Below are 56,817 nucleotides of genomic sequence, written 5' to 3' on the forward strand. Positions count from 1 at the left end.
AGTCTATCGTCTCAAATTCAGTGCCTGCCCAGCCCATCGTTTTCCTTCAAATCTTTCTTGAGGGGAATTTTGCCGGAGTTGTGTATAACGAAATGGGCTTTAGGGGCATCGGGTCTTTCTGGGGCAGCGGGCGGGCAGGCTGTTGATTATCGGCGCGCCGCCAGCGGCCAGGCCCGTGTTGGGCGGCTTGCGCGGGCTGCGCTTTGGTAACAGACTGGCGCAACCGCAATCCACCCGCAGGAGGTCCGCATGCTACCGGCCAACCCCGAACAATTCAAGAACGCCGTCCGCGAGGCCTGGGACGAGTCGGCCAGCGGCTGGAACCACCAGACACCGGCGATCCACAACTGGCTCGCCGCCCCCACGGCGGCGCTGCTCGGCGCGGCGCGGATCGGCCTGGGCATGCGGGTGCTGGACGTCGCCGCCGGCGCGGGCGACCAGACGCTGGAGATTGCCCACCGGGTGGGCGAAGGCGGCCGGGTGCTGGCCACTGACATTTCCCCGGCTTTCTTGCAGTTCGCCCGCGAAAATGCGCATCAAGCCGGGCTGGCGCAGGTGCACACGCGGGTCAGCGATGCCGAAGACCGGGTGCTGGACGAAAACGGTTTTGACGCGGCCGTGTGCCGGCTCGGCCTGATGCTCTGCCCCAATCCCCTGCGCGCGCTGCAGCAGATGCACCGGGTACTGCGCCCGGGCGGGCATGCCGCCGCGTTGGTGTTTTCGGAGCCGCAGCGTAACCCGTGCCTTGGCATGTTGATGACCACTGCGTTGCGGCATGCGGGCCTGGGGCCACGCGATCCGTTTGCGCCGGGCGGGCTGCTGAGCCTGGGCAAGCCGAGGCTGCTGGAAGATCATTTCATACAGGCAGGATTCGCCGGCGTGACCACGGAGCGAATCTATGCGCCGTTCCAGCTGCCGTCGGCGCGCGATTATTTGCACTTTGTGCGCACCTCGGCTTCGCCCATCCTGCAGATCCTGGGCCACCTGAACTCCGAAGCCAGGGAAGCGGCGTGGGCCGACATGGAAGAGCAGCTGGAGGTCTTCCAGTTGGCCGATGGGAACTGGGAAGGGCCGAACGAGTTGCTGCGGATCCACGGCATGCGGCCGGTTGGTTGAGCGCGGGAAAGCGGTAGCTGGGACACGGCTATAGGTCTTGTATTGGACCGGTGGCTGATCTGATGCGCCTGGCAGCACGTCGAGCCCATCATCACCTCCTTCATGTCGGGCTGTTGCACGTCCAGAAAAAGACGTTCGAAGTGTGCCTTGTCGCACCAATAAACCCAGCGCTGATGCACCATATTCCACTTCCACTTCCACTTCCACTTCCGCTCGGCAAGGTCGCGCCAAGGCGTGCCCGTGCGGGCCATCCAAAGCAGTGCATTGAAAAAAAGCCCTTGGGTTCCCGCCAAGACGACCTTGGCAAGGCGGTAGCTGTGGGGCAATACGCTCCAACTGCCCATGGGTGAATGGTGTGGCGGGCATGCGTCATTCTGGTCAAACCGGGTGATTACCTCACTGAAGCGGCACCCAGACGATGCTGTGCCGCAGCGCCCCAGAAGCGCACCTCCGTGGTGAAAAAAATTTCTCGACCGGCTTGTGCAACATCAGCACCTCAAACTTTCCGAACACGGCATCAGTTTCATCAAGTTATATTTTTTGCATATTGGAATATCCACATTCATTCCTGCCGGCAGCTCCGGTGCAAGCTCAAAGCGCTGGTGCCAATCGTTATTCACGCCTGAAGCACACGATGGGTGAATGCAAAGTTACCGGGTATTTTTATTCACTGCATCCATCCTGAATCGATTGCTGGCGTTGCTGCACAAAATAAATCCTTTTGAATCAACAGCTTTGAATTTTTAAAATGTTGATTTTTTGATGCTGGCGGCAAAAAGCAAGAGTCAGGCTCACGCAAGGTTTTGATCTCAAAGATATTTTTCACGCTGATTTAGGCAACAGCGCCGGGTTAGCCCTCCATGGTATTGACCACTGTCAACGTTGGCAAGAAACTGAATTCAGCGCGGTTAGTAAAAACATACTAAAGGCAATTGTTTGTATATGTTTTGCCCTCGCTGATGCTCCCGATGAGATCGGCACCTCGATGGGTGAACTCTTGTCTGGTTTTTTAAGTTTTCAAGACCGGCTGCCGTGCGCATTGGGACACGCGGGACGGGAAATCAATTGACAAGAGAACAACCATGGCCTCATTCAGCAGCAACGATCATGACCTCATTCCCGCCGATGCGGACAACACCGGCCGGACGAAGGTCACCGGTCGCCGCACATTTCTCGCCGGCGTGATAGCCGTTGGCGCCTCAAGCCTGACCGGCCTGAAAGCCCATGCGCAGTTGGTCACTGCGACGACCACAGGGACCGTATCCGTCAGCCCGACGGTCAGCTTGCCAACGGTGGCGCAGGGCATTGGGCCGGTCACGCTGGCCGCGCCCGGCACGGCGGTGACGCTGCTCGACGCGGCGGCCCATCCCAAATTCAGGGAGCCCCTGCCCAATCCCCTGAGCGCCATCAACCGCTTTGTTCCCAGCGCAGGCCTGACCAGCTACAGCCTGCAGATCAAGGAATTCAACTCGAATATCGGCCTCGTCGATGGCAGGAACAAGCCGCTGACCACGGTGCTGTGGGGTTACGGCACCGCCAGTCAGGCGCCGACCTCGCCGGCAAGGACCTTTGCAGTGCGATCCGGCTCCAGCATCCAGGTCAGCTATGAGAATCTACTGCTCAATGACAGCGGTACGCCGCTGCCGCACCGGCTGCCGATAGACACTACGCTGATGTGGGCCAACCCGGGCAATCTGGGCGGCCAGGCGCCGGTGCCGCTGGTGGCGCACCGTCATGGCGGCAGCAGTGTCGATACCGCTGCCGACGGCCTGCCCGATGGTTGGGCCACGCCCGACACCGACCGCGACGGCAGGCCTGATTTCCGCGGCCGCCTCTACAGCACGCCCTACGTCTTCAACAACATGCAGGAAGCTGGGCATCTCTGGTTTCACGACCATGCGCTGGGCGTGACCCGACTCAACGTCAGCATGGGTCTGGCCGGCAATTATTTGATCCGCGATGCCAATGAGGATTACCTGATCGAGCGCGGCATGTTGCCCTCGCATGCTCACGAATTGCCGCTGATGATTCAAGACCGGATGTTCGATGCCACCGGCAAGGTGTACTACCCGTCTTCGGACCTGGCGATTTACCCCACAGCGCCGGCCATCACCCACCTGCCCGAGTTCTTTGGCGATTTCATCCTTGTCAACGGCGTGCCCTGGCCGAAATGCGAGGTGGAGCCGCGCGCCTACCGGCTGCGCATGCTTAATGCCTCGGATTCCCGGTTTTACGATCTGAAGTTCCAGCAGGCCGACGGTAGCGTGCTGCGTTTTCACCAGGTCGGCACCGAGCTCGGCCTGATGGACGCCCCGGTCGCGCTCAACCACCTGCTGCTGGCACCCGGCGAGCGTGCCGATCTGGTTGTGAACTTCGCTGGCCTGGTCAACGAGACCATCAGCGTGCGCAACTCCGCCAACGTGCCGTTCCCGAATGGCGCTCCGGTTGACCCGCTCACGGCTGGCAAGATCATGACTTTCAGAGTGACTTTGCCGCTCAACACGGGGGTGCGTCAACCCGTGCTGCCAGTGTTCCTGCGTCCGGTGCTCGGCACACTGCCCGCGCTGCAGACGGCGGGCGTGCCACGGCGCAAGCTGATGCTGTACGAGGGCACCGACCCGCTGGGCCGATTGCAGACGATGCTGGGCACGGTCAATCCGTCAGTGGGCAATCCAGCCAACCCGGCCTTTGGCACCTTTTTCTACTCTGACCCGGTGACCGAGATCATGGCCGCAGGCAGCACCGAGATCTGGGAGTTGCACAACACCACCGTGGACGCGCACCCGATCCACCTGCATCTGGTGGATTTCCGCATCCTCAGCCGCCAGCCTTTCACTGGCACCCTGCTGGACAAGCCCATGGGCCCCGGTGGCAGCACCAGTGGCGGCTACCTCACGAAAGTCGCCTTGTCTGGCGCCGCACGTCCTGCCGAGGCCAACGAGGCGGGACGCAAGGACACGGTGATCACCTATCCCGGCGAAGTGACCCGCCTCCTGGTGACCTTCGCGCGGCCCGGCGAATACGTGTGGCATTGCCACATCCTGTCGCACGAGGACCATGAAATGATGCGTCGTTTCGTCGTCGCCTAAGCCATGGCGGCTAAATGGGCTACCTGCCAGGAGGACACAACATGAACCCGTTCATAAGCCTTGTCCGCCGTGTCCTGCCGCTTGTGCTCTCAACATTAGCGGCGGCCGGGTGGGTCGATGCATCGGCCCACCCGGGCCAGCACGCAGCCCAGGACGCCAACAGCACAGCGGCTGCAGGCAACGATGTTTCGCGCAGCATGGTCAACGTCAGGCTTCCTGCTGTGCAGGTGCGCCAGCACAGCGGCAAGCCCATGACCTTTGAAGCTGCGCTGGACAACACCCGGCCGGTACTGCTGAACTTCGTCTTCACCACCTGCACGGGCATCTGCCTGCCGCTTTCGCAGGTGTTCGCGGCTGCCCAGGAGCGTCTGGGCTCCAGGTCCGGGCAGGTGCAGATGATCTCGGTGTCGGTCGATCCAGGCCAGGACACACCGGCTCGCCTTGCGGAGTATGCAGGCCGCTTCGGTGCCGGGCCGCAGTGGACCTTCTACACCGGCAGCCAGGAAGCGATTGATGCGATACAGCGTGCCTTCAACGTCTATCGACCCGACAAGATGGGTCATACGCCGGTCACTTTTGTGCGGCCTATGGGCTCGCGCCAATGGGTGCGGCTCGATGGCTTCGCCTCACCTGACCGGCTGATAAGCGAGTCGCTGGTTTTGTTCACGGCGTCCCCATGAATCCGACCGGGGCGCTGCTTGGATTGGCGCGGTTCAGCCTGGCGACCAGCTGGGCCGTGCTGGCGGCCCTGCCCGCCTGGGCAACGGATAACGCTACGGTGCCGCTGGAGGTGCAGCGCGGCGAGCGCATTTACCGTACCGGCATGCTTGCCAATGGCATGCCGCTGCGTGGCACCCGCATTGATGGCGTGCGCGTGGCAGGTGCATCGGCCGCCTGCATCAGCTGCCACCGTGCCAGCGCCCTAGGCGGCGCCGAAGGCAACCAGCTGATTCCGCCGGTCATCGGCTCACTGCTGCGGGCGCCGGGCGCGCGTTGGGCACCCCGCACAGGCCGGGTGCCGACCGGCCTGTCGCGCACCGAACATGCTGCGCACACACGCGCCGCCTACACCGAGCAGAGTTTCGCGCAGGCAATGCTCACTGGCAGCAGCCCTGGCGGTCAGGCCATGGGCTACCTGATGCCGCGCTACGAACTCGATGCGGCGTCGCTGGCCCAACTGCTGGCCTACCTCGATACCCTGCCGCTGGGTCAGGCGCCCGGTGTTGACGACAAGGCGCTGCATCTGGCGACCATAGTCACAGCCGATACACCCGCCGCTGAACGGGACATGACGCTTTCCATTATGTCGCGCTGCCTGGCTGAACGCAGCCCCCGCCCGTCCGGCCACGCCGGTGCGCCACGGCCCTGGCAGCACCATGTGTGGCAACTCGGGGCCGACCCGGCGCTGTGGCCGCAGGAACTGGCAACGCTCCAGCGCCAGCAACCGGTGTTCGCAGTCATCTCGGGCGTCAGCGGCGGCAGCTGGACACCGATCCACCAATTCTGCGAACGGGAAATGATGCCTTGCGTCCTGCCCAACACGGCAGCCGTGGACGACACGCTCGCATCGCATTGGTCGTTTTATTTTTCGCGCGGCGTGAGTCTGGAAGCTGCCACGCTGGCCGAGCGCCTGGTCGATGAAAAACCTGCTGGGGGTTGGCGCCGCATTGTGCAGCGCACCGACGGCTCCGAGGCTGCGCTGCTGGCGGCGAAGGCTCTGCACCGACGGCTGCGCGAGCTGGGTAGCACGGCCGAAATTGAGCAGCAGTTGCACGACCCGCAAGCCGACCGCGCCCTGGGTGCCGCCCTGACCGAGCAAGACGCGCTGGTGCTGTGGCTCAAGCCAAGCGCGCTGCGCCATTTCACCGAGACGGCCCCCCCGCCGCGCGCTGGCCGGGTCATCGTCTCTGGCGAGCTGGCCGGTCTTGACGCAGCCCCGCTCGCCATGGCTTGGCGCGAGCGCGCCTGGATGGTTTACCCCTATGCGTCGGCACAACGCCGAATCGACACGGTAGTGCTCAATACCGGCCACTGGATGTCCCGCCAGGGCCTGCTGCTGCAGTCTGAACTAAGCCGCCTGCAGGGCAATACTTATTCGGCTTGCGAAGTGAGCGTGCGTGCGCTGCAGACCATGCGCGAGCGTTATTCGCGCGAGTATTTTGTCGAGCTGGTCGAAGCCGCAGACGAAGCCGCTATAGCGACAGCCTACCCGCGCTTCACCCTCGGGCCTGACCAGCGCTACGGCTCGAAGGGCGCTTTCATCATGCAGTACAAGGCCCCCGACTTCACCCGGATGACGGCTACCGGCGACTGGATCGTGCCACGTTAGCGTGACGTCGCACGCTAGGCCATTTTCGGAAATTTCAGTAAAGCCACTTCATGATTCCAGCGATGTGCAAAAAGCCCAGAAATCGGATGCCGAGCTTGTTAAAGCGGGGGGCTACACGACGAAAGACCTTCATGCCCTGGAAAAGGTTTTAATCAATTGCAGCACTGACCCCCATGCTGGCGCCAAAAAATTACCGCGCAGCCGGTTTGATGCACTGAGCGCGACTTACTCAGCCTTACCCCGCCATTGGCTGCGCTGCCAGCCGCAGGCCCAAGGCGTGCATCACCCCATCAATCTCAGCCCCGGCGGCAGCGATTCGCCAAGCATGCGGCGCTCGGTGGCTTCGTCGAGTTCGACTTTTTCAGCCACCATCGCCAGCCAGGGTACGGGCGCGTGAATCGCCCTGAGCCGCCCCAAGACCTGCTCGCGCAGCGCAGGCGGCAGGTCACGGGCCCGGTCGTCGGTGACGCGCGCCAGGTTGACGGCGGCAAAGGCGGCGGCTTCCAGGCGTTTCCAGTCGAGCGCCAGCAGGCGTTCGGTCCACGCCGAAGCGGTACCGGGCGGCACCACGTCATGCGGGCTGCCGTGGAAAGGCGCGCGCGTACCGATGCGGCCCAGCGCCCACAGGAGCAAGCTGTCGTCGGCGCTGCTGTCATGGCCGGCGCGCTGGCGGGCGGGTGGCGCGACGCCGGATTGATTCATCCGCCCCAGCAGCCATTCGCCGATCTCGGATTTGTAGGCGGGCGGAATCCGCTCCAGCGACGCGCCCAGGCGCAGCATGTCGCCGGCGCTGCCGCTGACCGGCCGGGCACCTTCCAGGCCGTCCGCGCCCTCTTCGCTGATCTGCAGGTTGAAGGCAAAGTCGTCGAGCAGGCGCAGCTGTTGGGTAGCGTCCAGTCCGCCGGCCACGCGCCGCCACAGCGTCCACCATTCGGCGCCCACCTGCCGGTCACCAGGATGCTGCACACCCAGTGGCAGCAGCGTCCAGAGCTGCTGCACCCGCCAGGCGTCGAGCGCATCGCCAAAGCCGGGGCGCAGGCCGTAGCCGGCCAGGTTCAGCCAGACGCGCTCGTGCGCGGCGCTGCGGCGCCGGCCGCGTTCGCGCTGCCACAGCGCGTCGAACAGCTGGCGCAGCACCGGCGTGGTCCACTGCGCGCGGTCGCCGAGCAGGCGTTCGAGTTGCGCGCGCAGCTGGGTGACCTCTTTCGGGCTGACGGGCTGCTTGTTGGTGCCAAAGATGCGGTCGATCCGGGCAATGGCTTCGGCCATGCGCGCTGCCAGCCGTGGGTCTGGCGCTTCGGGGCCACCAGCTTGGGCTTGCGGCTGGCGCAAGTCGAACGCCAGCAGCCAGCGTTGGCGCGCGCCCGACAGCGCCACGCAGTGCAGTTCCAGCGTGCCGACGTCGGTCAGGGACGCGGCCAGCTGAACGGCGATGTCCTGCCGCGCCAGCGGGCCGTTGCTGGCGCCGGGATCGGCCGGATCGGCCGCCAGCACCATGACGAGGGGTGGCAGCCGCACCAGCGCGTCGTCGTCAAGCGTGACCAGCTCGCCGGCTTGCGGTGGCGCCTGGCCGGCGCCGTCGGCCACGGCGCTGAACAGCTGGAAGCGTACCGGCTGGCCGACGCGCAGGGCAAAGCTGCGGCCGCTCAGCAGCGCCTCGTGCCCCGGCTCGCTGCCACGCGGCAGGATGCAGATGCCGCGCGCCTGGCCGGCATCGGCCTGCTTGCCGGGCGTCTTCGCTTCGTCGAGCCGCAAGAAATAGCTGCGTGCCGAGCCGCCGCCAATGCGCGGAGCCAGGCCGCGCTGCGCCAGCCCGTGGGCCACCGCGCCGCGCGCCACCGCCACGTCGGGGTTGTCGTTGTGCAGCAGGCGCAGCGGCGCGCCGCGCCAGGCGCCCAGCGTCTCGGCCAGCCGCTGCGCCAGCGCCCCGGCGCGGAACACGCCGCCGTTGAGCAGCAATGCATCGGGCAGGTCCGGGCCGTGCTGGCGCAGGAAAGCGGCGATGTGCCGCGTGATGGTGGCATCGCGCGCATACGGCAGGCCAAAGGCGACGATGCCGCCGCGCGCCTGCACCGGCTGCGCGTCCAGCCCGACCTGCGGAAAAAAGCCGTCGACGATCAGCCGCTCGACCTCTTCGCGCTGCAGCATCACCGTGCGGCTACCGCCCACCAGCCGGGCGCCGCCGCCCAGCAGCGTGACCGGCGTCTGTTCGGGCGCGTTATGCGCCAGCAGCACCTCCTTGGCGGCGCGGCAGCGGTCCATCAGCTGCGCCAGCCGGGGGGCCGACAACGGCGCACCCGGCGTGCCGCCCATGCGCGCTTCCACGGCGTGCGCCAGCGCCAGGTCCATGTTGTCGCCACCCAGCATCAGGTGGTTGCCCACGCCGACGCGCGTCAGGCGAGGCGGGCCGCCATCCTCCGGCATGTCCACGTCGATCAGGCTGAGGTCGGTGGTGCCGCCGCCGACGTCGCAGACCAGCACGCGGCGGGTCTGCGCCAGTTCCTGGTCCAGCCGGCCCTGGTGGCGCAGCAGCCAGTCGTGGAATGCCGCCTGGGGTTCTTCCAGCAGGCGGACCGTGGGCAGGCCGGCCTGCCGCGCGGCATCCAGCGTCAGCGCGCGGGCGCCTTCGTCAAACGACGCCGGCACGGTCAGCCGGAGTTCCTGCCGCTCCAGCGGACTGTCCGGAAAGCGCGCGTTCCAGGCCGCGCGCACATGGCGCAGGTAGCTGGCGCTGGCTTCGACCGGCGAGATTTTCGGCACGCCGTCGGGCGCGCCCCAGGGCAGGATGGGCGCCAGCCGGTCCACCGCCGCATGCGACAGCCAGCTCTTGGCGCTGGCCACCAGCCGGCCCGGCACCTGCGCGCCCAGCCGGCGCGCCCACTGACCGATGACCGCAGGCGGCTGGCCGGCGTTGCCGCTGTCGGCCGGCCACGGCAGTTGCAGCGCGCTGGCGGCCATCTCGCCGTCGGCCGGGTGAAAGCGTACAGAGGGCAGCAGCGGCAAGGCGGTCACCTCGCCCGGTGCGACCAGCTGGTCGATGTCAAACACGCGGATGTCGGCCTGCTCCACCGCCAGGGGTGCGTAAGCGACCACGGTGTGGGTGGTGCCGAGGTCGATGCCGACGATGTAGCGGCTCATCAGGTGCAACGCATCAATTCAATGCCTGGATCTGCAAACCGCCCACGCCGGGGAAGGCGCAAAACGGCCCGCTTCAAGCCGCCTGCCCGCCCGCGCGCACATCGAACTCCACCTTCCAGTGCTCGCCACCCTGCGTGGCCACCGCCGTCAACGCCAGCGTGCCGGTGTCGGTGGCCACGGCGCGCAGCCGGACCTGCACGATCTCGCCGGCCTGCCGGCCTTCGGCGGGCAGCGTGGCCTGGATCTCGCCGAGTTCCTGCAATTCGTCGGGCTGCCAGACATCGAGCAGCGCGCCCAGCGGGTCCTGGCGCCGCACTGACGAGCCGAAAAAGCGCAGGTGCATCGGCTCGCCAACGACCAGGCCGAATTCCTGCGTCTGCAGCTCGGCCTCAATGCCTTCTTCCATGCCGAAGGGCGCAATGCACAGCGCCTGGATGGGTGGCTCGAAGCCCGGAATGGCCGGCATTGCCGACTCGACCGCGACGTAATAGGCGCGCGCCGTGCCGCCGCGAATCCGCACGCCCTGGCCGCGCCGCACGTAGCCGTAATAGGCCGCGCCGCGCGCTACCGCCAGGTCCATGTCGGCGCCGCTGAGCGCGCGCGCCGCCGGGGCCTGCTCGGCGGCGAGCCAGCCGTTGAGCGTCGCCAGCGTGCGCTCGACCAGGAGGTCGGACTTGAAGACGCCGCCGTTGAACAACACCGCCGTCGGATGCAAAAAGCTGGCGCCCGCATCAATCGTTCCGGCAAAGCCTTCAAGCTCGGCCGTGGCGCCGGCCTGGCGGCCCAGCAGGGCGGCCAGGTGGCGCGTCACGCCGGCGTCCTGCGCGTACGGCAGGCCCAGTTGCGTCAGGCCGCCGCGCGCGCGGTTCACCGGCCGGGCCGCCGCGTCCACCGTCGGGAAGAAGCCTTCGAGCAGCGACGCCCGGACCTCGGCCTGGGTCAGCTCGGTGCGCACCGCGCCGCCGATCAGCTTGGCGCCCCGGCTGGGGACGACGAGGGGCTGCGCGTCGAGCGCGGCGTCAGACAGCAGGTTTTCCTTGGCGCTGCGGCAGGCGTAGGTCAGCGCGCGCATCTGCCACGGGTCCAGTTGCTTGCCCTCGGCGGCCAGTTTGCGCGCCACGACATGCGCCAGCATCAGGTCCATGTTGTCGCCGCCCAGCAAAATGTGGTCGCCCACGGCGACGCGGTGCAGTTCCAGGTTGCCTTCGCGCTCCAGCACGGCGATCAGCGAAAAGTCGCTGGTGCCGCCGCCGACGTCGATCACCAGGATGATCTCGCCCGGCTTGACGTCCTTGCGCCACTGGCCGGCGCTCGCCTGTATCCAGTGGTAGAGCGCGGCCTGCGGCTCCTCCAGAAGCGTCATTGACACGTAGCCGGCAGCGCGGGCCGCCTCGGCGGTCAGTTCGCGTGCGGCCGGGTCGAACGACGCTGGAATCGTGATGGTCACGTCCTGCTGGTCGAACGGCGCTTCGGGGTGCGCCTGGTCCCAGGCGTGGCGCAGATGCGCCAGGTAGCGGGTCGAGGCTTCGAGCGGCGAGACGCGCGCAACTTCGGGCGGCGCGTCGTTTGGCAAAATGGCAGCGCGCCGGTCCACACCGGTATGGCAAAGCCAGCTCTTGGCGCTGGACACCAGGCGGATCGGCGTCTGCGCGCCGCGTGTCCGCGCCATTTCGCCGACGGCAAAGTCCTGCTCTGCGCTCCACGGCAGCGCCAGGTCATCGGCGGCCAGTTCGCTTTCATGCGGCAGGTACAAAAACGACGGCAGCAGCGGCAGGTTGCCGACACTGCCAGGCGCGGTCAGTTGCGGAACAGCGAGCACGCCGTAAACCGTTTTTTCGCCGTCGCTGGCGCCAATGTCCACCCAGGCCAGCGCGCAGTGCGTGGTGCCCAGGTCGATGCCGATGGAAAACTGCGGCCCGTCCACGGCGCTTTCAGCTTGGGCGGTCTTGTCAGTCGTGGCGGCGTTCACAGCTCCACCTCGGCCTGCGCCAGCACGCTGGCGTCGTGGCCGGCGGCCAGGCGCGGCAGCCGGGTATCAAGGGCACGCCAGCCCCGATGGCTCAGGGCGCCATGGAACGGCGCCTGGCCGACCACGTTGCCGGTCAGGCGGATGGCGCGGGCATCAAAGCCGTCGTTCAGCATGATGCGGCTGCCTTCGGCCTCGGGCTGGACCGGCGCCAGCGTGAAATGCTCGCGCAGCACCTTGGCGCAACCCTCATGCACCAGCCGCGCCGGCCCGCCGATCTCGGCGTCGGTGTAACCCGTCAAATCTTCCTGGACAAAATCGATCAGTCGTGCCTCGCGCTGCAGCAAGGCCAGCAGTTGCAGCGCTGCTTCGGGCGTGGCTTCCTTGAAGACGGGCGGTGCGACGGGCGCGGGCGCAGGAGCAGCCGCTGCGACAGGTGCGGCAGGCGCATCACCCTGCTCGCGCAACGCCTGCACGCGGGCGGCATAGTTGCCATCGCCCAAGGTGCTGAAAAAGCTGCCGAAGGCGAGCGAAACGCGTTTGAAAAAGGAAGGGGTCGGGTCGGTCATCAAGGCTCCTGATGGCGTCGGCCGGGGCCGAACATGAAATGAAGGGATGGGGGCTTCCAGGACAGCCAGCGCCGGACGGCACGGGCTGCCCGCAGGCATTGACCGGGAAAAGGCTGGCGCGCTCTGGGCCTGAAGGCCTTCCCGGGCCTGGCGCCCCGTTGCAAAACGCTATTGTCCATAGAAAAACCGCGCCCTCAGGTGATGGCGGGTAGTTTTTAAGGGTAAAAAGTGCTATTTGCGCATGTCCATCATGCGCAGGCAGCTATTTAATTCATAGCAGCATGATGCGGCGCCATCCGCACCTTGGCGCAAGGGTTCGGACCTGAACGAAAAAGCCGCAGGCCGTCTTGCGACGGCCTGCGGCCTGCAGGGCGTTGAAGGGCTGGCCTTGGGGCCGGCCCGCCCGGCTTTTTAGCCTTGCACCGCGCTCAGCGCGGCATTGAAGGTGGCGCTTGGACGCATCACCGCCTTGACCTTTTCCGCATCCAGCAGGTAGTAGCCGCCGATGTCCACCGGCTGGCCCTGCACTTCCTTCATCTCGGCGACGATTTTTGCCTCGTTTTCGGCCAGCGACTTGGCCAGCGGCGCGAAGTGCGCCTGCAATGCCACGTCGTCGGCCTGCTCGGCCAGCGCCTGCGCCCAGTACATCGCCAGGTAGAAATGGCTGCCCCGGTTGTCGAGTTCGCCGGTGCGGGTTTTGGGGCCCTTGTTGTTGTCCAGCAGCTTGCCGGTGGCGGCGTCCAGCGTGCGGGCCAGCAACCCGGCCTGGGTGTTGCCGGTCTTCAGTGACAGGTCTTCAAGCGACACGGCCAGCGCCAGGAATTCGCCCAGCGAGTCCCAGCGCAGGTGGTTTTCTTCCACCAGCTGCTGCACATGCTTGGGCGCCGAACCACCGGCGCCGGTTTCGTACATGCCGCCGCCGGCCATCAACGGCACGATGGACAGCATCTTGGCGCTGGTGCCCAGTTCCATGATCGGGAACAGGTCGGTCAGGTAGTCGCGCAGGATGTTGCCGGTCACCGAGATGGTGTCCAGCCCGCGCGCGACGCGCTCCAGCGTGAAGCGCATGGCGCGTACCTGCGACATGATCTGAATGTCCAGGCCCTTGGTGTCGTGCTCTTTCAGGTAGGCCTGCACCTTCTTGATCAGCTCGTTTTCATGCGGGCGGTACGGGTCGAGCCAGAACACGGCCGGCATGCCCGAGTTGCGCGCACGCGTGACGGCCAGCTTGACCCAGTCGCGGATCGGCGCGTCCTTGACCTGGCACATGCGCCAGATGTCGCCGGCTTCCACGTCCTGGCTCAGCAGCACCTCGCCGGTGGCAATGTCCACGATGTTGGCCACGCCGTCCTCGGCAATCTCGAACGTCTTGTCGTGCGAGCCGTATTCCTCGGCCTGCTGGGCCATCAGGCCGACGTTGGGCACGGTGCCCATGGTCTTGGGGTCGAAGTTGCCGTGCCATTTGCAGAAGTTGATGATCTCCTGGTAGATGCGGGCAAAGGTCGATTCGGGCATCACTGCCTTGACGTCTTTCAGGCGGCCGTCGGCGCCCCACATCTTGCCGCCGTTCCGGATCATCGCCGGCATGGACGCGTCAACGATGATGTCGTTGGGCGAGTGGAAATTGGTGATGCCCTTGGCCGAATCGACCATGGCCAGCTCGGGCCGGCCTTCGTGGCAGGCATGCAGGTCGCGCTTGATCTCGTCTTGCGTGCTTTGCGGCAGGGTGGCGACCTTCTCGTACAGGTTGGCCATGCCGTTGTTCACGTTCACGCCGATTTCATCGAACAGCGCGCCGTGCTTGGCAAACGCGTCCTTGTAGAAAATCTTCACGCAGTGGCCGAACACGATGGGGTGCGAGACCTTCATCATCGTTGCCTTGACATGCAGCGAGAACATCACGCCGGTGGTGAAGGCGTCGTCGATTTCCTTTTCGTAGAACTCGACCAGCGACTTCTTGCTCATGAACATCGAGTCGATGATCTCGCCAGCCAGCAGCGACACCTTGGGCTTCAGGACGATGGTCTTGCCGCTTTGGGTGAGCAGTTCCATCTTCACGTCACGCGCCGTGCCAAGTGTCAGCGACTTTTCGCCGTGGTAGAAGTCGCCGTGATGCATGTGCGAGACATGCGAGCGCGACGCCTGGCTCCAGTCGGCCATCGAATGCGGGTTCTTGCGGGCGTATTCCTTGACGGCCTTGGGTGCGCGGCGGTCCGAATTGCCTTCGCGCAGCACCGGATTGACGGCGCTGCCGATGCAGCGGGCATAGCGCGCGCGAATCTCTTTTTCGGCGTCGCTCGTGGGGCTTTCGGGGTAGTCGGGCAACTTGAAGCCCTTGGACTGCAGTTCCTTGACGGCGGCGATGAGCTGGCCCTGCGAGGCGCTGACGTTGGGCAGCTTGATGATGTTGGTGTCCGGGTCCTGCGTCAGGCGGCCCAGCTCGGCCAGCGTGTTGGGCACTTTTTGCGCGTCGGTCAGGCACTCTGGAAATTCGGCCAGCACCCGGGCGGCGACCGAGATGTCGCTTTCGGACACTTCAATGCCGGCCGGCGCCGTGAAGGCACGCACGACAGGCAAAAAGGACCAAGTCGCCAGCAGCGGCGCCTCGTCGGTGAGCGTGTAGATGATTTTTGATTTTCCGGCTGTCATGGGGCTCCTCTTGCTGTTGGGAAATTGAGTTGGCCTGGCAATATGGCTGACATGCCTGTCGTCAAGCTGAAGGACACGTCGGGTTGCCACCCTCGGGAACATCGGTTTTGCAGCGGCGGGATCCCCGCATCGACAAGCTGAACGTCGCGGTATGAATGTCAAGTCATCTCAGGATTGGAAGTTTACCCCTGTGCGCAGACCCCTCGGGCAGGCCCGCCGCTGACAACTGCAGCGCTCGTCTGTAACAAAAGCGCAGCGCTGGACGGTGTTTCGGAAAGATTATTCAGCGCGCAACAAAGAAACCCGGCGCATGGCCGGGTTTCTTTGAAGGGAAAAGCTCAGATGCAATCCGGAGCCGTGAAATCCTGTGGCCTTGACCGCCTCAATGAAGCCGAAGATGGGTCAGGGCCGGGATTTGCCGGAATCAGGCGCCACGGGCCTTCTTGACTGCAACAGCGCCATTTTTCATTGCCGATTCCAGGGCATTTTCCACTTTGGAAGCAGCGTCCTTGAAGCCTTTTGCCACACTGGCAAAAGCTTCTGGTGCAGGGCTCGACTTTTGCATCGTGTCAATGCTCGACTGGAACTGTGCAACGCCCAGAGCGGTGACATCTTTCAGATTTTGCGATGCAATGGCGATGCTGCTTTCAGCCGATGCCTTCAGGGCTTCAAAAGCGGCTTTCGGCTCCTTGATGTTCTTGAAGGATTCGACGGTTTCGGCCATGGCAGCTTGCGCGGCTTGCGCTTGCTTTTGGGTCAGGTCGCCCCAGGCCTTGAGCTGGTCCATCACCGGCTTGAACGCTTCCTGCGAAGCCGCAGGGCTGAATTTTTCCGCATTTTCCTTCATGGTTTTGGCGATGGATTCAAAAGAAGTAATGGTGAACATGGGAAGCCTTTATAAAAAATGTTGCAGTGCAGCAATTATTAACCATAAACATCTTCCTGTGTGGGTTTGAATTGAAATTCAGGCGTTTTTAGGGTCAAGGGAACAAAAGTGGGACTACGCCAATGAAGCTGCCGCGCAAGACATTGGACGGAGCGCGCTCCTTGGCGGTAATGCGGACGAACAGGCTGAAGCTTTTGGAGTTCGCGGACCTATTCAAGCGATTGATTCCAACGCTTTGAATTGAAAACGGCGCCCGCAGGCGCCGTTTTCTTTTTTTACAAGCCAAAAAGGCCTCCAGCGCATTCTGGACAGCCTCAAGCAGCTATTTAATTAATAGCAACCCGCGCCACCAGACTCAAGCCGTTCCGGCCTTCACTTTCAAGCGCCACGCATGCAGCAGCGGCTCGGTGTAGCCGCTGGGCTGCTCCAGCCCCTTGAACACCAGGTCGCACGCCGCCTTGTAGGCTGCCGACGTGTCGAAGTGCCCGGCCATCGGCTGGTACAGCGCGTCACCCGCGTTCTGGCCATCGACCACGGCGGCCATGCGCTCGAAGGTTTCGGTGACTTGCGCTTTGGTCACGACGCCGTGCAGCAGCCAGTTGGCCATGTGCTGGCTGGAAATGCGCAGCGTGGCGCGGTCTTCCATCAACGCGACGTTGTGGATGTCGGGCACCTTGGAGCAGCCCACGCCCTGGTCGATCCAGCGCACCACGTAGCCCAGAATGCCCTGCGCGTTGTTGTCGAGTTCCTGCTGCTTGTCGGCATCCGACCAGTTCGGCGTGGCGGTGACCGGAATCGTCAGCAAGCCGTTGAGCAGGGTGTCGCGCTCGGCGTTGGCGTCGATCTTTTCCAGTTCCTTTTGCACGTCACTGACCAGCACCTGGTGGTAATGCAGCGCGTGCAGCGTGGCGGCGGTCGGGCTGGGCACCCAGGCGGTGTTGGCGCCGGCTTTCGGGTGGCCGATTTTCTGCTCCAGCATGGCGGCCATCAGGTCGGGCATGGCCCACATGCCCTTGCCGATCTGCGCCTTGCCGCGCAGGCCGCAGGCCAGGCCGGTCAACACGTTGTTCTTTTCGTAAGCCTGAATCCAGGCGGTGGTTTTCATGTCGCCCTTGCGGATCATCGGGCCGGCCTGCATGGCGCTGTGCATCTCGTCGCCGGTGCGGTCGAGGAAACCAGTGTTGATGAAGGCGACGCGCGCTTCGGCTTCGGCAATGCAGGCTTTCAGGTTGACGCTGGTGCGGCGCTCCTCGTCCATGATGCCGAGCTTGACGGTGTTGGCCGGCAAGCCGAGCAGGCTTTCGACGCGGCCGAACAATTCACTGGCAAAGGCGACTTCTTTCGGGCCGTGCATCTTGGGCTTGACGATGTAGACGCTGCCGGTGCGCGAGTTCTTGATGCCGCTCTGGCCCTGGCGCTTCAGGTCATGCAGGGCGATGGTCGTGGTCACGACGGCGTCCAGGATGCCTTCGGGAATCTCTTTTCCGCCTGCGTACAGGATGGCCGGGTTGGTCATCAAATGGCCGACATTGCGCAGGAACATCAGCGAGCGGCCGTGCAGGCGCACTTCGCCATTGCCGTTGGCGGCGGTGTATTCGCGGTCGGGGTTCAGGCCTCGCGTGAAGGTTTTTTCGCCCTTGCTGACTTCCTCGGTCAGCGTGCCCTGCAAGATGCCGAGCCAGTTGCCGTAGGCCAGCACCTTGTCTTCGGCATCCACCACGGTGACCGAGTCTTCCAGGTCAAGGATGGTCGACAGCGCGGACTCGATCACCAGGTCGCTGATGCCGGCGGCGTCCGTCTTGCCGATGGTGGTGGTGCGGTTGATGATGATGTCGAGGTGCAGGCCGTTGTGCACCAGCAGCACCGACGTGGGGGCGGCAGTGCCGCCCTGGTAGCCGACGAACTGGGCCGGGTCCTGCAGCGGGGTGCTGCCGTTTTCCATGGCAATGACCAGTTGGCCATCTTCAACGCTGTAGCCGGTCGCATCCTTGTGCGAACCGCTGGCCAGCGGGACCGCCTGGTCGAGCAAATTGCGGGCGAAGCCAATCACCTTTGCGCCGCGCACCGGGTTGTAGCCCTGGCCTTTTTCAGCGCCGTCGGTCTCGGCAATCGCGTCGGTGCCGTAGAGCGCGTCATACAGCGAGCCCCAGCGCGAATTCGCAGCGTTCAAGGCGTAACGGGCATTCAAGATCGGCACGACCAGCTGCGGGCCGGCTTGCACGGCGAGTTCGGCATCGACGTTGGCGGTGGTGATGGCAACCGTGGCGGGCTGGGGCACGAGGTAGCCGATGCCTTCCAGAAAAGCGCGGTAGGCCGGCATGTCGGCGATGGGGCCGGGATGGGCCTGGTGCCAGGTGTCCAGTTCGGTCTGCAGGCGGTCGCGTTCGGCCAGCAGGGCGATGTTCTTCGGCGCCAGGTCGGACACGATGGCGTCAAAGCCGGTCCAGAACGTGTCGCTTTCCACGCCCGTGCCGGGCAGCACCTTGTCGTTGATGAAGTTGAAGAGCGAAGTCGCAACCTGCAGGCCGTGGCGGCTGGTGCGTTCGGTGTTGGTGGTCATGGAAGATTCCTTTTAAAAAAATAAAAAATAAAAATGCGTTGTGCTGAAAGCCGGGGATGGGTCATTGACGACCGGCGGCCGGTCACCGGCTCAGCCCAGCGTCTTGTAAAAATAATAAACCGTCAGCGCGCTGCCGACCGCAATCACCATGCGGCGCAGCCACGGCCCCTGGATTTTGCGCGCCATGCGGGCGCCCCAGTAGCCGCCCAGGGTGGCCGTCAGCACCATCACCAGCGTGTGCGGCCAGCTGACGGCGCCGGCAATGATGAAGGTCATCACCGTGACGCTGTAGATCACCGCCGACAGAATGTTTTTCAGCGCGTTGATGTGCTGCACGTCTTCATGGCCGCCAATCGCCAGGCTGGCCATCATCAAAATGCCCATGCCGGCGCCGAAGAAGCCGCCGTAGATCGACACCAGCAACTGCACGAACCAGCCTACCGGCGAGCCGGCGCCATGCGCGGTGCCGGTTTTTTCAGCCGGTGCCGGGCGTATTTTTTTCAAGGCCTTTGACAGCTGCGGGCTGAAGGCAAACAGCAGCGTGGCAAAGGCCAGCAGCCAGGGAATCAGCGCCGCAAAGCGCGCGTCACCGGCCGACAGCAGCAGCAGACCGCCCGCCGTGCCGCCCAGGAACGAGGCAATGCCCATGGGCAGCAGGTAGCGCTTGTAGCGCGCCAGCTCTTGCCGGTAAGCCCAGGCACCGCTCAGGCTGCCGGGCCACAGGGCGACCGAGTTGCTGGCGTTGGCGACCACCGGCGGAAGGCCCACGGCCAGCATCGCCGGGAACGAGAAAAACGTTCCGCCGCCCGCGATGGCGTTGACCGCGCCGGCAGCAAATCCGCCTGTGCCGATCAACACGATGTCCAGCGGCGTCATGCCAATTGGTCGCCCAGGGGCAGCGCCAGCACATCGCGCAGGCTGGCGCCGGTGTACACCGGCTGGGTGCCGAGTTCTTCAAACGGCAGCTGGTAGCGGTTGATCCACAGCGTCTGGTAGCCATACCAGGTGGCGGCCAGCGCGTCCCAGCTGTTGCAGCTGACAAAGGCAGTTTGCTGCACCGGCACGCCGGTCGCCTGCGGACCCAGCGCATAGGCGTCGGGATGGGTCTTGTATTTGCGGATGCTGTCGGTGCTGATCACGTGGTCAAGCACGTCGTCCAGCCCGGCGGACTTGACCGCCACGGCGAGCATGGCCGGGTCGCCATTGGACAGGATGCCGGTGACAATGCCGCGGCTTTTCAGCGCCTGCAGCACTTCGCGGTTTTCAGGAAAGGCGGTCAGGCAGCGGTACTGGTTCATCAGCTGCTCTTCGTGCGCGCTGCGCAGGTCCAGGACCAGCCGCTTGCAGGCATAGCGCAGCGCGGCGCGGGTCACGTCCCAGAAAGGCTGGTAGTGCGCGCCGTGGTTGCTGGTGCTGACCAGGTTGGTGTATTCAATCTGCTTGTCGCGCCACATGACGCCCAAGGCCTGGCCGCGACCGGGGAACAGTTGCTCGGCCAGCAGCCCGACGCTGTACACGTCAAACAGCGTGCCGTAGGCATCGAACAGAACGGCGCGCAGGGGCTGGCGGCTGGGATTGCGTGTTTTTTCCATGTCGCTACTTTATTTGATCCTCGCGTAAAGATTAATAACCTTAAATGCGAGTTGTCTGTGACTTTAATTGGTGCAATCTGAATTGCGGCGAACTGTCCCCACTTTCGAGCCCCCTGTTTTAAATGGCGTCACCCCTCTGAAACACGTTCTGGCGGCGCAGCGTCCTGATGACCTGATGCCTGCCATCACGGACAATGAATGCTGGGCAGGCCGCTGGCACCAAGGCGGCGCGTTCGGCCGCCAGCCCATGAATTGCGGCGTTTTTCGTTGTCTGCATTTGCCCCGTCATCCTCAATGTCACCAGGAAATTTGATGAAAATCCTCATGCTGCACGGCATCAACCTCAACCTGTTCGGCAAGCGCGACCCGAAACAGTACGGCACCATCACGCTGGACGAGATCAATGCCAGCGTCAGCGCACTTGGCCAGGAGCTTGGTGCGCAGGTCGAAGCTTTCCAGACCAACCATGAAGGGGCGATGTGCGAGCGCATTCACCAGGCGTATGCCGACGGCGTGGACGCGGTGCTGATCAACGCCGGCGCCTGGACGCATTACAGCTACGGCATCCGCGATGCACTGGCAATTTTGACCTGCCCCATCGTTGAGCTGCACATGTCCAACATCCATGCCCGCGAGACTTTTCGCCATGTGTCGGTGTTCGCCGACATCGTGCGTGGCCAGATCTGCGGCTTTGGCGTGGACAGCTATTTGCTGGCATTGCGCGCAGCGGTTTCGGCCGGCCATGCGGCCCGGAAATAAAACCGGCCGGCCCGCGCGATGAAGCAGCTGATTTTGTGCGCGGATGACTTTGCAGCAAATGCGTCTGCTTCACAGGGCATTGCCGCGCTGGCCGGCGCCGGCCGCATCAGCGCCACCAGCGTCATGGTGCTGTCGCCGCGCTGGGCCGGCGATGCCGCGCTGCTGCAGGCCATGCGCGGACAGATCGACGTCGGCCTGCACCTGGACTGGACCAGCGCGTTTGCGCGCACGGCAGGGCATGGTGTGTCCCTGGCAGGGGCGATGCGCCAGGCGGTGCTGGGCGGCTTTGACCGGGTGGCTGCGCGCGCCGTGATCGAGCGCCAGCTTGACGCGTTTGAAGCGGTCTGGAAAAGCCCGCCCGACCATATTGACGGGCACCAGCATGTGCAGCAGTTTGCCGGTATCCGCGAAGCGCTGGTGGCCGCCGTCCAGCAGCGCTTCGCTACAAAAAACGCAGCGTACTTTCGCCTTTCGACGGGCGCAAAGGCCGACAAAAGCCTCAAGACCCGAATCATTTCCGGCATGGGTGCACCGGCACTGGCGCGGCTGGCCAAGGCGGCAGGCATGGCTTGCGCGCCGGCCTTGTCGGGCATTTACGACTTCACCGGCGGCGCGCCGCGCTATGCGCACCTGATGGCGCAATGGCTGCAAAGCGCACCCGAGGGCAGCATCGTCATGTGCCACCCGGCAACCAACGCCGAAGCAGGCGACGACATTGGCGCGGCCCGTGCCTGGGAATATGCCTATCTGGCGAGCGACGCTTTTCCCCAGGCCCTCAAACTGGCGGGCGTCACGCTCTGCAGGGGGGCGAAGTTACACTTTGCCGCGTGACTGAACAACGCAAATCCTGGCTGACGCTGGCGGCACTTTTTGCCCTGCTGCTGGTGCTGGCTGCCCTGCGCCCCCTGGCCGTGCCCGACGAGGGACGCTACGGCGAAATCGGCCGCTGGATGCTGCAAAGTGGCGACTGGCTCATCCCGCGCCTGAACGGCATTCCGTTTTTTCACAAGCCGCCCCTGCTCTATTGGCTGGAGGCAATGGCCATGGCGGCTTTTGGCGTGCATGTCTGGGCTGTACGTCTGGTGCCTGCACTGCATGCGGGGCTGATGCTGCTGGCGCTCTACCTGAGCGTTCGCCAATTTTCGACCGAAGTCATTGCGCGCCGCGCGGTCTGGATGCTGGGCACCAGCCTGTCGTTTCTGCTGGCCGGGCAGTATGTGAACCACGACATGCTGGTAGGCGCCTGGATCGGCGTGGCCATCTGGTGTTTTGCGCTGGCCTTCATGCACGGCAACAAGCCCCATGCCGGTCTGGCCCGCTGGGGCTTTGTGGCCTGCGCGCTCGGTGTGTTGTCCAAAGGAATGATCGGTTTGGCACTGCCGGGGCTGGTGTTGCTGGTCTGGCTGGTCTGGACACGGCAGCTCAAAAAATTGCTTTATCTGCCGTGGGTTTCGGGGGTGGCCTTGTTCGGAGCGATTGCCGTGCCGTGGTTCTGGCTGGTGGAGCGGCAGCACCCCGGCATGCTGGACTACCTGTTTGGCACGCAGCAAATCAGCCGCTTCAGTTCGACCACCTTCAACAACGGGCAGCCCTGGTGGTTTTACGCTCTGTGCCTGTTTGTGCTGCTGTTTCCATGGGCATTTTTTGCATTGAATCAGGCCATAGCGCAATATAGGCGGTCGCAAGTAGCTATAAATTCAATAGCATCTCCCTGGCTGGCCCTGTGCTGGATCTGGCTGCTGGCCATCATCGGCTTTTTTTCCATTCCCAGCTCCAAGATCATTGGTTATGCCTTGCCGGTCATGCCGCCGCTGGCTCTGCTGGCGGCGCTGGGCTGGGATGCCGCCGTGGCCAGGATCAAGCTCGGCTCGCAGGCCCAGGGGCGGTGGTTTGCCGCGCTGTGCGCCCTCGGCATCGGCATTGCCATGGCGGCCAACTTTGCGGCGGCCACATACACCCGCAAATATGGCGCGCAGGATGTGGCACAGGCGCTGCGGGCGGCCGGGGCCCAACCGTCAGACACGGTTTACCTGCTGGGCGACTATGCCTATGACCTGCCGTTTTACCGCCAGGCCAGCCGACCCATGGTGGTGATTCAAGACTGGCCTGAAAAGCGCCTGTCCCACGGCGACGACTGGCAGCACGAGTTGCTGGATGGCGAAAAATTCGATCCGCAGGCCGCGCGCGTGCTGCAAACCTCCGAAGTGCTGGCGCAGGCTGCCCTGCAGGCGCGGGTGTGGGTGGTCGCCCGCCAGGAAGCGCCGATGGGCGGTTTTACCCAGGTGTTCAAGGGCCGCGCCTGGGTGGTGTACCAGCCAGGCGTTCAAGCCGCACCGGGTGACCTCGCGGCACCGGGATCAGCGCCTGAAAGCCCAAAACCGGCTGAGTAGAAAAGTTTGTCCCGCAGCGGCGACCAGCGCGACCAGCAAGGCCGCCAGCGCGGGCCAGCCAGCCCCCCGCAGCAGCAGCACAAACACCCCTTCATTGGTGGCAAAACCGGCCAGCGCCGTGAGCACGAATCGCATGAAGCTTTGCGCCGTCGTGGTGTTGGCATCGCGAAAACTGAGCAGCCGATGGCCGTAAAAGCTGACAAAAAATGCCACCCCAAAGCCGCTCGCATTGGCCAGCTCGGGCCAGATGCGGTGCGCCAGCAATGTGAACACCGCCAGATGGGTCAGCGCGGCCGTGCTGCCAACGGCCAAAAACCAGAAGCCGTTCTTGACCTCGCTGTTCATGCAGCGCGACCCCCCGGCTTGCCTTCATCACGCCCATCGGGCAGCCCCTGGCCGCAGCGTTGCGACACGATGTAGTTGGGCCGGCGCTTCACTTCGTCGTAAATCCGCCCCACGTATTCGGCAATGATGCCCAGCCCCAGCAGCTGGATGCCATTCAAAAACATCATGCTGACCACCAGCGTGGCGTAGCCGGGCACCGAAATACCCCAGATGAAGTACTGCAGCACCTCCCATGCGCCATAAGCGATGGACGAAACCGCCAGCAGCAGCCCCAGCCAGGCCAGCAGCCGAAGCGGCGCCGTGGAAAACGCCACCATGCCCGTGAGCGCCAGCGAAAACGAGCCGCCCATGCCGAACTTGGTCAACCCGTCGGTGCGTGGCAAGGGTTCGTAGTCAATCGCCGTGCTGCTAAAGCCGACCCAGGCGTACATGCCCTTCATGAAACGGTTGCGCTCGGGCATGGCCTTGAGGGCGTCCACCACCTGGCGGTCCATCAGCCTGAAGTCACCTGCGTTGGCCGGAATATCAATGCGGCTGCCCCAGTTGATCAGTTTGTAAAACAAACCGATCAAGCCCGCCTGCAATGGCGACTGGTCATCCCGCGCCTTGCGCAGGGCATACACCACATCGGCACCCTGCTGCCATTTCAAGAGCATCTCGGGCAGCAGGGCCGTGGGGTGCTGGCCGTCGGCATCCATCTGCATAAAGATCTCGCCGCGCCCGGTATCAAGCCCGGCGGTCAACGCGGATTCCTTGCCAAAATTGCGCGACAGCTTGAGGTAGCGCACCTGGGCATGCGCGGCGCACAGCTGATGCATCACGCTGGCGGTGTCGTCCTGGCTGCCATCGTCCACCACAATCAGCTCGACCCGGGACGACAGCTGCCTGAGTGCGGCCAGCGTTTGCGGCACGACAACGACCAGGCTTGCGCCTTCGTTGAAGGACGGCATGACGCATGAGATCGAAGGAGGTGTGAGGCAACGTGAAGTCATGCCTGGATCATGCCAAACAAATGCCAGTGATACGGGGCGGCCTTCGTGCGGATAATCACAGTCCATGGCCAAACTCAAGCAGCTCGAATCCTTTGTTTCCGTCGTCGCGCGCGGCAGCCTGACCGCAGCGGCGCTGGCCGAGGGCGTGGCGCCGGCCATCATGGGCCGGCGGCTCGATGCACTGGAAGAGCGGCTGGGCGTCAAGCTGCTGGTGCGCACCACCCGGCGCATCAGCCTGACGCACGAGGGCAGCGCTTTTCTGGAAGACTGCCAGCGCCTGCTGGCCGACCTGGCCAATGCCGAGGCCAGCGTGTCGGCCGGTGGCGTGAAGGCCAGCGGCCACCTGCGCATCACCGCGCCGGCGGGTTTTGGCCGGCGCCACGTGGCACCGCTGGTGGCCCGGTTCCGCGAGCAGCATGGCGACGTGACCATCACGCTGAACCTGAGCGACCGCGTGGTGGACGTGGCTGGCGAGGGCTTTGACTGCGCGGTGCGCGTCGGCGACATGCCCGACTCGTCGCTGGTCAGTGTGCGCCTGGCCGACAACCGGCGGCTGTGCGTGGCCACGCCGCACTACCTGAGCCGGCACGGCACGCCGCAGCATCCCGGCGATCTGGCGCGATTTGACTGCCTGAGCCTGTCAAGCGACGCCTCGCAAACGCGCGGCTGGGCGTTTCGCGTGCCGCGCGGTACTCAGCGAGGCCAAGGCGAAGGCGCTACGCCGGGCACGCAGCCTGCAGGCGACTTTGAAATCATCCACCTCAAGCCCGGCGGCCCGCTCGACTGCTCGGACGGCCAGGTGCTGCACGACTGGTGCCTGGCCGGTTACGGCATTGCCTGGCGCAGCACCTGGGAGGTCGAGTCTGAAATTTCTGCTGGCCGGCTGGTGGCAGTGCTGGAAGACTTTGCCGCGCCGCCGAACGGCATTTACGCCGTGTTTCCGCAGCGCAAGCACCTGCCGCTGCGGGTGCGGCTGTGGATCGACTTTTTGAAGCACCATTACAGCCAGCCGGAATTCTGGCGATAGCAAAGCATCTGGCGGCGCGGAAATCTAAAATTTGTATCAAATAATGCTTTGCGCATAGCTGTATTCGCTAGGCAGCTATTCTATTGATAGCTGTTTTCAGATAAATCTATACCAGCCCGGCCAGCAGCCACAGCGCCGTGCCCCACATCATCAGCGCCACCAGACCGTCCAGTGCGCGCCAGATCCACGGCGCCTTCAGCCGGCTGCCCAGGCTCCACATCGCCACGCCCAGGGCCACGAACCAGAGCACTGACCCTGCTGCGGCGCCCAGGCCAAACACGGCGTTGTCAGGCTGGGCATAGGCCAGCGACGCAGTGCCCATCAGCACGGCGGTATCTAACCAGGCATGCGGATTGAGCCAGGACATGGCCAGCGCCAGCCAGACCGCCCGGCGGCGCGACATGGCGGTTTCGGGCTCGCTGGCAATGCTTGAGCCGGCCGGTGCGGCAGGCCGCACAAAGCGCTGCATGGCCTGCGCGCCGTACAGGAACAGCAGCACCGCACCGGCACCTGTCAACGCGCCCAGCCATTTGGCAGACAGTCCGCCGAGTTGCGCCAGTCCGCCGACGCCCACGGCAATCAGCGTCACGTCGGTGACGACGCAAATCGCCACGGTCAGCCACAAATGCTCGCGCCGCAGGCCCATGCGCATGACATGCGCGTTTTGCGGGCCGATGGCCATGATGAGCGACAGGCTCAAAGCCAGGCCTGCGAAGAAAGCCGGCGTTGTGAAAAGGTTCATAAGGGACACGCGTCAGGGTGAATGGTCAAAAGCTCAAGGCGCCTGAGTTCCTGCAGACGCCTTGTGAGTGTCGCAATATTGGCCAATCGATTAAATGGAATTAACTAAAATTAGCTTTACTCAATAAAAACTAAAGTAAACCCCATGCTTGATCCCAGGCAACTCGAAGCCCTCGCCGCGGTGATTGAAAGCGGCAGTTTTGGCGCGGCCGCCAAGTCGCTGAGCGTCACGCTGGCGGCGGTGTCCTTGCGCATCAAGTCGCTCGAAGCTGCTCTGGGCCAGCGGCTGCTGGTGCGCGGCAAGCAGGTTCGTGCCACGCCGGCCGGCCAGGCCCTGCTGGGGCACGTCAAGCAGTTGCGCCTGATGGAAGCCGACCTGATGGCCGGCCTGCCGGGGGCGGGCGCCGACAGTGCCCGCTTGCAGACATTGAGCGTGGCGGTGAATGCCGACTCGCTGGCCAGCTGGTTCTTGCCGGGCGTGGCACCGGCGCTGCAGCAGCACCGGCTGCTGCTCGACGTGGTGGTCGATGACCAGGACCACACGCATGACGCGCTGAAAAGCGGCGACGTGACCGGCTGCGTCACCACGCTGGCGCAGCCCATGCGCGGCTGCGTGGCCGAGCCGCTGGGCATCATGCGCTACCGCTGCGTGGCCGCGCCGGCGCTGGTGGCCGAATGGGGCAGCGCGCTGCCGCACCGCATGCTGCGCAGCCCGGCGGTGATCTTCAACCGCAAGGATGCGTTGCAGGACGCCTGGCTGGCGCAGCATTTCAATTTGCAGGGCGCGCTGTACCCACGCCATTTCGTGCCGGCGGTCGATGCCTTCGAGCTGGCACTGGAACTTGGCCTGGGCTGGGGCATGGTGCCCGACCTGCTGCTGAAGGCACGCAAAGGGCGGGCACCGCTGCAGGAAGTGGTGCCCGGACAGCCCGTCGATGTGGTGCTGTACTGGCAACACTGGGCACGCGAACCGCTGGCCGCCGAGCGCCTGACGCAGGCTATCAAACGGGCCGCACAGGCGCATTTACTGCAGAGTTGATGACCAACTCCCGAGGCGTAATGGATACCCGCTCAGGGCTGTTTTGACAAGAACGGGTAAAATACATGTCTTGTTGTAAGACATTCCAAGCCTTTTGAATGCTGGCAACCCTCTTTTTTTAGCCTGAAAGCTCCCCTCAAACGATGACAAATCCGCTCAAAACGCCTCTTGCAAAAACAGACCCAGGAACCGGCATACCGGTTGGCTGAGGGTGTTGGCAACAGGTGCATAAGGCGGATTTTCACACCAGCCATCACGGCGCAGGTTTGCGCACAGAGCGTCATTGCCAGGCACGCATAATTTCCTTTTCAGGAGGTCATGCGTTCCCCACACGCCGCACCGGCACTTTTCCATTTTTTACCCATCCGGAAGGCTCAGGCACAGCCTTCCTTCTTCGTGCGCAGAGTTGGCTGTCAACAGCCCGCTGCGCGCTTTGCCTGTCAGGCGCACGCCGGCTGCCCGCCCGCTGGTTCCTGACGCTTGCGCACCGGCTGGTTGAACCGGCGCGCTTTATCTATTTTCCGGCAACGGAAAAAAGGAGTTGAAATGCAAAAAACCATCCTTGCCACCGATCTGGACGGCACTTTTCTGGGCGGTTCCCCGGCGCAGCGCACGGCGCTGTATGACTGGATCCAGGCTCGCCGCGATGAAATCGTGCTGATCTACACCAGTGGCCGCAGCCTGACCGCCATGCAGGACGTGCTCGACGATCTGCCGCTACAGCCAGACCACATCATTGCCGACGTGGGCACCAGTGTTTACACCGGCCCGCAGTTCCTGCCGTTGACGGCGGTGGAAGCCTGGCTTGATGCCGCGTGGGGCACGGATGCACGGGAGCGGATCCAGGTCGTCCTGCAGGACCATCCGCACCTGAAGCCACAGACGGTGATTGAAGGCCGCAGGGTTTCCTGCTTTTACACCGATGAGGCGCTGGCGCACACCGCGCGGGACCTGCTCATGCCGATGGGCTTTGACGTGCTGCTGTCAGCCGAGAAGTATTTCGATGTGCTGCCGCGCGGCGTGCAAAAAGGCCCGACCCTGCTCAAGACCCTTGAAGCGCTGGGCCTGGCGCCCGAGCGCACGCTGGTGGCGGGCGACACGCTGAACGACCTGTCGCTGTTCCAGACCGGACTGGCCGGTGTGGCCGTGGCCAATAGCGAGCCCTTGCTGAAGCAGGCCCTGGCGGGCATGGCCAACGTGCACCACAGCGAGTGGGAAGGCGCCGGCGGCGTGCTGCAAGCCCTGCAGCGTTTTCACGGACTCACCCAAGGAGAAAAAAAATGAATACCGAACTCGTCATTGTTTATCACCGCCAGCCCTATGAAGAAGTCATGGAGAACGGCAAGCTCGTGCTGCGCGAGCCGCGCAGCCCCAACGGCATCCTGCCCACCATCAAGCGCTTTTTCAGCCATGTCGACAAGGCGGTCTGGGTCGCCTGGAAAAAATCGCCCGCCGGAAAAACGCCGAATTTCGAGCGCCGCATCACGCTCAGCGACAGCTTTGGCGCGTACGACGTGGTGCGCCTGCCGCTGGATGCGGGGCAGATCAACCAGTTTTACCATGTGACATCCAAAGAAGCGCTTTGGCCGGTGCTGAACTCTTTTCCATGGCTTTATTCCACCGAAAACACCCATTGGGCCACGTTCCGCGAAGTCAACCGGCTGTTTGCCGAGGCGGCCTGCGAGCATGCTGCACCGGGCGCCGTGGTGTGGATTCATGACTACAACCTGTGGCTGGTGCCCAAGTTCGTGCGCCAGCTGCGGCCGGACCTGAAGATTGCCTTCTTGCATCACACGCCGTTTCCCGCCGCCGATGTCTTCAACATCATGCCGTGGCGCGACGAGATTCTGGACAGCCTGCTGGCTTGCGACATGGTGGGCTTTCACATACCCCGCTACAGCCAGAATTTCTGTGCATTGGCCGAAGGCCTGCGTGCGGGCATTGTCCGGCACGAGGCGCCCGTGCCCGAGCCGATCCATACCACCGGCATGGCCATGTCGGAGACGGTGGTCACCACGCACCTGGACTATCAGGGGCGTCGCATCCTGATCGACACCTGGCCGATCGGCACCTCACCCGACCTGATTGCCGAGACCGTCGATTCCGAGGATGGCCGGGCCCGCACGGCCAACATCCGGCGCGACATGAACGCCGAAATCCTGATCGTTTCCGTCAGCCGGGTGGACTATGCCAAAGGCACACGGCAGCAGCTCGAAGCCTTCGAGCGGATGCTGCTGCGCCGGCCCGAGCTGGCTGGACGGGTCAAGCTGCTGCTGGTGACGGTTTCGGCGGCCGATGGCATGGCGGTCTACAAGGCCGAACAGACCAAGATCGAGCAACTGGTGGGGCGCATCAATGGCCACTTCGGCACCATGAGCTGGCTGCCCATCATGCTGTCCACCACGCCCATGCCTTTCGAGGAAGTGGTATGCGCCTACCGTGCCGCCGACATTGCCTGGATCACCCCTTTGCGGGACGGCCTGAATCTGGTCTGCAAGGAGTTTGTCGCAGCCAAAAATGGCGAGTCCGGCGTGCTGGTGCTGTCAGAGTTTGCCGGCTCGGCCATGGAACTCAGCGATGCGGTGCTCGTCAACCCGTTCAGCCGAAATTCGATGGACGAAGGGCTGGACCAGGCGCTGGACATGCCGCTGCAAGAGCGCAGCGAGCGCATGCAGCGGCTGTTGGCGCATGTCAGGAAATACGACCTGGCCTACTGGACAAAGCATGTGATGAGCCAGTTCGCCAAGCTGACGGCTGACGAAAAGCCGGCGCCCTGAAAACGGGGCGCATCACCGGCGGCGTCATGCGCTTCGGGTGATGCAGCAACCGATTGTTGCGCTGATGCCTGCCGGGCAATAGCGGCGCTTATTTGCTCAGGCACTCTTTCATGAAGGCCTTGCGCTCGTCGCCCTTTTTGCCGGTGGCGTCGGCATTGCAGGTTTTCATCTTGCTTTGCTGGGCAGGTGCGGCTGCGGTCACTTCTTTTTTGGCGCTCAGGCATTCCTTCATGAAGGCTTTTCGCTCATCGCCCTTTTTGCCGGCAGCGTCCTTGTTGCAGGTCGCCATCTTGCTTTGCTGGGCGGTCTTGGCCGGCGGTGCCACGGCCGGGGAAGCAGGCGACACCACCGGCGCCGGGGCCATCTTGGCCGGCGCGGGTGCTGGTGATGCGGCTGGCGCGCTCTGGGCACGGGCTCCGGCAGACAGGCCCATCGTCAGGGCAAAGGCAACGGCGATCAAAGACAACGGTTTGTTCATGGTGATTCCAGTAAATGGGAACAGAGGTGATTTCCGACCGGAAATCTTGTCCATAACGCGGCTCCGAGCGGATTCGATGACCGGGTTTGCGCCGGACCGCGTGCCAAATCGGTCCGGATTGGCTTCCCCGTAAAATCCAGTGATGCTTTCGATTAAAAAAGACCTGCTCTCTGACCTTGCCCACGCACTGCAAACCCTGTCTCCGGGCGCTGGCGACAAAGCCGCCTTCGAGTCCCCCAAGGTCGCCACGCATGGCGATTTCGCCTGCACGGCGGCCATGCAGCTGGCCAAACCGCTGAAACAGAACCCGCGCCAAACGGCCGAGGCCCTGCGCGCCCTGCTCTTGCCGATGCCGGCGTTTGACCGCTGGGTCGAGGCGATTGAAATTGCCGGCCCTGGCTTCATCAACATTCGCCTCAAGCCCGCTGCCAAGCAGGAAACCGTTCGCGAGGTTCTGGCCGCCGGCAGCGGTTACGGCACCCGGCCGCTGGCGCACGACCGCAAAATGATCGTCGAGTTTGTCTCGGCCAACCCGACCGGCCCGCTGCATGTCGGCCATGGCCGCCAGGCGGCGCTGGGCGATGCCATTTGCAACCTTTATGCCACGCAGGGCGCCGATGTCTGGCGCGAGTTTTATTACAACGACGCCGGTGTGCAGATCCAGACCCTGGCCAACAGCACGCAGGCGCGCGCCAGGGGCATCCAGCCGGGCGATGCGCTGTGGCCCGAATCGGCTTACAACGGCGACTACATCGACGACATCGCGCAAGATTTCATGGCTGGCAAGACTGTCAGCGCCGACGATCGCGAATTCACTGCCTCGGGCGACGTCGACGACATCGACGCGATTCGCCAGTTCGCCGTGGCTTATTTGCGCCATGAGCAAGACCTGGACCTGAAGGCTTTTTCGGTCAGGTTCAACAACTATTACCTCGAATCGAGCCTTTACACCGAAGGGCGCGTCGAGTCCACCGTGGCACGCCTGAAGGACGCCGGCAAGACCTACGAGCAAGATGGCGCGCTCTGGCTCAAGTCCACCGACTACGGCGACGACAAGGACCGGGTCATGAAAAAGACCGACGGCACGTTCACCTACTTCGTGCCCGACGTGGCCTACCACCTGGCCAAATGGGAGCGCGGCTACAGCAAAGCAGTCAACATCCAGGGCATGGACCACCACGGCACCATCGCCCGGGTGCGTGCCGGCCTGCAGGCGGCCAACGCCGGCATTCCGCAGGGCTACCCCGACTACGTGCTGCACACCATGGTGCGCGTCGTGCGCAACGGCGAAGAGGTCAAGATCTCCAAGCGCGCCGGCAGCTACGTCACATTGCGCGACCTGATCGAGTGGACCAGTGCCGACGCGGTGCGCTTCTTTTTGCTCAGCCGCAAGCCTGACACCGAATACATCTTCGACATCGACCTGGCCCTGGCCAAGAACAACGAAAACCCGGTGTACTACGTGCAGTACGCGCATGCGCGCATCTGCTCGGTGCTGACCGCCTGGGGCGGCGACGAGGCCAGCCTGGCACAGGTCGATTTGTCGCCCCTGACCAGCCCGCAGGCCCAGGCGCTGATGCTGCTGCTGGCCAAATACCCCGACATGCTCAGCCATGCCGCCGACGGCTTTGCGCCGCACGACGTGGCGTTCTATCTGCGCGAACTGGCCGCCTGCTACCACAGCTACTACGACGCCGAACGGATTCTGGTCGACGACGAAGCCGTCAGGCTGGCACGCTTGGCACTGGTAGCGGCCACCGCGCAGGTGTTGCACAATGGCCTCGCAGTGCTGGGCGTCAGTGCCCCGCGCAAGATGTAATCGACTTGAAAACTTCACTCTTTAAAAGGCATCCAGCTCATATGCAAGTTACGGTCAAGTCGCGGGAATACGGTATGAAAAAGCAACGTGGTGGAACCCTGCTGGGTCTGGTGATCGGCGCGTTGGTCGGCCTGGGCATCGCGCTCACAGTGGCGGTGTACGTCACCAAGGTGCCGGTGCCCTTCCTGAACAAGAGCCCGATGTACACGCCGGACAGCGACGCCGCGGAAGCCCGCAAGAACAAGGACTGGAACCCCAACGCGCCACTGGCCGGGAAGAATCCGGCGCCGTCGGCCTCGGGCGAATTAAGCCCGCCAGCCGAACCCTCCACCGCCGGCAACTTGCCGGCCCCAGTGCTGACACCGGAAGACCCCAAAAAACCCGACCGCAGCGCGAAACCGCCGAGAACCGCGACGGCACCCACGACAGCGGCGTCTGCCCCGACAGCGGTTGCCAAACCATCCCGACCCGCGTCCGCCGACCCGCTGGGTGATCTGGCAAAGTCGCGTTCCGACGCCCCGGCCTTCAGTTCGGCGACTTCCGATCCTTTCAACTATTTCATTCAGGCTGGCGCCTACCGCACCCCGGAAGACGCCGAACAGCAGCGCGCCCGGCTGCTGCTGCTCGGCATGCAGGCAAAAGTCACCGAGCGCGAACAGGCCGGTCGCACCGTGTACCGGGTGCGTGTCGGACCGTTCGACAAAAAAGACGATGCCGACCGCGTCAAGGACCGGCTGGACAACAGTTCGATCGAAACGGCACTGGTCCGGGTACAGCGTTAAGTCCTAAATCCGGCAGCGGCTGAACTTTTCGGCCGTGCTGCATCCAACACTTGTCGATATTGACATCAGGAGAAAAAATCAATGCAACGTCGCGCGTTTTCAATTTCAGCTGTCTCGCTGGCTGCGGCTACCGGTATTTCCGCCCTGCCCTCGCTGGCACAAGCCCAGGCCAAGGCCTTTCAAAGCGGTTCTGACTACCTCACACTGGACAAGCCGGCCCCTACGGAAGCGCCCGCCGGAAAAGTCGAGGTGGTCGAATTCTTCTGGTACAACTGTCCGCATTGCAACGGCTTCGAGCCGATGTTCGACGCCTGGAGCAAAAAACAGGCCAAGGATGTGGCGGTGCGCCGCGTGCCCATCGCCTTCCGGCCTGATTTCGAGCCACAGCAACGCCTGTACTACGTGCTGGAAAGTCTGGGCAAGGTCGATGAGCTGCATAAAAAGGTGTTTATGGCGATCCACGTCGACAGGCAGCCGCTCAACACGGCCGACCAGATCAGCGCCTGGGTGGACAAGCAGGGCATTCCCAAGGCGAAGTTCATGGAGCTGTACAACTCGTTCTCCGTCACCACCAAGGCACGCAAAGCCACCCAGCTGCAGGACGCCTATGCGCTGGACGGCGTTCCCGCCCTGGGCATCAATGGCCGTTATTTCACCTCTGGCACGCAGGCCAAGACGCTGGAGCGCTCGCTGCAGGTTGCCGACGCCCTGATCGCCCAGTCGCGCCAGGCACCAGCTGCCGCCGCCAAGCCCTGAAGCACCGCGCCGCCGGGCCTTTTGGGGCTTCGCACACGGCCAGGGGCAACGGCTCCAGCCGTTTTCTTGCGCCTTGCTGCGCTCCAGTAGGCGCTGCAAGGTTTTGCCAGCCCTTGCATGGCTACAATGGCAAAACCCGCAGCTGCAAGATTCGTGCCTTATGAAACGCTCCTTTTTTTCTTTCCTCCTGATGGCTTTTCTTGCCACAGGCGTGGCGCTGCCTGTTGCAGCCGAAAAGGCCGACCGCGACAAACCGATGAATGCCGAGGCCGATGCCCTGCGCTATGACGACCTCAAGCAGACCAGCGTCTTCACCGGCAATGTCATCATCACCAAGGGAACGACCATCATCCGGGGCGCACAGGTCGATGTCAGCCAGGATCCGGAAGGCTACCAGCTGGCTGTGGCCACGGCAGCGCCGGGCAAGCTGGCGTATTACCGCAAGAAGCGCGACGGCGTCGATGAATACATCGAAGGCGAAGGCGAGCGCATCGAATACGACAGCCGTGCCGATCTGGTCAAGTTCATCGGGCGCGCCGTGGTCCGCCGCTTCAAGGGGGCAACGCTGAGCGACGAAACTTCCGGTGCGCTGATCGTGTACGACAACAACACCGACGTATTCACTGTCGATGCCGGTGCGAAAAACGCCAGCGCTGCCAATCCCGGTGGACGCGTCCGCGCCATGCTGTCGCCGCGCGGCACAGTGCCTGCCACCACCGCCCCGCCGCCCAGCGGACCAGCGCCCGTTTTACGCCCCAGCACCAGGCTGGGCACCATCAAAGCCCCGAAAGCGCCCTGAACCCATGAGTGCAACGATACAAACGGCGCCTGCGCGAGACGGCGCCGTGCGCCTTGACACGCCCAGCAGCCTGGTGGCGCAGGGACTGCGAAAATCCTACGGCAGCCGGCTGGTGGTGCAGGACGTGTCGCTGTCGGTGAAAAAAGGCGAGGTTGTCGGCCTGCTGGGCCCGAATGGCGCAGGCAAGACCACGTCGTTTTACATGATCGTCGGCTTGGTGCGCGCCGACGCCGGCCAGATTTCCATCGACGGCCAGCCGGTCGAGCACATGCCGATCCACCTGCGTGCGCGCCTGGGCCTGAGCTATCTGCCGCAGGAAGCGTCGATTTTCCGCAAGCTCAGCGTGCAGGAAAATGTGCGCGCCGTTCTGGAGCTGCAGCGCGATGCCGCTGGCAAGCCGCTGAGCCGCACCGAGCTCGAGTCGCGGCTCGATGCGCTGCTCAAGGACCTGCGCGTGAGCCATCTGCGCGACTCGCCGGCCTTGTCGCTGTCCGGCGGCGAGCGACGCCGCGTCGAGATTGCCCGCGCCTTGGCCACCCAGCCGCGCTTCATCCTGCTGGACGAGCCGTTTGCCGGCATCGACCCGATTGCCGTGATCGAGATCCAGCGCATCATCGGTTTTCTCAAGTCGCGCGGCATCGGCGTGCTGATCACCGACCACAACGTGCGCGAGACACTGGGCATTTGCGACCATGCCTACATCATCAGCGACGGCCATGTGCTGGCCAACGGCACGCCGGCCGAGATCGTGAGCAACACCGAAGTGCGCAGGGTCTACCTCGGCGAACACTTCAAAATGTGAGTATGGCCCCCACGCTTGTCACTTCGTGTACTGCGCTGCCCCCCCGGGGGGCCGCCCCGCCTGCAGTCCGGAAAAGCCGGTCCTGCGGCCGGTACTGGCACGGGCGGGAAGGCCATGCCGAAGCCATGCCAGCCCCCTCAGGGGGCAGCGAACCACGCGAAGCGGGGAGCGTGGGGGCTTTATGAAACAAGGGCTGTCCCTTCGCGTTTCACAACATCTGGCGCTCACGCCGCAACTGCAACAGTCCATCAGGCTGTTGCAACTCTCGACGCTGGAGCTGAGCCAGGAAGTCGAGCAGATGCTCGATGAAAATCCTTTTCTCGAACTGGCGGACGACAGTGCGCCGCGCGAGGAATTTGGCTTGGAGCACATCGACACCCCGGTCAGCCAGGACAGCCGTGAATTTGAGTCCGCTACGGATTCAATAGCTATCAACACAGACACAGCAAGCGCCAGCACCTCAAAAGAGTCTGAAACCACGGCAGAGGCCGGCACCGAGGCGGCGCTGGAGGAAAGCTGGGACGGCGATGGCTCGGTTGAGTCCTCGCCTGACGACAGCGAATGGGGCGGCGACGCGCCGGCGCGCAAGAACAACCTGGAGGACAGCGACGCCGAAGCGTCCGACCTGACCGGCGCGCACGAGTCGCTGCAAGACCATCTGCACCGGCAGGCGCTCGGCCTGCGCTTGTCCGAACTCGACCGCGCCGCCCTGCACTTCCTGATCGAGTCGCTCAATGACGATGGCTACCTGGAAGACAGTCTGGCGTCGCTGGCGGCCGGACTGGCCAGCGACCACCCGGAGCAGGCCGAAGAACTGGCGCAGCAGTTCGCCATCGCCCTGCAGCTGCTCCAGCACATGGAGCCCGCCGGCGTCGGCGCGCGCACCCTGGCCGAATGCCTGCGGCTGCAACTGCTCGAAAGCAAGAACAGCATCGAGTCGCGCGCCGCCCTGGCGATCTGCCAGCAGCCCATGGAACTGCTGGCCAAGCGCGATGTGAAACGCCTGTCGCTGCTGTGCAAGTGCCCGGAAGAGGTCATCAAGGGTGCGATTGGCCTGATCGCCCGGCTTGACCCCAAGCCGGGCCGGCGCTTTGCCAATGTCGAACGCAACCTGATCGTTCCCGACGTGCTGGTCGTCAAGGCCGGCCGGGGCTTCAAGGTCACGCTGAACAGCGACGTCATGCCCCGGCTTCGGGTCCATGACATCTACGCCAGTGCCTTGCGCCAGCATGGCGGCAAGGGCGGCGGCCCCGCGCTGCAGCAGCGGCTGCAGGAAGCGCGCTGGTTCATCAAGAACATCCAGCAGCGGTTCGACACCATCCTGCGCGTCAGCAACGCCATCGTCGAGCGGCAGAAAAACTTCTTCATCCACGGCGAACTCGCCATGCGGCCCTTGGTGCTGCGCGAAATCGCCGACGAGCTGGGCCTGCACGAATCGACCATTTCGCGCGTCACCACCGCCAAGTACATGGGCACGCCGTTTGGCACTTTCGAGCTGAAGTATTTCTTTGGCTCCGGGCTGGGCACCGAAAGCGGCGGCAATGCGTCCAGCACAGCGGTACGCGCGCTCATCAAGCAGTTCATAGCAATCGAAAGCCCGAAAAAGCCGCTCAGCGACAGCCAGATTTCAGAAATGCTCAAGGAACAAGGCATTGAATGCGCCCGCCGCACGGTGGCCAAGTACCGAGAAGCGCTGCGCATTGCGCCAACAAATTTGCGCAAAACCCTGTAGATGTCGCCCCCACGGTCGTTCGCTTCGCGTAACTCCCTGCCCCCCGAGGGGGCCGCTGCGCCTGCGGTCTGGCGAAGCCAGTCCCGCGGCCCCTGCTGGTGGGGGATGTGGCCCCCACGGTCGTTCGCTTCGCGTAACTCCCTGCCCCCCGAGGAAGCCGCTGCGCCTGCGGTCTGGCGAAGCCAGTTCCGCAGCCCCTGCTGGTGGGGGATGTGGCCCCCACGGTCGTTCGCTTCGCGTAACTCCCTGCCCCCCGAGGGGGCCGCTGCGCCTGCGGTCTGGCGAAGCCAGTCCCGCGGCCCCTGCTGGTGGGGGATGTGGCCCTCACGGTCGTTCGCTGCGCCTGCGGTCTGTTGAAGCCAGTTCCCGGACTCCCTGTTCAAATACTTTCTATCCGTTCGCCCTGATGTAGCCAGGGGCTCTCATCCAACCCCGCTGCGGCGCCGCACGTTGCGCCCGGCAAAGTGACCTAACTTATGAACCAACTCCAACTTTTCCTTCCCTGCGCCGCTGGTGTCGAGAACCTGCTGGCCGCCGAAGTCCAGCGCATCACCGGCATCGAAGGCAAGGCCTGGCGCGCCGGCGTGCAGCTTCAGGCTTCCTGGCGCGAAGCGCTGCAGCTCAACCTGCACAGCCGGCTGGCCCAGCGCGTGCTGATCGAGCTGCAGCATGGCCAGTACCGCAGCGAGCAGGACCTGTATAACGCTGCGGCCAGCGTCGCCTGGGAAGTCTGGTTCACGCCCGCGCAGACCTTCAAGGTCGAGATCACCGCCCAGCACAGCCCGCTGCAAAGCCTGAACTTTGCCGCGCTGAAGATCAAGGACGCGATTGCCGACCGCTTCCGGCACAAGTTCAATGACGTGCGCCCGAGCGTTGACACGCGCTGGCCCGACGTGCGCGTGTATGTCCACCTGACCACCGAAACAGTGACGATCTACATCGATACTTCGGGCGAGCCACTGTTCAAGCGCGGCTGGCGCGAGGACAAGGGCGATGCGCCGCTGAAGGAAACGCTGGCCGCCGCGATGATTGCCGCCAGCGGCTGGGACGCCCAGTGCAGGCAAGGCGTGCCGCTGTACGACCCGTGCTGCGGCTCGGGCACCATCGCCATCGAGGCAGCGCAAATCGCCTGCAACATCGCGCCGGGCATCAACCGCCGCTTTGCCTTCCAGAAATACCTGCCCTTTCAGGGCCACGTTTGGGAAGGCCTGCTCGACCAGGCCGAAGCGGCGATCACCGAACCCACCGCGCCGGTGTTCGGCAGCGACGTATCTTTCCGCATGGTTGACTTTGCCGAGCGCAATGCCGAGCGCGCCGGCGTGGCCAATGCGGTGCAGTTTCGCGGTGGCGACGCGCTGCAGCGCATGCCCCCCGCACCCAGCGGTGTGATGCTGGTGAACCCGCCGTATGGCGAGCGCATCGACGTGGCGGGTGTGGCCGGCACCAGCGGCGTGCAGCAGCGCGAGCAGCGGCGTTCGCAGTTCCAGGGCCAGAGCGTCGATGAATTCGGCCAGCCGCTGGTTCGCCCCGAGCGTGACATGCGTTCAGGCCGCGACGAGCGCAACGACCGCGACAGCCGCGAGGAAAGCGGCTTCGAGCCACCGCGCGACCGCTCGGCCAATCCCGGCCGCGAGCAGGCGCAAAACGCCTGGGGCGAGGAAGCCTCGGACTTCTTCCCGCAACTTGCCACGCACTGGAAGAAAAACTACGCCGGCTGGACCGCCCACCTGCTCACGCCCGACCTGAAGCTGCCGAACAAGATGCGCCTGAAGGAGTCGCGCCGCGTGCCGATGTGGAACGGCCCGATCGAATGCCGGCTGTTCCGCTTCGACATGGTCGCCGGCTCGGCGCGCGGCAAGCCAGCTGATGCGCCCAAAGCGTGATGCTGAAGGCGGATGCAGCGCAGGATGATGCAGGGGTCGCGCCATTGCCGGCCGATGCGCCCAGGCAGCCGGTCGTCATCGACACCAACATCATTCTGGACATCTTCGTTTTCGCCGATGCCGCCGCGAAACCGATCAAGAAAGCGCTGGAAACCGGCGAACTCGACTGGATTGCCACCCAGCCGATGCGCGACGAACTCGCCCGCGTGCTGGACTACCCGCAGATCGTGCCGCGCCTGGCGTTCTACCGGCTCAGCGCCGGCGACGTGCTGGCCGCGTTCGACCGCCACGCCCGCCTGCTCGACGTTGCCGTCAAGGCGCGCCTGAACTGCAGCGACCCGGACGACCAGAAGTTCATCGACCTGGCCGTGGCCGGCCAGACCCTGCTGCTGAGCAAGGACCGGCATGTGCTTTCGATGTCAAAAAGGCTGCTCGCGCATGGTGTTCGGGCGCAGATAGCTATTTAATTCATAGCAAACTGGAAAACTGCCGTGATCTGGTTCAAGGCCTTGTTTCGTGCCTCCAAGGGCAGGAGAAACCAGACCTGCAGCGCAGGATTATCGTGGATAGCCGGCTTTACAATGTGATTTATCGTATTATTTAGCGTACGATAAATCCATTTTCAGGAGTTCCTGCATGTCCCGCATCAGCGCCAACGACTTAAAAACCAAAGGCATTTCCGCCATTGAGCTGGCGCTCAGTTCGGCGCCCGAGGCCATGGTGTCGGTTCGCGGCAAGGACCGGTTTGTAGTGATGGATATCGCGCACTACCATTACCTGCGCGAATGCGAACTGGATGCGGCGCTGGCCCAGACCCGCGCCGACCTGGCCGCCGGGCGGGTGGTCCAGGAGTCGCCGGCCGCGCACCTGGCTCGCCTGGATTCACTGTGAATTTGCCAAGACAGCCCTTTTCCCTGGTTTTCACCGAGCACTACAACCGCCGCGCCGCTCGGTTTCTGAAGCAGCATCCCGATTTACGCCAGCATTACCTGAAGACCTTGCAGTTGCTGGAGGCCAATCCGTTTCACCCTTCGCTGCGCCTGCATGCCTTGCGCGGAAAGTTTGAAGGGCTGCATTCGGTGTCCATCAACCTGTCCTACCGCATCACGCTGGAACTGCTGATCCAGGACGGGCAAATCATTCCAGTGAACCTGGGTGACCATGACGCAGTTTACTGAGTCCGTCATGCCTCAGTTCCCCGGAGGCCAAGCCATGAAAGCTTTCAATTACTTGTCAAAAACGTCGTTTGCATATATCCGGTGGGCACATGCAACTATTTAATCCATAGAAAACAAACTCGAACGCCAGCCTTCAGGCACGGGTCGCGGGCGCCGTGCCAGGCAGACCGCCCGCATGCAGCGGTGGCCCGCTGGCGCTGACCGCCGGGCGGCTGGCCTGAAAACTGTGCGCGCTGGCAATCGGCCAGTACAGGCGAAAGACCTTGGACTGCGCCTCGATCGGCCCCAGCAGCGCGCCGGGCTCGACCTGCAGGATCAGGTTGCTCAGCAGCCGCACCTCGGTGTCGGTCAGCCGGCGCACGATGTGGTGGGCATTGACCTCGCTCGGATGGTTCAGCCCGGCGGCCTGCACCAGTTCCTGCAGCGCATGCAGCGTGCTGCGGTGAAAGTTGCGCACCCGTTCGGCCTTGTCCGGTACCACCAGCGCCTGCTGGCGCAGCGGGTCCTGCGTGGTCACGCCGGTCGGGCAGCGGCCGGTGTGGCAGGTTTGCGCCTGGATGCAGCCCAGCGCCATCATGAAGCCACGCCCGGCGTTGCACCAGTCGGCGCCCAGCGCCATCAGGCGCACGATGTCGAAGGCGCTGGTGACCTTGCCGGCCGCGCCAATCGAGACGCGGCTGCGCAAATTGACACCAACCAGTGTGTTGTGCACCAGCAGCAGGCCTTCCTGCAGCGGCGCGCCGACATGGTCGCTGAATTCGAGCGGCGCCGCACCGGTGCCGCCCTCGGCACCATCGACGACGATGAAGTCCGGCGTGATGCCGGTCTCCAGCATCGCCTTGACGATGGCGAACCATTCCCACGGATGGCCGATGCACAGCTTGAAGCCGGTCGGCTTGCCGCCCGACAGGGTGCGCAGCCGGGCGATGAACCGCATCATCTCGACCGGCGTTGAAAACGCGCTGTGGCTGGCGGGCGAAATGCAGTCCTGGCCGACCGGCACGCCGCGCGCGGCCGCGATTTCTGCCGTCACCTTGGGGCCGGGCAGGATGCCGCCGTGGCCCGGCTTGGCGCCCTGGCTCATCTTCAGCTCGATCAGCTTGACCTGCGGGTCGGCGGCATTGGCGACGAAACGTTCTTCGCTGAAACTGCCGTCGTCGTTGCGGCAGCCAAAGTAGCCCGAGCCGATTTCCCAGATCAGGTCGCCCCCGTGGACCCGGTGGTGCGTCGAGATCGAGCCTTCGCCGGTGTCGTGCGCAAAGCCGCCCATCTTCGCGCCCTGGTTAAGCGCCAGGATGGCATTGGCCGACAGCGAACCAAAGCTCATGGCCGAGATGTTGAACACGCTGGCATGGTAGGGCTGGGTGCAGGGTTGGGCCGACACGCTGGGCTGGCCGGGCGAGCCGCCAATCCAGACGCGAAAGTCGTGTGTCGGCAACCTGGTCGGCACCATTGAATGGTTGACCCATTCGTAGCCCTGCCGGCCCACGTCCAGCTGCGTGCCGAACGGCCGGTTGTCGGGCTCACCCTTGGCCCGCTGATACACCAGCGAGCGCTGGGCGCGCGAGAACGGGGTGGCTTCGCTGTCACTCTCGAAGAAATACTGGCGGATTTCCGGGCGGATGTATTCCAACAAAAAACGCAGGTGGCCGATCACCGGGTAGTTGCGCAAAATCGCGTGCCGGGGCTGGCGCAGGTCGCGCAGTCCGAGCGCAGCCAACAAGGCGCAGGCCATCAAGGTCAGTGCCGCCAGCCAGCCGCCGTCCCACAGCGCCAGACGGGCCAGCGCCAGCAGCAGGCCGCACAAGGCCAGGCCAAGGGCAGCGTAACGGACGGGAATCGGGGTTTTCAAGCGCTGGGGCATAGGTAAATTTATGGGTGAGGCGCCCCTGGCGGGCGTAAAGGCGTAAAGGCTGACAGCGCAAAGGGCGCGGAAGCTACACTTTAATCATAAGAGCCTTGCCTAAGGCTCAGGACCGAACACCATGACACCCACCCCTGACCTTGACCCTTTGAAACCGCTGGACACGCCCTTTATGGAAACCGAGGCTTTTGACGAACTCGACGCCATTCTGGACGACCTGCGCAGCCGTTACGACGAAACGCCGCAGTGGGAATTTTGCGAAGGCTTCATGGCTGCCGTGATCTGCTCGCGCCGCCCGATTCCCGCCGACGAATACTTGGGCGTGTTGCTGGGCCTGCCGGTCGAGGGCGAGGAACCCGACGAGGACAGCGGCTCGTTTGCCAGCGAAGCGCAGCGTGAGCGCTTCGTGGCGCTGTGGGATCAGCGCTGGAACGAAGTTGCCACCGCGCTCGACGCCGAAGTCGATTCGCTCGAAGACGATGCCTGCTACCACCCTGAAGTCATGGACATTCGCGGCGTGGTGGCCGACCTGCCGCCCGAGGAACAGGCCGCGTTCGCCAAGGAAGACCTGCCCGCGTTCGCGCAGGTGTGGGCGCTGGGCTTCATGTTCGCGGTGGAAAGCTGGTCCGACGAATGGGCCGCCCCGCGCGACAAGGACGCCGCCAAGTGGCTCGACGGCGCGCTGCAGGCCGTCGTCGCCATGACCGAGGACGACACCGGCGCTTGCGAAATCTCGCCCCTGAGCGAGGAAGGCACGCCGAGCACCAGCATCGCCCGGCTGAATGCGTTCGGCGAGGCCATCTGGGCGGTGTACGACCTGCACGAACTGTGGAAAACCCTGGGCCCCAAGGTTGAAACGCTGCGCAAGGAAGCCACGCCGGGGCGCAACGAGCCGTGCTCCTGCGGCAGCGGAAAAAAATACAAGAAGTGCTGCGGGGCGTGACGCCAGGTTGAGGCGGCGTTTCGGGGGCTGCGGGATGTTGTGGCCGATGGTTAACCCCTTTATTAGGTCATTTGACCCATTGTTGTTGGCTGGTCTGGATTGCAAGCTCAAGGGGCAGTTTCTGACATGACGTGAAAACGCATTGCCAGAAGATTGAGCAGCTTCTTCATCAACCGCCAGGGAAAAAAATCATGCCATCCAACTCGCCAGGCTTTTTGCCAAATGTTCATGCGCCGTCCAACGAGCCGATCAACATCAATGAACCGGAATCGGTGAACTACTGGCTTACGGCCTTGCGCTGCAGCGAACTGGAGTTGCGCATGGCGGTGGCCGAGGTCGGAACGGGTGCGCGGGATGTCGGGACCGAACTGGGCCGGGCGCTATGACAGCGCGTTCGCAGATTTCCTCCGGCGTGCTCAATCTCCGGGTGGAGGAATCGTCGCCCGGACTTTTTTGCTGGATGGTCACGCAGCTGTCGGCGCAAGAGCAGGCCGGCGAGGTCTGCATCGACGCGTCGGACCATCCCTATCCTTCGCATGAAGCGGCGATGAGCGTGGGAACCGCTTGCCTGAAAGCCTACAGGACAGCGGCCGAAGGCCTGATGTCCATGCTTCCGTCAAGGCCCACCGCGCCGTTTTGAGCCCAGTGGGGCAGCTTGCTGAAGAACTGTGCTTCCCGAAAGTTGCGAGCCTTTGTAAAGGCAGCACCGCCAATCGGTGCTGTGCAAAGTCACTGGCTTTGCACAGCCATGAGATTTTTGCGTTGCCGGGGAGCAGGGCTCAACACTTGCCCGCTTGCAGGTAGTTGTCCAGGTTGACCCCCGCCTGACGCTTGACCATGGTGCGGAAAGACGGATTCCAGCCCAGCAGGATGCCGGGCAGCCCCAGTGCCTGACGCGACCAGGACCAGAAGTTGAAACGGTCGCGCTGGCGGGTGATCAAGCCCGAGTCGTTGAATTCAAAAACGCTCTCGACGACGTTGTGCACCTTGCGCCGGGCGGCGCTGAAACGGTAGTCGGATTCCCAGTGCGCCTTGCCCCGGCGGTCATCGGCTTGCAGGGCGTTGTAGCTGAGCTTCCAGTCCTCGCGATTTCTGGCCTGCGTGGCTTCGCACAGCATGCGCCACATGCCGCTGACCTGCGCGTGGCCGCTGAGGGAAAACACCTCGTCCTCGAACTGGACATCGGGCGCATAGCAGGCGGCCATGGCGTCGGCATCAAGGCGCGCGAAGGCGGCGTAGAAATGGTCGAGCCGGGTCTGGTTGGGATGCATGGTTTTCCTTGGGGCGAACTGCAGCGGGCGCGTGAAGAGTGTTTTTTTGACCGCCGTGGCGAACTCTAACCCAGTGGCCGGGCGCCTTGGCGGACCGCACTTTGCCGTTAATCGTTGTGCGCGCATTGACCGCCACTTGAACAGACGCCCCGATTTTTCTCTGCATGCACGACATGCTGGTCGGCGAACACCATCAGGCTGAGCGCCTCGGCTGTGTGACAAATAATTTTGACGCTATAAAAGATATAGCTGTTTACACTTGCGCCCTTTGGCCTGGAGGCTGATTTGATCTAAAATCATCGGCTTTTTCGCGCGCGCAATACATGTGCGCTTTCCCTTGATAGCCTGCGCGACCTGGCCAGCATCCAACGCGCCGGATTCAGATTTTCAACAAAAATCACCCCGATTTTTCGGGACAGTTGTGATCCATCCGGCACAGCCCCGGATTGCCCGCATTGATACTGAAAAGAGCCGAGAACCGAGCCATGGAGTTACGTGAAAAGCAGGGTTGGCCAAACACATTGATGGGGCTGGCCGCACGCCTGCCGTGGTGGTTGGGTCTGGCGCTGGCAGGGCTGACCTACCTGGGCCTGCACCACCTGGCGCAAAAACCGCTTGGCACCCTACAACTGGGGCAGTTGGGGGGCTTCGTCCTGTCGGCGGTAACGCACGGACTGGCGCTGGCGGGGCAATATCTGCTGCCGCTGTTTTTCGGCATTGGCGCGTTGTTGTCGGCCTTCCAGCGGGGCAAAGCCACGCGGCTGCATGCGGCGGCGGCCAGTCGCCCTGACGCCGTGGACAGCATGAACTGGCAGGAATTTGAAATCCTGGTGGGCGAATATTTCCGGCGCCAGGGTTACGGCGTGACGGACAACGGCGGTGGTGGCGCCGATGGCGGCGTGGACGTGGTGCTGCAAAGCGACGATGGCAGCCACCTGGTGCAATGCAAGCATTGGCGCGCCTTGCGGGTTGGCGTGCAGCCGGTCCGCGAGTTGTACGGCGTCATGGCGGCGCACGGCGCAACCAGCGGTTTTGTCGTCACCTCGGGGGAATTCACCGAGGACGCACAGCGCTTTGCCGACGGCCTGGCGCTGACGCTGATCAACGGATCTACCCTGCTGCGCGGCATCCGGGCACAGGCTGGCAGTGTCCTGGCAGCGGCAGCACCGGCCGACCTGTCCACGCCGGACTGCCCCGTGTGCGGCGCAGAGATGGTGCTCCGCCAGGCACGCAGCGGCGCCAATGCCGGCAAGCAGTTCTGGGGCTGCAGCCGCTATGCGCAAAACCATTGCCGGGGCACGCGGGAGTTGGATTGAAGCTTTGAAGGCGATGGTTGCACCATGCCAAACCAACACATTTTTTGAATAAGGTATGCGTTTTACCAAGTTCTGTTCACAGCCCCAACCCGCGAGAAAAGCCGACTGCCAGGGTCAACGCAACCGGCTTTGGTTTATTGCGCCCGCTGGCCGAAGCTGACAGCATAGGCAGGAAAACGTGCCTGCAGGATCGGATCGGCGGAAGCCTCGATACCGTCAGTCAGCGCTACCGGGTTGAACAACAGTGCTTTTTGTACCTTGACCTGGTCCTTGGCGGTGGTGGTCAGGCTGATGGTGCCAAGCTCCACCACTTTTCGGTCGGCCGGCCATGCAACCGTTGCGTCGTTGATCGTGTCGCCTTCTTGGGCCAGTTGCGCCAGCAGGCGGAATTTCGCCGGGCTTTTGGCGATACGCACGGGCAGTTCATCCATCAGGTAGTTGGGCAGTGCTTTTGCAGTGTCTTCTTTGCTCAAGGCATGCTCCCCCGCGACGGGAAGTATCTGGTAGCGCGCATAACGGCTGACGCCTTTGGCATTGGTGAATTTAAATGCATTGACCCCGTAGAAGGCCAGCGTTGCAAAGCTGTCGGGCGCCGGCCGTGGCGTACTGACCCATTTGGCCGCGGCAGGGTGGCTGGCAAGAAATTGCTCGACCGGCGTCGGTTTGGCAGCTGTCGGCCCACTTTGCGCATTCGCCTGCAAGAAGCTGAGAAAGTCTTCCGGTGTGGCAACAGGAAAGCTGTTGGCCGAAATGCTGACGATGTCCGTGCTGCTGCCATCGGGCAACTTGAAGCGGATGGCAATGCCATGCGGGCTGCCGTGCGGATCCGTGTCAGCCATCGTGGGCACGCCCGTGCCATTTGAAAAGCGCACCACCAGCGGTACGTCGTTGGTGCCGAAATGTGGCGCCCTGGACAGGGACGCGGCGGTCCTGGCCGGCGTGAAGTGCCCCTCCACGACAACGCCCTTGGCATGGTTCGCACGGTAGCCGGCGTGCGGTCCGCCTGACAGCTTGTTCAGCGCCTCCACCAGCGCGACCGGCAATGGCTTTTCGGGGGCCGGATTGTCTGCGGCAAAAGCCGTGGCAGACGCAGCAGCCAGTGCAACGGCCAGCAGTGCACCAGGCAGGTGACGAGCGATGGCGACAGGGGGGTAAAGGGAGTGTGTTGATTTCATATTTTTCCTATCAAAAAGGTGAAGGCAGGGATTTCAGCCTCAGCCCTCAGGCAGAGGCTGCTGCAGGTAGACCAAGAAGCGCTTGGCAGTGTTGGGAAATGGGTGCCGTCAACAGCAAAGCAGCCTTATTTGGACAGCCCGGCCCGGGACACGGCGGCAACGGTTTCAAGCAATGCGGCGCGCAGGTTTTGCAGGCTTTGCACCAGCGTCTGTCGCTGCGCTTGCGTGCATTGCGTGGCGCAGGCCACCTGGTCGTGAACCGCCTGCGCCTTGTGGCTCAACGCGGCGCCGCGGGCCGTCAGCGTGATCAGTACAGACCGGTCATCTTGCGGATTGCGCCGACGCAAAATCAGGTCAAGCGCAGTGAGTTTGCGTATCAAGGGGGTCAGCGTTCCGGAGTCAAGCGCCACGTGTTCGCAAAGCTGCCCCATGCTCAACTCGCGGTGCTCCCAAAGCGCCAGCATCACCAGGTACTGCGGGTAAGTAATGCCCAGCGTGACAAGCAAAGGCCGGTACACCTTGGTCATGGCCAGCGACGTGGAATACAACGCGAAACACAATTGTTGGTCCAGAGGCGGGCCAAAAGCCGCCAAATCGGCGTTTTTATCAACGTTTTCAGGTGAATTATTGGACATGAGCAGGTTGATAAAGAAACGTCAGAAAATTAAATAGTGAGAAAATTATTCTAATGTATCAAATCATATTTGATACGATATAAATTCTTAAACCATTCAGTGGCAAAGGCCAACAAGACACAAAGCAACGTGAACCAGGTTTTTTTCGGGACCTGCATCCCGTTGACAATTGACCGGAACTTGTACGGCTCTGCTTTTTTTCAACGCAAAATTTTTGCAGGCAAGTTGCTGCAACGTTAGTGCTTGCGCTTAGGCTGAACATACGCGGAATAATGCAGGGCTTGCGCGCTGCCACGCCGTTAATCCATCAAAATCCATTCAAGGAAAACCATGCCCACTTACCACGTCGAAATGCTTGAAGGCCGCACGCTGGAGCAAAAGAAAAAACTGGTCGAGGCGATCACCCGCGTCAGTGTCGAGGTGCTGGGCGGCGAGCCAGGCTCGGTTGATGTTCTGATCACCGACGTCAAGCCTCAAAACTGGGCCACGGGCGGCAAACTCTGGTCGGAACCCAGAGACTGATGCCCGGCAAGAACCGCATTTGAACCCCCTGCCCCCGCCATCGTCCATCGCCGCCCTGCAGGCGCGCTTTGGTTCGCGCTATCGCTGGCTGCTGCTGGTTTCCGTGATGGTCGGCATCATGGCGTCGATCATGTCGTCGACCATCGTCAATGTGGCGATTCCCGACATGAGCCATCACTTTTCGCTCGGCCAGGGCCGCGCGCAATGGGTCACCTCGGGCTTCATGGTCGCCATGACGGTGTCCATGCTGACCACGCCGTGGCTGCTGGCGCGCTACGGCTACCGCCGCACCTATGTTGGCAGCATGCTGCTGCTGATGGCCGGCGGCATCGGCGGCGGCCTGGCCAGCGACTTCACGCTGGTGCTGGCCGCGCGCGTCGCCGAAGGGGTGGCGGCCGGCGTGGTGCAACCCATAGCGGCGATCATCATCATGCGCGCCTTCGGCACGCACGAACAGGGTCGGGCCAGCGGGCTGTTCGGCATGGGTGTGGTGCTGGCGCCGGCGCTGGGGCCCAGCGTGGGCGGGGTGCTGGTGGATCTGTACGGCTGGCGTTCGATTTTCTTCATGGTCGTGCCGCTGTGCCTGCTGTCGCTGTGGATGGCCTGCCGCTATGTGCCGGACAGCGCGCCCGGCGGCGTGGTGGCAGACCGCAAAGGCGCAATGATCGACTGGCGCGGCATGCTGCTGGCGGGCACCGGCACGCTGTGCCTGCTCAACGGCATGGTGGCGCTGCAAGGCCAGGGCAGCCACCCGCTGCAGGCGGCCCTGCTGCTGGGCGCCGCGCTGGCGCTGCTGGCCGGCTTCATTGGCTGGCAGCGGCGCATGCAGGCGACCGGCCGGGAGCCGCTGATGAACCTGTCACTGTTCGGCAACCGGCCCTTCGCCATGGGCAGTGTGGTGGCTTTTATCTACGGCACGGCGCTGTTCGGCTCGACCTATCTGCTGCCGGTGTACATGCAGCTGGGCCTGAATTTGTCGGCTTCGCATGCCGGAGCGGTGCTGCTGCCCGCCGGCATCGTGCTGGCCGCGACGATTGCCATCGTCGGCCGCCTGGCCGACCGGCAGCCGACCTGGCTGCTGGTTACCACTGGCCTGGGGCTGCTGGCCGTGTCGTTCGCGCTGATGATGACGCTCACGCTGAGTTCGGCGCTGTGGCTGCTGGCGCTGTGGGCAACGCTGGGGCGCATCGGGCTGGGCTTTATTTTGCCATCGCTGAACCTGGGATCGCTGCGGCCGCTGCCCCGGGAACTGGTGTCGCAAGGCGCCAGCGCCATCAGCTTTGTGCGCATGCTGGGCGGCGCAATTGGCGTCAGCCTGTGCGGTATCGTGCTCGAATGGCGGCTGGCGGTGCATGGCGATTCGCTGGCGGTGGCCGCCAGCAGCCCGGCGCGGCTGGCCGCTTTCAATGAATCGTTTTTGATGCTGGCCGCGCTGTGCGTGGTCGCCATGGCGGCGTCGTCGCAGCTTCGCGTGTCGCCGCCTGCCCCTTCCACCGGAGACTAGACCATGTGCCAGCTGCTCGGCATGAACTGCAACGCGCCCACCGACGTGACCTTCAGCTTTCGCGGTTTCGCGCAGCGCGGCGGCCGCACCGACCACCATGCCGACGGCTGGGGCATCGCCTTTTTTGAAGGCGACAGCAGCGTGGACGGCGCAGGCCACGACAAGGGACTGCGGCATTTCGTCGACCACCTGCCAGCCTGCGAGTCGCCGGTGGCCGAGCTGATTGCCAGCTACCCGATCAAGAGCCGCAACGTGATTGCGCACATCCGCAAGGCGACACAGGGCCGCGTGGCGCTGGAAAACTGCCACCCTTTTGTGCGCGAGCTGTGGGGCCGCTACTGGGTGTTTGCGCACAACGGCAATCTGGCCGATTTTTCACCGCGCCTGCACGGCAGCTTTCGGCCGGTGGGCACGACCGACAGCGAGCACGCCTTTTGCTGGATCATGCAGGAGCTGGCCAAGTCGCACGCCGACGTTCCCAGCGTGCGGGAATTGAGCATCACCCTGCGAGAGCTGGCAGCCCGGGCGGCAAAACACGGCACCTTCAATTTCCTGCTGAGCAATGGCCAGGCGCTCTGGGCGCATGCCTCGTCCAACCCCGGCTCACCGATCCTGTACTACGTTGAGCGCCGCCACCCGTTCGCTCATGCCACGCTCAGCGACGAAGACGTGAGCGTGAACTTTCAGGAACACACCCAGCCCACCGACCGGGTGGCCGTGGTGGTGACAGCGCCCCTCACCACCAACGAAACCTGGACCGCGTTTGCGCCGGGTGAACTCAAGGTGTTTGAAAACGGCGCGCTGCTGGCAGACGCCTGAACGCTGCGGTAGCCGGGTTCAGGCCGCCAGCGCCGCTTCCAGCGCGTCGATGAACATTGCCGCCACGTCAAAACCCATCTGGTCGTGGATTTCCTGGAAGCAGGTCGGGCTGGTGACATTGATTTCCGTCACACAGTCGCCAATCACGTCGATGCCGGCCAGCAGCAAGCCGCGCGCCGCCAGGATCGGTCCCAGTGCCTCGGCGATCTCGAAGTCGCGCTTTGACAGCGGTTGCGCCACGCCCAGGCCGCCTGCCGCCAGGTTGCCGCGCACCTCGCTGCCCTGCGGAATGCGCGCCAGGCTGAACGGCACGGCCTTGCCGCCAATCACCAGCACGCGCTTGTCGCCCTTGACGATCTCGGGCAGAAATTTCTGCACCATCACGCTTTCGGCACCGTTCTTGTTCAGGGTTTCGATGATGCTGCCCAGGTTCAGGCCGTCGGCCTTGACCCGGAAAATGCCCATGCCGCCCATGCCATCCAGCGGCTTGAGGATGATGTCCTGGTGCTCGGCATGAAAACGCTTGATGTCGGCGGCGTCGCGCGTCACCAGCGTCGGGCCGATGAACTGAGCAAACTCCATGATGGCGAGTTTTTCCGGGTGGTCGCGCAGTGCGCGCGGCTTGTTGAAGACCCTGGCGCCTTCGCGCTCGGCCTGCTCCAGCAGGTGGGTGCTGTAGATGTATTCACTGTCGAACGGCGGGTCCTTGCGCATGATGACGCAGCCAACGTCTTTCAGCGGCTGCGGCCGCTCGTTCGGATGCTGCTGCTCGGCGGTGAACCAGTCCAGCGCATCGCCGGTGAGAACGATGTCGCGCACGAAGGCGGTCACCGGCGTGCCTTGCTGCCACATGATGTCCTTGGGCTCGCAGGCGCTGAGGGTGTGGCCGCGCCGCTGCGCCTCGCGCATCATGGCGAAGGTGGTGTCCTTGTAGATCTTGAAGGATTCGAGCGGATCGGCAATAAAAAGAATGTTCATGGAATGGGAGGGGACCTGGTGGTGCGGGTTGGGTGGCGCCGGGCGGGGCGTGAACGGCGAGGGTTGATGCGTATTGTTGTACAAACCGCACGGCTGCGCCGGATGCCGTGTTCGCCTGGATTTTCGATGGCCCCCCGCCCGGGTCAACCCGGCAACAGCGGGACACTATGAAAAAAGGAGCAGCCAGCACATGCTGGTATTGCGCAAACCCCTTATTTGGCTCAAATCTCGATCTTGCTGCCGAGTTCCACAACCGAGTTGTTTGGCAGATTCAAAAAGTCGGCCGCGCCGCTGGCGTTATGGTGCATCTGCGCAAACAGCTTTTCGCGCCAAGGGGCCATGCCGGTGCCAAGGGTCGGAACCACGGTGTCGCGCGACAAAAAGTAGCTGGTCTTCATCGGCTCCAGCTGGCAGCCCCGGTTTTTGATCTGCTGCAGCGCCTTGGGCAGGTCCAGGTCGTTCTTGAAGCCGTAGTGGACATTGACCTGCCAGCAGTCGTGGCCCAGCGACTCTACTTCCAGCCGCTTGCTCATGCCAATCCACGGCACCTCGTGGTTCACCACGGTGACAAACAGGTTTTGGTCGTGCAGCACCTTGTTGTGCTTGAGGTTGTGCAGCATGGCGTTGGGCACGATGCCCGGCTCGGCGGTCATGAAGACGGCAGTGCCCTCGACCCGCACGGGTGGGCTGACAAACACCGCATCCAGAAAACTCGGCAGGTCAATCGAGTCGGCGCGCAGTTTGTCGATGAGCAGTTGGCGCCCGCGCTTCCAGGTCGACATGACGGTGTACAACACAGCCGCCAGCACCAGCGGAAACCAGCCGCCATGCAGGATTTTGAGCGAATTGGAGGCAAAAAACGCCACATCCACCATGAAGAAAAACCCGGTGGACGCGATGCACAACCACAGCGGATAGCCCCAGCCGTGGCGCACGACAAAAAACGTGAGCAGCGTGGTGATGACCATTACCAGACTCACGGAAATGCCGTAGGCCGCCGCCAGCGCGCTTGACGAGCCAAACAAGACGACCGCCATGACCACGCCGGCCAGCAGCATCCAGTTCACGGCAGGGATATAAATCTGGCCCGTGTCGCGGATCGAGGTGTGAAGAATCGTGAGGCGCGGCAGGAAGCCCATCTGAATGGTCTGCTTGGCCGCAGAAAAGGCGCCCGAAATCAGCGCTTGCGAAGCAATCACGGTGGCGGCGGTTGCCAGTACCACCATCGGGATCAGCGCCCAGTCGGGCGTCATCAGGTAAAACGGGTTTTCTGCCGCCTGGGGGTTCGCCAGCACCAGCGCGCCCTGGCCGAAATAGTTGAGTATCAATGACGGCATCACCAGGCCAAACCAGGCCAGCCGGATGGGCGTCTTGCCGAAATGCCCCATGTCGGCATACAGCGCCTCGGCGCCGGTCACGCACAAAAACACCGCGCCCAGCGTGATGAAGGCAATGGCGTAGTGCTGGCTTGCAAAGCGCAGCGCATGCACCGGCAGCACCGCCACCAGCACCTGGGGGTTCTGCGCGATCTGCATCAGCCCGGTCAAGGCAATGACGAGAAACCAGACCACGGTGATCGGGCCGAAGAACTTGCCGATGTCTGCGGTGCCCCGGCGCTGCACCGCAAACAGCATCACCAGCACCACCAGCGAAATCAGCACCACGTAGGGCTTGGCGGCAGGCGTCAGTATCTCCAGGCCCTCCACGGCGGACAGCACGGAGATGGCCGGGGTGATGATGCCATCGCCAAAAAACAGCGCCACGCCAAACACACCGATCATCAACAAAGCGCCGCGCAGTCGCGGCTGGTCTGTCACCGACTGCGAGGCCAGCGCCAGCAAGGCCATCAGCCCGCCTTCGCCGTGGTTGTCGGCACGCATGATCAGCACGACATACTTGACAGAAACAACGATCGTCAGCGTCCAGAAAAACAGGGAAAGGACGCCCAGGATGTTGGCCTCTGTGATCGGCACATGCCCGCTCGCAAAAACCTCTTTGAAGGCGTACAGGACGCTGGTTCCGATGTCGCCATAGACGACACCAATGGCACCCAAAGTAAGGGCTCCGAGGGATGATTTTTTATTGGACATTCAACTTTTCGACTTCTTGAGCGTTAACCGCAAAGCGGACCCGGCAGCGATTCAGCGATGGCAGAGAACGCAATTCCATGTAGACACGCTGGATTGCCATTTGTAAAACCAGCCTGAAACCCAGACTTGTCTGGATTTTGTTGCAACGCAGCATCCTATGATGCGGCAAATTGTGTTCCTGCCTGCAGGCCGGATAAAGGAAGTTGTTGAATACCAGAGCGGCTCAGAATCGGCAGGAGCTGCGCCAGGAAGGCTCAGATCTCTATCTTGCTGCCCAGTTCGACCACCGAATTATTCGGCAAATTCAGAAAATCCGCTGCGCCGCTGGCGTTATGGTGCATTTGGGCAAACAGCTTTTCACGCCAGGCGGCCATGCCGCTGCCAATGGTCGGAATCACCGTGTCGCGCGACAAAAAGTAGCTGGTCGTCATCGGCTCCAGCTGGCAGCCCCGGTTCCTGATCTGCTGCAGCGCCTTGGGCAGGTCCAGGTCGTTCTTGAAGCCGTAGTGGACATTGACCTGCCAGCAGTCGTGGCCCAGCGACTCCACTTCCAGCCGCTTGTTCATGCCAATCCATGGCACCTCGTGGTTGCGCACCGTGACAAACACGTTCTGCGCATGCAGCACCTTGTTGTGCTTGAGGTTGTGCAGCAGGGCGTTGGGGACGATGCCCGGCTCGGCGGTCATGAAGACGGCGGTGCCATCGACCCGCAAAGGCGGGTTGATGAACACGGCGTCCAGGAAACTTGGCAGGTCAATCGCGTCGGCGCGCAGCTTTTCGTTCAGGATGCGCCGGCCTTCCTTCCAGGTGATCATCAGCGTGAACACGATGCCGCCGATCACCAGCGGAAACCAGCCGCCGGCAAACAGCTTCATCAGGTTGGAGGCAAAAAACGCAAAGTCCACGACGAAAAACACGCTGGTCGCCGCAATGCACAGCGCCAGCGGGTATTTCCAGCCATAGCGAATGACGTAGAAGGTCAGGATCGTGGTGATCAGCATGTCGGTGCAAACCGCAATGCCGTAGGCCGCCGCCAGATTGCTCGACGAGCGGAACATCACCACCGCCAGCACGATGGTGACAAACAGCGCCCAGTTGACGAAGGGCATGTAGATCTGGCCGGTGTCGCGCACGCTGGTGTGCTCGATGCGCAGGCGGGGCAGGTAGCCCATCTGGATGGCCTGCTTGGTGACGCTGAAGGCGCCGGTAATCAGCGCCTGCGAGGCAATCACCGTGGCCAGCGTGGCCAGCACAACCAGCGGCACCAGCGCCCAGTCGGGCGCCATCAGGTAGAACGGATTCTTGACCGCTTCCGGATTGCTCAGCAGCAGCGCGCCCTGGCCGAAGTAGTTCAGCACCAGCGACGGCATGACCACCGAAAACCAGGCCAGCCGGATCGGTTTCTTGCCGAAGTGGCCGAGGTCGGCGTACAGCGCTTCGGCGCCGGTCACGCATAACACCACTGCGCCCAGGATGATGAAAGTGGTGCCGGGGTTCTCCCAGATGAACATCAAGGCGTAATAGGGATTGATGGCCAGCAGGATCTCGGGGTGGGTGACGATCTGGGACACGCCCAGAATCGCCAGCACCGCGAACCAGACAATGGTGATGGGGCCAAAGAACTTGCCGATGCCGGCCGTGCCGTGCTTTTGCAGCGCAAACAGGCCGAACAAAATGACCAGGGTGGTCGGAATCACCGCCCGGGTGAAGTTGGGCGAAATCACTTCCAGCCCTTCGACCGCCGACAGCACGGAAATGGCCGGGGTGATGACGCCGTCGCCGTAGAACAGCGAGGTACCAAAAATACCGACCAGCAGCAGCACACGGCGCAACTTTGGCTTGTCCTGCACGGCGGTGGAAGCCAGCGCCAGCATGGCGATCAGCCCGCCTTCGCCGTGGTTGTCGGCGCGCAGCACCAGCGTGACGTACTTCAGGGAAACGATGACCGTCAGCGTCCAGAAGAAGATCGACAGGATGCCGTAGACGTTGTGCGGGGTGAAATGAACATGCCCGGAGCCAAAGACTTCCTTCATGGCATACAGCACACTGGTGCCGATGTCGCCATAGACAACGCCAATGGCGCCCACGGTGAGCACGGCAAGCGATGATTTTTGACTTGTCACAAAAACTGCCCGCCTTGGAAAAAGGACTGGATTCGAGCACTACCAGGGGATGTCATGGCTTATGAAAGGCTTGTCGAAGGGACCGCCATTTTGCACGCACACCATGGGCATGGACGCATGCGAACACCTGCAACCAGTGGAAACACTGGTTTTGTTGCACCGGAACAACTTGCCCGAACACAGCCTGCCTGAGCGCAGGCTCAGTCGTAAACCTCGGCATCCGGGTCGGTCGCTTCCAGCTCGTAGCTGGCAGCCAGCATGGCCAGCCGGGCCACCACGCCGTACATGTAGAAGCGGTTCGGGCTGCTGGAGCCGGGCTTTTCACCGTTTTGCGGCAGCCGGCCACTGTCTGAAAACGCCAGCGGCTCGTAGCGCGCACCGGGCGCGTTGAGGTTTTCGTCCACGCCGCGCTCGGCATTCACCCGGTAAAAGCCGCCGACCACGTAGCGGTCCATCATGTAGACCACCGGCTCGGCCACCGCATCGTTGATGCGCTCGTTGGTCAGCACGCCTTCCTGGATGATGATTTCAACCGGCGGCATGCCGTCGCGGGCCGCGCCGGACCTGGCTTTGGCCTTGCGTCCGAGCGCTTCAAGCTCCTTGGCGTCATGCACGGTGATGACACCCAGGCCCGAGGTCCCGTTGTCGGGCTTGACCATGACGAACGACTTTTCGTTGATGCCGTATTCCTTGTACTTGCGCTTGATGCGCGACAGCAGCGCATCGACATGCGTGCTCAGGCACTCCATGCCGAGGCCCTGGGACAGGTCAACGTCTTCGCATTGCGCAAACATCGGATTGATCAGCCACGGGTCAATCCCCAGCAGCTTGCCAAAGCGTTTGGAAATCTCTTCGTAGGCCTTGAAATGGTTCGACTTGCGGCGCACCGACCAGCCGGCGTGCAGCGGCGGCAGCAGGTACTGCTCGTGCAGGTCTTCCAGCATGCCGGGCGTGCCGGCCGACAGGTCGTTGTTGAGCAGGATGGTGCAGGGATCGAAGTCTTTCAGCCCCAGCCGGCGGTCGGTGCGAATCAGCGGCTCCAGCACCAGGCTTTCGCCGTCGGGCAGCTGCACCGTGGTCGGCTCCGTGATGTCCGGGTTAAGCGAGCCAAAACGCACATTCAGGCCGGCCTGGTAAAAAACCTGCTTGAGCTGCAGCACGTTGGCCAGATAAGACGGGTTGCGCGAACCGTGTTCGGGCACCACCAGCAGGTTGCGCGCTTCAGGGCAGATTTTTTCAATTGCGGCCATGGCCGCCTGCACTGCCAGCGTCATCATCTGCGGCGTCAGGTGGTTCCAGCCGCCCGGAAACAGGTTGGTGTCTACAGGGGCAAGCTTGAAACCGGCATTGCGGATATCGACCGAACTGTAGAACGGCGGCGTGT

The 56,817-nt window shown here is 63.4% G+C and carries 49 protein-coding genes (1 of these 49 only partly in view); 28 read left to right on the forward strand and 21 right to left on the reverse strand.

The features are described 5' to 3' along the window. Positions 1-249: 249 nt before the first annotated feature. A complete protein-coding gene (locus tag IWX87_RS14595; protein WP_196864261.1) occupies positions 250-1,116 on the forward strand; it encodes a class I SAM-dependent methyltransferase in 867 nt (288 codons plus the stop codon). A 667-nt stretch (positions 1,117-1,783) separates the two neighbouring features. Here IWX87_RS14595 and IWX87_RS14600 read toward each other — a convergent pair. Continuing rightward, positions 1,784-1,942, reverse strand: coding sequence for a hypothetical protein (locus IWX87_RS14600; RefSeq protein WP_196864262.1), 159 nt, complete (start codon positions 1,940-1,942; stop codon positions 1,784-1,786). Between the two features lie 256 nt (positions 1,943-2,198). Between IWX87_RS14600 and IWX87_RS14605 the strand changes: the two genes are divergently transcribed. Genes IWX87_RS14605 through IWX87_RS14615 form a run of 3 tightly spaced genes read left to right on the forward strand, consistent with a single transcriptional unit; the run spans position 2,199 to position 6,534 of the window. Further along, complete coding sequence (locus IWX87_RS14605; protein WP_196864263.1) at positions 2,199-4,205, forward strand: multicopper oxidase family protein; 2,007 nt, start codon at positions 2,199-2,201, stop codon at positions 4,203-4,205. A gap of 41 nt (positions 4,206-4,246) precedes the next feature. Next, positions 4,247-4,885, forward strand: a complete 639-nt coding sequence (locus IWX87_RS14610) for an SCO family protein (RefSeq protein WP_196864264.1) — start codon at positions 4,247-4,249, stop codon at positions 4,883-4,885. After that, entirely contained in the window at positions 4,882-6,534 is a 1,653-nt protein-coding gene (locus tag IWX87_RS14615) for a c-type cytochrome (protein ID WP_196864265.1), read from the forward strand. The genes IWX87_RS14610 and IWX87_RS14615 overlap by 4 nt, the downstream gene beginning before the upstream one ends. A 282-nt stretch (positions 6,535-6,816) precedes the next feature. Here IWX87_RS14615 and IWX87_RS14620 read toward each other — a convergent pair whose 3' ends face one another. The 8 genes from IWX87_RS14620 to IWX87_RS14655 form a co-directional block, all read right to left on the reverse strand. Then, positions 6,817-9,672: an Hsp70 family protein gene (locus tag IWX87_RS14620; protein WP_196864266.1), complete on the reverse strand. Its 2,856-nt coding sequence runs from the start codon at positions 9,670-9,672 to the stop codon at positions 6,817-6,819. Positions 9,673-9,745: 73 nt separating this feature from the next. Then, on the reverse strand, positions 9,746-11,641 hold the full coding sequence (locus IWX87_RS14625) for an Hsp70 family protein (RefSeq protein WP_370583914.1): 1,896 nt from the start codon (positions 11,639-11,641) through the stop codon (positions 9,746-9,748). Further along, positions 11,638-12,207, reverse strand: coding sequence for a DUF2760 domain-containing protein (locus tag IWX87_RS14630; RefSeq protein WP_196864267.1), 570 nt, complete (start codon positions 12,205-12,207; stop codon positions 11,638-11,640). The genes IWX87_RS14625 and IWX87_RS14630 overlap by 4 nt, the downstream gene beginning before the upstream one ends. A 411-nt stretch (positions 12,208-12,618) precedes the next feature. Further along, the gene (locus IWX87_RS14635) at positions 12,619-14,856 is read right to left on the reverse strand and encodes an NADP-dependent isocitrate dehydrogenase (RefSeq protein WP_196864268.1); all 2,238 of its coding nucleotides are present in this window, start codon (positions 14,854-14,856) and stop codon (positions 12,619-12,621) included. Between the two features lie 424 nt (positions 14,857-15,280). Beyond that, entirely contained in the window at positions 15,281-15,742 is a 462-nt protein-coding gene (locus tag IWX87_RS14640; protein ID WP_196864269.1) for a hypothetical protein, read from the reverse strand. Positions 15,743-16,097: 355 nt separating this feature from the next. Continuing rightward, on the reverse strand, positions 16,098-18,302 hold the full coding sequence (locus IWX87_RS14645; protein WP_196864270.1) for a malate synthase G: 2,205 nt from the start codon (positions 18,300-18,302) through the stop codon (positions 16,098-16,100). Between the two features lie 90 nt (positions 18,303-18,392). Beyond that, a complete protein-coding gene (locus IWX87_RS14650; protein WP_196864271.1) occupies positions 18,393-19,178 on the reverse strand; it encodes a sulfite exporter TauE/SafE family protein in 786 nt (261 codons plus the stop codon). Then, on the reverse strand, positions 19,175-19,894 hold the full coding sequence (locus IWX87_RS14655) for a haloacid dehalogenase type II (RefSeq protein ID WP_196864272.1): 720 nt from the start codon (positions 19,892-19,894) through the stop codon (positions 19,175-19,177). The genes IWX87_RS14650 and IWX87_RS14655 overlap by 4 nt, the downstream gene beginning before the upstream one ends. A 312-nt stretch (positions 19,895-20,206) precedes the next feature. Here IWX87_RS14655 and aroQ point away from each other — a divergent pair, with 312 nt between their 5' ends. From aroQ to IWX87_RS14670, 3 genes are read left to right on the forward strand one after another with little or no spacing between them, the layout of a single operon-like run. Continuing rightward, positions 20,207-20,653: a type II 3-dehydroquinate dehydratase gene (gene aroQ, locus IWX87_RS14660; protein ID WP_196864273.1), complete on the forward strand. Its 447-nt coding sequence runs from the start codon at positions 20,207-20,209 to the stop codon at positions 20,651-20,653. A gap of 18 nt (positions 20,654-20,671) precedes the next feature. Continuing rightward, a complete protein-coding gene (locus IWX87_RS14665; protein WP_196864274.1) occupies positions 20,672-21,484 on the forward strand; it encodes a ChbG/HpnK family deacetylase in 813 nt (270 codons plus the stop codon). Continuing rightward, positions 21,481-23,043, forward strand: a complete 1,563-nt coding sequence (locus IWX87_RS14670; protein WP_196864275.1) for a glycosyltransferase family 39 protein — start codon at positions 21,481-21,483, stop codon at positions 23,041-23,043. Before IWX87_RS14665 ends, IWX87_RS14670 begins: the two co-directional genes overlap by 4 nt. Here IWX87_RS14670 and IWX87_RS14675 read toward each other — a convergent pair. Both IWX87_RS14675 and IWX87_RS14680 read right to left on the reverse strand, forming a co-directional pair. After that, entirely contained in the window at positions 23,011-23,388 is a 378-nt protein-coding gene (locus IWX87_RS14675; RefSeq protein ID WP_196864276.1) for a GtrA family protein, read from the reverse strand. The genes IWX87_RS14670 and IWX87_RS14675 overlap by 33 nt on opposite strands. Then, positions 23,385-24,380 carry a glycosyltransferase family 2 protein gene (locus IWX87_RS14680; RefSeq protein WP_196864277.1) on the reverse strand — a complete coding sequence of 332 codons (996 nt, stop codon included), beginning with the start codon at positions 24,378-24,380 and terminating at the stop codon, positions 23,385-23,387. Before IWX87_RS14680 ends, IWX87_RS14675 begins: the two co-directional genes overlap by 4 nt. A 64-nt stretch (positions 24,381-24,444) precedes the next feature. On the opposite strand from IWX87_RS14680, the gene IWX87_RS14685 reads away from it, so the two are divergent. Continuing rightward, complete coding sequence (locus IWX87_RS14685; protein ID WP_196864278.1) at positions 24,445-25,407, forward strand: LysR family transcriptional regulator; 963 nt, start codon at positions 24,445-24,447, stop codon at positions 25,405-25,407. Between the two features lie 106 nt (positions 25,408-25,513). Here IWX87_RS14685 and IWX87_RS14690 read toward each other — a convergent pair whose 3' ends face one another. Continuing rightward, positions 25,514-26,149, reverse strand: coding sequence for a LysE/ArgO family amino acid transporter (locus IWX87_RS14690; protein WP_196864279.1), 636 nt, complete (start codon positions 26,147-26,149; stop codon positions 25,514-25,516). A 144-nt stretch (positions 26,150-26,293) separates the two neighbouring features. Between IWX87_RS14690 and IWX87_RS14695 the strand changes: the two genes are divergently transcribed. The 3 genes from IWX87_RS14695 to ggpS all read left to right on the forward strand — a co-directional run bounded on the left by IWX87_RS14695 (position 26,294) and on the right by ggpS (position 29,964). Next, a complete protein-coding gene (locus IWX87_RS14695) occupies positions 26,294-27,187 on the forward strand; it encodes an HTH-type transcriptional regulator ArgP (protein ID WP_196864280.1) in 894 nt (297 codons plus the stop codon). Positions 27,188-27,733: 546 nt separating this feature from the next. Next, entirely contained in the window at positions 27,734-28,471 is a 738-nt protein-coding gene (locus IWX87_RS14700; protein ID WP_196864281.1) for an HAD-IIB family hydrolase, read from the forward strand. Continuing rightward, complete coding sequence (gene ggpS, locus IWX87_RS14705; RefSeq protein ID WP_196864282.1) at positions 28,468-29,964, forward strand: glucosylglycerol-phosphate synthase; 1,497 nt, start codon at positions 28,468-28,470, stop codon at positions 29,962-29,964. The genes IWX87_RS14700 and ggpS overlap by 4 nt, the downstream gene beginning before the upstream one ends. An 88-nt stretch (positions 29,965-30,052) precedes the next feature. On the opposite strand, the gene IWX87_RS14710 is transcribed toward ggpS, so the two are convergent. Beyond that, positions 30,053-30,442: a PsiF family protein gene (locus tag IWX87_RS14710; protein ID WP_196864283.1), complete on the reverse strand. Its 390-nt coding sequence runs from the start codon at positions 30,440-30,442 to the stop codon at positions 30,053-30,055. A gap of 142 nt (positions 30,443-30,584) precedes the next feature. Between IWX87_RS14710 and argS the strand changes: the two genes are divergently transcribed. The 10 genes from argS to IWX87_RS14760 all read left to right on the forward strand — a co-directional run bounded on the left by argS (position 30,585) and on the right by IWX87_RS14760 (position 40,193). Then, positions 30,585-32,261, forward strand: coding sequence for an arginine--tRNA ligase (gene argS, locus IWX87_RS14715; RefSeq protein WP_196864284.1), 1,677 nt, complete (start codon positions 30,585-30,587; stop codon positions 32,259-32,261). A gap of 74 nt (positions 32,262-32,335) precedes the next feature. Beyond that, positions 32,336-33,043 carry an SPOR domain-containing protein gene (locus tag IWX87_RS14720; RefSeq protein ID WP_196864285.1) on the forward strand — a complete coding sequence of 236 codons (708 nt, stop codon included), beginning with the start codon at positions 32,336-32,338 and terminating at the stop codon, positions 33,041-33,043. 81 nt (positions 33,044-33,124) lie between these two features. After that, positions 33,125-33,799: a thiol:disulfide interchange protein DsbA/DsbL gene (locus tag IWX87_RS14725; protein WP_196864286.1), complete on the forward strand. Its 675-nt coding sequence runs from the start codon at positions 33,125-33,127 to the stop codon at positions 33,797-33,799. Between the two features lie 160 nt (positions 33,800-33,959). Beyond that, the gene (gene lptA, locus IWX87_RS14730; protein ID WP_196864287.1) at positions 33,960-34,598 is read left to right on the forward strand and encodes a lipopolysaccharide transport periplasmic protein LptA; all 639 of its coding nucleotides are present in this window, start codon (positions 33,960-33,962) and stop codon (positions 34,596-34,598) included. Positions 34,599-34,602: 4 nt separating this feature from the next. Next, positions 34,603-35,400: an LPS export ABC transporter ATP-binding protein gene (gene lptB / locus IWX87_RS14735; protein WP_196864288.1), complete on the forward strand. Its 798-nt coding sequence runs from the start codon at positions 34,603-34,605 to the stop codon at positions 35,398-35,400. Between the two features lie 181 nt (positions 35,401-35,581). After that, on the forward strand, positions 35,582-37,132 hold the full coding sequence (locus IWX87_RS14740) for an RNA polymerase factor sigma-54 (protein ID WP_196864289.1): 1,551 nt from the start codon (positions 35,582-35,584) through the stop codon (positions 37,130-37,132). A 476-nt stretch (positions 37,133-37,608) separates the two neighbouring features. Beyond that, on the forward strand, positions 37,609-39,015 hold the full coding sequence (locus tag IWX87_RS14745; protein ID WP_196864290.1) for a class I SAM-dependent RNA methyltransferase: 1,407 nt from the start codon (positions 37,609-37,611) through the stop codon (positions 39,013-39,015). After that, entirely contained in the window at positions 39,015-39,482 is a 468-nt protein-coding gene (locus IWX87_RS14750) for a putative toxin-antitoxin system toxin component, PIN family (RefSeq protein ID WP_196864291.1), read from the forward strand. The genes IWX87_RS14745 and IWX87_RS14750 overlap by 1 nt, the downstream gene beginning before the upstream one ends. 169 nt (positions 39,483-39,651) lie before the next feature. Continuing rightward, positions 39,652-39,906 (forward strand): hypothetical protein, encoded by a 255-nt coding sequence (locus IWX87_RS14755; RefSeq protein WP_196864292.1) that lies wholly within the window; start codon positions 39,652-39,654, stop codon positions 39,904-39,906. Further along, complete coding sequence (locus IWX87_RS14760; RefSeq protein ID WP_196864293.1) at positions 39,903-40,193, forward strand: hypothetical protein; 291 nt, start codon at positions 39,903-39,905, stop codon at positions 40,191-40,193. Before IWX87_RS14755 ends, IWX87_RS14760 begins: the two co-directional genes overlap by 4 nt. A 133-nt stretch (positions 40,194-40,326) precedes the next feature. Here IWX87_RS14760 and IWX87_RS14765 read toward each other — a convergent pair whose 3' ends face one another. Next, entirely contained in the window at positions 40,327-42,057 is a 1,731-nt protein-coding gene (locus tag IWX87_RS14765) for an FMN-binding glutamate synthase family protein (RefSeq protein WP_196864294.1), read from the reverse strand. Positions 42,058-42,178: 121 nt separating this feature from the next. Between IWX87_RS14765 and IWX87_RS14770 the strand changes: the two genes are divergently transcribed. The 3 genes from IWX87_RS14770 to IWX87_RS14780 all read left to right on the forward strand — a co-directional run bounded on the left by IWX87_RS14770 (position 42,179) and on the right by IWX87_RS14780 (position 43,640). Then, the gene (locus IWX87_RS14770; RefSeq protein ID WP_196864295.1) at positions 42,179-43,000 is read left to right on the forward strand and encodes a UPF0149 family protein; all 822 of its coding nucleotides are present in this window, start codon (positions 42,179-42,181) and stop codon (positions 42,998-43,000) included. Positions 43,001-43,191: 191 nt separating this feature from the next. Beyond that, complete coding sequence (locus IWX87_RS14775) at positions 43,192-43,386, forward strand: DUF3606 domain-containing protein (RefSeq protein ID WP_196864296.1); 195 nt, start codon at positions 43,192-43,194, stop codon at positions 43,384-43,386. Next, positions 43,383-43,640 (forward strand): hypothetical protein, encoded by a 258-nt coding sequence (locus IWX87_RS14780; protein ID WP_196864297.1) that lies wholly within the window; start codon positions 43,383-43,385, stop codon positions 43,638-43,640. The genes IWX87_RS14775 and IWX87_RS14780 overlap by 4 nt, the downstream gene beginning before the upstream one ends. A gap of 139 nt (positions 43,641-43,779) precedes the next feature. Here the strand turns inward: IWX87_RS14780 and IWX87_RS14785 are convergent, their stop codons facing one another. Then, complete coding sequence (locus IWX87_RS14785; RefSeq protein ID WP_196864298.1) at positions 43,780-44,271, reverse strand: nuclear transport factor 2 family protein; 492 nt, start codon at positions 44,269-44,271, stop codon at positions 43,780-43,782. Between the two features lie 485 nt (positions 44,272-44,756). Between IWX87_RS14785 and IWX87_RS14790 the strand changes: the two genes are divergently transcribed. Then, entirely contained in the window at positions 44,757-45,587 is an 831-nt protein-coding gene (locus tag IWX87_RS14790) for a restriction endonuclease (protein ID WP_196864299.1), read from the forward strand. A 134-nt stretch (positions 45,588-45,721) separates the two neighbouring features. Here IWX87_RS14790 and IWX87_RS14795 read toward each other — a convergent pair whose 3' ends face one another. Then, on the reverse strand, positions 45,722-46,762 hold the full coding sequence (locus IWX87_RS14795) for a catalase family peroxidase (RefSeq protein WP_196864300.1): 1,041 nt from the start codon (positions 46,760-46,762) through the stop codon (positions 45,722-45,724). 125 nt (positions 46,763-46,887) lie between these two features. After that, a complete protein-coding gene (locus IWX87_RS14800; RefSeq protein ID WP_196864301.1) occupies positions 46,888-47,397 on the reverse strand; it encodes a MarR family winged helix-turn-helix transcriptional regulator in 510 nt (169 codons plus the stop codon). Between the two features lie 330 nt (positions 47,398-47,727). Here IWX87_RS14800 and IWX87_RS14805 point away from each other — a divergent pair, with 330 nt between their 5' ends. The 3 genes from IWX87_RS14805 to IWX87_RS14815 are packed head-to-tail and all read left to right on the forward strand — an operon-like array spanning position 47,728 to position 50,242. Beyond that, positions 47,728-47,919: a 4-oxalocrotonate tautomerase gene (locus IWX87_RS14805; RefSeq protein ID WP_196864302.1), complete on the forward strand. Its 192-nt coding sequence runs from the start codon at positions 47,728-47,730 to the stop codon at positions 47,917-47,919. Positions 47,920-47,938: 19 nt separating this feature from the next. Then, complete coding sequence (locus IWX87_RS14810) at positions 47,939-49,423, forward strand: DHA2 family efflux MFS transporter permease subunit (protein WP_231374822.1); 1,485 nt, start codon at positions 47,939-47,941, stop codon at positions 49,421-49,423. Between the two features lie 3 nt (positions 49,424-49,426). Continuing rightward, positions 49,427-50,242 carry a class II glutamine amidotransferase gene (locus tag IWX87_RS14815; protein ID WP_196864303.1) on the forward strand — a complete coding sequence of 272 codons (816 nt, stop codon included), beginning with the start codon at positions 49,427-49,429 and terminating at the stop codon, positions 50,240-50,242. Between the two features lie 18 nt (positions 50,243-50,260). Here the strand turns inward: IWX87_RS14815 and gshB are convergent, their stop codons facing one another. From gshB to gshA, 4 genes are all read right to left on the reverse strand, one after another. Beyond that, complete coding sequence (gene gshB, locus IWX87_RS14820; protein ID WP_196864304.1) at positions 50,261-51,220, reverse strand: glutathione synthase; 960 nt, start codon at positions 51,218-51,220, stop codon at positions 50,261-50,263. Positions 51,221-51,441: 221 nt separating this feature from the next. Next, positions 51,442-53,310 (reverse strand): potassium transporter Kup, encoded by a 1,869-nt coding sequence (locus IWX87_RS14825; protein WP_196864305.1) that lies wholly within the window; start codon positions 53,308-53,310, stop codon positions 51,442-51,444. A 254-nt stretch (positions 53,311-53,564) separates the two neighbouring features. Next, on the reverse strand, positions 53,565-55,433 hold the full coding sequence (locus tag IWX87_RS14830; RefSeq protein ID WP_196864306.1) for a potassium transporter Kup: 1,869 nt from the start codon (positions 55,431-55,433) through the stop codon (positions 53,565-53,567). A 200-nt stretch (positions 55,434-55,633) separates the two neighbouring features. Continuing rightward, on the reverse strand, positions 55,634-56,817 hold the 3' portion of the coding sequence (gene gshA, locus IWX87_RS14835) for a glutamate--cysteine ligase (protein ID WP_196864307.1). The gene runs 112 nt beyond the window's last position; the window shows 1,184 of its 1,296 coding nt (coding positions 113-1,296); its start codon lies beyond the right edge, outside the window — the gene reads right to left on this strand; the stop codon is at positions 55,634-55,636.

It is taken from the genome of Polaromonas sp. CG_9.7 (assembly GCF_015752205.1).
GTDB lineage: Bacteria > Pseudomonadota > Gammaproteobacteria > Burkholderiales > Burkholderiaceae_C > Polaromonas.

What these genes read in the sequence shown, in the direction of transcription:
- IWX87_RS14595 (WP_196864261.1), top strand. Translation starts at nt 250, where the DNA reads ATGCTACCGGCCAACCCCGAACAATTCAAGAACGCCGTCCGCGAGGCC.
- IWX87_RS14605 (WP_196864263.1), top strand. Translation starts at nt 2,199, where the DNA reads ATGGCCTCATTCAGCAGCAACGATCATGACCTCATTCCCGCCGATGCG.
- IWX87_RS14610 (WP_196864264.1), top strand. Translation starts at nt 4,247, where the DNA reads ATGAACCCGTTCATAAGCCTTGTCCGCCGTGTCCTGCCGCTTGTGCTC.
- IWX87_RS14615 (WP_196864265.1), top strand. Translation starts at nt 4,882, where the DNA reads ATGAATCCGACCGGGGCGCTGCTTGGATTGGCGCGGTTCAGCCTGGCG.
- IWX87_RS14620 (WP_196864266.1), bottom strand. Translation starts at nt 9,672, where the DNA reads ATGAGCCGCTACATCGTCGGCATCGACCTCGGCACCACCCACACCGTG.
- IWX87_RS14630 (WP_196864267.1), bottom strand. Translation starts at nt 12,207, where the DNA reads ATGACCGACCCGACCCCTTCCTTTTTCAAACGCGTTTCGCTCGCCTTC.
- IWX87_RS14635 (WP_196864268.1), bottom strand. Translation starts at nt 14,856, where the DNA reads ATGACAGCCGGAAAATCAAAAATCATCTACACGCTCACCGACGAGGCG.
- IWX87_RS14640 (WP_196864269.1), bottom strand. Translation starts at nt 15,742, where the DNA reads ATGTTCACCATTACTTCTTTTGAATCCATCGCCAAAACCATGAAGGAA.
- IWX87_RS14645 (WP_196864270.1), bottom strand. Translation starts at nt 18,302, where the DNA reads ATGACCACCAACACCGAACGCACCAGCCGCCACGGCCTGCAGGTTGCG.
- IWX87_RS14650 (WP_196864271.1), bottom strand. Translation starts at nt 19,178, where the DNA reads ATGACGCCGCTGGACATCGTGTTGATCGGCACAGGCGGATTTGCTGCC.
- IWX87_RS14655 (WP_196864272.1), bottom strand. Translation starts at nt 19,894, where the DNA reads ATGGAAAAAACACGCAATCCCAGCCGCCAGCCCCTGCGCGCCGTTCTG.
- aroQ (WP_196864273.1), top strand. Translation starts at nt 20,207, where the DNA reads ATGAAAATCCTCATGCTGCACGGCATCAACCTCAACCTGTTCGGCAAG.
- IWX87_RS14665 (WP_196864274.1), top strand. Translation starts at nt 20,672, where the DNA reads ATGAAGCAGCTGATTTTGTGCGCGGATGACTTTGCAGCAAATGCGTCT.
- IWX87_RS14675 (WP_196864276.1), bottom strand. Translation starts at nt 23,388, where the DNA reads ATGAACAGCGAGGTCAAGAACGGCTTCTGGTTTTTGGCCGTTGGCAGC.
- IWX87_RS14680 (WP_196864277.1), bottom strand. Translation starts at nt 24,380, where the DNA reads ATGACTTCACGTTGCCTCACACCTCCTTCGATCTCATGCGTCATGCCG.
- IWX87_RS14685 (WP_196864278.1), top strand. Translation starts at nt 24,445, where the DNA reads ATGGCCAAACTCAAGCAGCTCGAATCCTTTGTTTCCGTCGTCGCGCGC.
- IWX87_RS14690 (WP_196864279.1), bottom strand. Translation starts at nt 26,149, where the DNA reads ATGAACCTTTTCACAACGCCGGCTTTCTTCGCAGGCCTGGCTTTGAGC.
- IWX87_RS14695 (WP_196864280.1), top strand. Translation starts at nt 26,294, where the DNA reads ATGCTTGATCCCAGGCAACTCGAAGCCCTCGCCGCGGTGATTGAAAGC.
- IWX87_RS14700 (WP_196864281.1), top strand. Translation starts at nt 27,734, where the DNA reads ATGCAAAAAACCATCCTTGCCACCGATCTGGACGGCACTTTTCTGGGC.
- ggpS (WP_196864282.1), top strand. Translation starts at nt 28,468, where the DNA reads ATGAATACCGAACTCGTCATTGTTTATCACCGCCAGCCCTATGAAGAA.
- IWX87_RS14710 (WP_196864283.1), bottom strand. Translation starts at nt 30,442, where the DNA reads ATGAACAAACCGTTGTCTTTGATCGCCGTTGCCTTTGCCCTGACGATG.
- argS (WP_196864284.1), top strand. Translation starts at nt 30,585, where the DNA reads ATGCTTTCGATTAAAAAAGACCTGCTCTCTGACCTTGCCCACGCACTG.
- IWX87_RS14720 (WP_196864285.1), top strand. Translation starts at nt 32,336, where the DNA reads ATGAAAAAGCAACGTGGTGGAACCCTGCTGGGTCTGGTGATCGGCGCG.
- IWX87_RS14725 (WP_196864286.1), top strand. Translation starts at nt 33,125, where the DNA reads ATGCAACGTCGCGCGTTTTCAATTTCAGCTGTCTCGCTGGCTGCGGCT.
- lptA (WP_196864287.1), top strand. Translation starts at nt 33,960, where the DNA reads ATGAAACGCTCCTTTTTTTCTTTCCTCCTGATGGCTTTTCTTGCCACA.
- lptB (WP_196864288.1), top strand. Translation starts at nt 34,603, where the DNA reads ATGAGTGCAACGATACAAACGGCGCCTGCGCGAGACGGCGCCGTGCGC.
- IWX87_RS14740 (WP_196864289.1), top strand. Translation starts at nt 35,582, where the DNA reads ATGAAACAAGGGCTGTCCCTTCGCGTTTCACAACATCTGGCGCTCACG.
- IWX87_RS14745 (WP_196864290.1), top strand. Translation starts at nt 37,609, where the DNA reads ATGAACCAACTCCAACTTTTCCTTCCCTGCGCCGCTGGTGTCGAGAAC.
- IWX87_RS14750 (WP_196864291.1), top strand. Translation starts at nt 39,015, where the DNA reads ATGCTGAAGGCGGATGCAGCGCAGGATGATGCAGGGGTCGCGCCATTG.
- IWX87_RS14755 (WP_196864292.1), top strand. Translation starts at nt 39,652, where the DNA reads ATGTCCCGCATCAGCGCCAACGACTTAAAAACCAAAGGCATTTCCGCC.
- IWX87_RS14765 (WP_196864294.1), bottom strand. Translation starts at nt 42,057, where the DNA reads ATGCCCCAGCGCTTGAAAACCCCGATTCCCGTCCGTTACGCTGCCCTT.
- IWX87_RS14770 (WP_196864295.1), top strand. Translation starts at nt 42,179, where the DNA reads ATGACACCCACCCCTGACCTTGACCCTTTGAAACCGCTGGACACGCCC.
- IWX87_RS14775 (WP_196864296.1), top strand. Translation starts at nt 43,192, where the DNA reads ATGCCATCCAACTCGCCAGGCTTTTTGCCAAATGTTCATGCGCCGTCC.
- IWX87_RS14780 (WP_196864297.1), top strand. Translation starts at nt 43,383, where the DNA reads ATGACAGCGCGTTCGCAGATTTCCTCCGGCGTGCTCAATCTCCGGGTG.
- IWX87_RS14785 (WP_196864298.1), bottom strand. Translation starts at nt 44,271, where the DNA reads ATGCATCCCAACCAGACCCGGCTCGACCATTTCTACGCCGCCTTCGCG.
- IWX87_RS14790 (WP_196864299.1), top strand. Translation starts at nt 44,757, where the DNA reads ATGGAGTTACGTGAAAAGCAGGGTTGGCCAAACACATTGATGGGGCTG.
- IWX87_RS14795 (WP_196864300.1), bottom strand. Translation starts at nt 46,762, where the DNA reads ATGAAATCAACACACTCCCTTTACCCCCCTGTCGCCATCGCTCGTCAC.
- IWX87_RS14800 (WP_196864301.1), bottom strand. Translation starts at nt 47,397, where the DNA reads ATGTCCAATAATTCACCTGAAAACGTTGATAAAAACGCCGATTTGGCG.
- IWX87_RS14805 (WP_196864302.1), top strand. Translation starts at nt 47,728, where the DNA reads ATGCCCACTTACCACGTCGAAATGCTTGAAGGCCGCACGCTGGAGCAA.
- IWX87_RS14815 (WP_196864303.1), top strand. Translation starts at nt 49,427, where the DNA reads ATGTGCCAGCTGCTCGGCATGAACTGCAACGCGCCCACCGACGTGACC.
- gshB (WP_196864304.1), bottom strand. Translation starts at nt 51,220, where the DNA reads ATGAACATTCTTTTTATTGCCGATCCGCTCGAATCCTTCAAGATCTAC.
- IWX87_RS14825 (WP_196864305.1), bottom strand. Translation starts at nt 53,310, where the DNA reads ATGTCCAATAAAAAATCATCCCTCGGAGCCCTTACTTTGGGTGCCATT.